26 protein-coding genes (2 of these 26 cut by a window edge) are annotated in these 57,671 nt (G+C 70.3%); 9 read left to right on the plus strand and 17 right to left on the minus strand.

Features of this window, described 5'->3' with window-relative positions; translation table 11 throughout:
* Nucleotides 1-465: the 3' end of an alpha-N-acetylglucosaminidase TIM-barrel domain-containing protein gene (locus NDW01_RS34950; RefSeq protein WP_252828642.1), read on the plus strand. The gene continues 3,024 nt to the left of window position 1, outside the view; the window shows 465 of its 3,489 coding nt (coding positions 3,025-3,489); its start codon lies beyond the left edge, outside the window; the stop codon is at nucleotides 463-465.
* A gap of 56 nt (nucleotides 466-521) precedes the next feature.
* Here the strand turns inward: NDW01_RS34950 and NDW01_RS34955 are convergent, their stop codons facing one another.
* The 8 genes from NDW01_RS34955 to NDW01_RS44075 form a co-directional block, all read right to left on the minus strand.
* Nucleotides 522-1,964 (minus strand): ATP-binding protein, encoded by a 1,443-nt coding sequence (locus NDW01_RS34955; RefSeq protein ID WP_252828643.1) that lies wholly within the window; start codon nucleotides 1,962-1,964, stop codon nucleotides 522-524.
* The gene (locus tag NDW01_RS34960; protein WP_252828644.1) at nucleotides 1,961-2,638 is read right to left on the minus strand and encodes a response regulator transcription factor; all 678 of its coding nucleotides are present in this window, start codon (nucleotides 2,636-2,638) and stop codon (nucleotides 1,961-1,963) included. Before NDW01_RS34960 ends, NDW01_RS34955 begins: the two co-directional genes overlap by 4 nt.
* Nucleotides 2,639-2,641: 3 nt before the next feature.
* Nucleotides 2,642-2,812, minus strand: coding sequence for a hypothetical protein (locus tag NDW01_RS34965; RefSeq protein ID WP_252828645.1), 171 nt, complete (start codon nucleotides 2,810-2,812; stop codon nucleotides 2,642-2,644).
* A 316-nt stretch (nucleotides 2,813-3,128) separates the two neighbouring features.
* Entirely contained in the window at nucleotides 3,129-3,935 is an 807-nt protein-coding gene (locus NDW01_RS34970) for a COG4705 family protein (protein ID WP_252828646.1), read from the minus strand.
* Between the two features lie 203 nt (nucleotides 3,936-4,138).
* Nucleotides 4,139-4,750 carry a hypothetical protein gene (locus NDW01_RS34975; RefSeq protein ID WP_252828647.1) on the minus strand — a complete coding sequence of 204 codons (612 nt, stop codon included), beginning with the start codon at nucleotides 4,748-4,750 and terminating at the stop codon, nucleotides 4,139-4,141.
* Between the two features lie 20 nt (nucleotides 4,751-4,770).
* Nucleotides 4,771-5,094: an ATP-binding cassette domain-containing protein gene (locus NDW01_RS34980; RefSeq protein WP_252828648.1), complete on the minus strand. Its 324-nt coding sequence runs from the start codon at nucleotides 5,092-5,094 to the stop codon at nucleotides 4,771-4,773.
* Nucleotides 5,095-5,580: 486 nt separating this feature from the next.
* Complete coding sequence (locus NDW01_RS34985) at nucleotides 5,581-9,027, minus strand: carbohydrate-binding protein (RefSeq protein WP_252828668.1); 3,447 nt, start codon at nucleotides 9,025-9,027, stop codon at nucleotides 5,581-5,583.
* Between the two features lie 143 nt (nucleotides 9,028-9,170).
* Nucleotides 9,171-12,260: an MGH1-like glycoside hydrolase domain-containing protein gene (locus NDW01_RS44075; RefSeq protein WP_252828649.1), complete on the minus strand. Its 3,090-nt coding sequence runs from the start codon at nucleotides 12,258-12,260 to the stop codon at nucleotides 9,171-9,173.
* A gap of 1,154 nt (nucleotides 12,261-13,414) precedes the next feature.
* Here NDW01_RS44075 and NDW01_RS43600 point away from each other — a divergent pair.
* Both NDW01_RS43600 and NDW01_RS35005 read left to right on the plus strand, forming a co-directional pair.
* Nucleotides 13,415-14,014 (plus strand): TetR/AcrR family transcriptional regulator, encoded by a 600-nt coding sequence (locus NDW01_RS43600; RefSeq protein WP_308211847.1) that lies wholly within the window; start codon nucleotides 13,415-13,417, stop codon nucleotides 14,012-14,014.
* Nucleotides 14,015-14,192: 178 nt separating this feature from the next.
* Nucleotides 14,193-15,047 carry an NmrA family NAD(P)-binding protein gene (locus tag NDW01_RS35005; RefSeq protein WP_252828650.1) on the plus strand — a complete coding sequence of 285 codons (855 nt, stop codon included), beginning with the start codon at nucleotides 14,193-14,195 and terminating at the stop codon, nucleotides 15,045-15,047.
* Between the two features lie 130 nt (nucleotides 15,048-15,177).
* Here NDW01_RS35005 and NDW01_RS35010 read toward each other — a convergent pair whose 3' ends face one another.
* Nucleotides 15,178-22,377 carry a hypothetical protein gene (locus NDW01_RS35010; RefSeq protein WP_252828670.1) on the minus strand — a complete coding sequence of 2,400 codons (7,200 nt, stop codon included), beginning with the start codon at nucleotides 22,375-22,377 and terminating at the stop codon, nucleotides 15,178-15,180.
* Nucleotides 22,378-22,855: 478 nt separating this feature from the next.
* On the opposite strand from NDW01_RS35010, the gene NDW01_RS35015 reads away from it, so the two are divergent.
* From NDW01_RS35015 to NDW01_RS35025, 3 genes are all read left to right on the plus strand, one after another.
* The gene (locus NDW01_RS35015; protein ID WP_252828651.1) at nucleotides 22,856-23,425 is read left to right on the plus strand and encodes a TetR/AcrR family transcriptional regulator; all 570 of its coding nucleotides are present in this window, start codon (nucleotides 22,856-22,858) and stop codon (nucleotides 23,423-23,425) included.
* A 399-nt stretch (nucleotides 23,426-23,824) separates the two neighbouring features.
* Nucleotides 23,825-24,736, plus strand: coding sequence for an SDR family oxidoreductase (locus tag NDW01_RS35020; protein ID WP_252828652.1), 912 nt, complete (start codon nucleotides 23,825-23,827; stop codon nucleotides 24,734-24,736).
* 81 nt (nucleotides 24,737-24,817) lie between these two features.
* Nucleotides 24,818-26,587 (plus strand): CocE/NonD family hydrolase, encoded by a 1,770-nt coding sequence (locus NDW01_RS35025; protein WP_252828653.1) that lies wholly within the window; start codon nucleotides 24,818-24,820, stop codon nucleotides 26,585-26,587.
* A gap of 276 nt (nucleotides 26,588-26,863) precedes the next feature.
* On the opposite strand, the gene NDW01_RS35030 is transcribed toward NDW01_RS35025, so the two are convergent.
* The gene (locus NDW01_RS35030; protein ID WP_252828654.1) at nucleotides 26,864-27,445 is read right to left on the minus strand and encodes a TetR/AcrR family transcriptional regulator; all 582 of its coding nucleotides are present in this window, start codon (nucleotides 27,443-27,445) and stop codon (nucleotides 26,864-26,866) included.
* Nucleotides 27,446-27,526: 81 nt separating this feature from the next.
* Between NDW01_RS35030 and NDW01_RS35035 the strand changes: the two genes are divergently transcribed.
* The gene (locus tag NDW01_RS35035) at nucleotides 27,527-28,420 is read left to right on the plus strand and encodes an SDR family oxidoreductase (RefSeq protein ID WP_252828655.1); all 894 of its coding nucleotides are present in this window, start codon (nucleotides 27,527-27,529) and stop codon (nucleotides 28,418-28,420) included.
* A 328-nt stretch (nucleotides 28,421-28,748) separates the two neighbouring features.
* Nucleotides 28,749-29,357, plus strand: a complete 609-nt coding sequence (locus NDW01_RS35040) for an NIPSNAP family protein (RefSeq protein WP_252828656.1) — start codon at nucleotides 28,749-28,751, stop codon at nucleotides 29,355-29,357.
* A gap of 160 nt (nucleotides 29,358-29,517) precedes the next feature.
* Here NDW01_RS35040 and NDW01_RS35045 read toward each other — a convergent pair whose 3' ends face one another.
* Entirely contained in the window at nucleotides 29,518-30,390 is an 873-nt protein-coding gene (locus tag NDW01_RS35045) for an MBL fold metallo-hydrolase (RefSeq protein ID WP_252828657.1), read from the minus strand.
* Nucleotides 30,387-31,136 carry an SDR family NAD(P)-dependent oxidoreductase gene (locus NDW01_RS35050; protein WP_252828658.1) on the minus strand — a complete coding sequence of 250 codons (750 nt, stop codon included), beginning with the start codon at nucleotides 31,134-31,136 and terminating at the stop codon, nucleotides 30,387-30,389. The genes NDW01_RS35045 and NDW01_RS35050 overlap by 4 nt, the downstream gene beginning before the upstream one ends.
* 107 nt (nucleotides 31,137-31,243) lie before the next feature.
* Between NDW01_RS35050 and NDW01_RS35055 the strand changes: the two genes are divergently transcribed.
* Nucleotides 31,244-31,714 carry a MarR family winged helix-turn-helix transcriptional regulator gene (locus NDW01_RS35055; protein ID WP_252828659.1) on the plus strand — a complete coding sequence of 157 codons (471 nt, stop codon included), beginning with the start codon at nucleotides 31,244-31,246 and terminating at the stop codon, nucleotides 31,712-31,714.
* 550 nt (nucleotides 31,715-32,264) lie between these two features.
* Here the strand turns inward: NDW01_RS35055 and NDW01_RS35060 are convergent.
* The 5 genes from NDW01_RS35060 to NDW01_RS35080 form a co-directional block, all read right to left on the minus strand.
* Nucleotides 32,265-32,642 carry a DUF397 domain-containing protein gene (locus NDW01_RS35060; RefSeq protein WP_252828660.1) on the minus strand — a complete coding sequence of 126 codons (378 nt, stop codon included), beginning with the start codon at nucleotides 32,640-32,642 and terminating at the stop codon, nucleotides 32,265-32,267.
* 51 nt (nucleotides 32,643-32,693) lie between these two features.
* Nucleotides 32,694-36,716, minus strand: a complete 4,023-nt coding sequence (gene eccCa / locus NDW01_RS35065) for a type VII secretion protein EccCa (RefSeq protein ID WP_252828661.1) — start codon at nucleotides 36,714-36,716, stop codon at nucleotides 32,694-32,696.
* Nucleotides 36,717-36,855: 139 nt separating this feature from the next.
* Nucleotides 36,856-37,296, minus strand: coding sequence for a YbaB/EbfC family nucleoid-associated protein (locus NDW01_RS35070; protein ID WP_252828662.1), 441 nt, complete (start codon nucleotides 37,294-37,296; stop codon nucleotides 36,856-36,858).
* Between the two features lie 175 nt (nucleotides 37,297-37,471).
* The gene (locus NDW01_RS35075; RefSeq protein ID WP_252828663.1) at nucleotides 37,472-41,611 is read right to left on the minus strand and encodes a hypothetical protein; all 4,140 of its coding nucleotides are present in this window, start codon (nucleotides 41,609-41,611) and stop codon (nucleotides 37,472-37,474) included.
* Between the two features lie 521 nt (nucleotides 41,612-42,132).
* Nucleotides 42,133-57,671 carry the 3' portion of a histidine-type phosphatase gene (locus tag NDW01_RS35080; protein WP_252828664.1) on the minus strand. Its footprint extends 10,261 nt past the window's final position, so 15,539 of the gene's 25,800 nt are visible here — the last part of the coding sequence; its start codon lies off the right edge, out of view; it ends in the stop codon at nucleotides 42,133-42,135.

Raw genomic sequence — 57,671 nt, forward strand, 5'->3', positions numbered from 1 at the left:
GCCGGCGGCATCGCCGACGAGCCCGACACCTCCCGCGACGGGTCCGGCGACGTCCTGCAGAGCCTCCACAAGCCGGTGACGGCACTGTCGTCAGAGTCCGGCCACCCGGCCGAGGCCGCCAACGACGGCAGCCGCGCCAACTCCCCGTACTGGGGCGGGCCGATGACGTACGGCCAGACCTGGTGGCAGGTCGACCTCGGCGCGGTCGATGACGTGTCCCGCGTCAACGTCCGCAACTACGTCGACGGCACCCGTTACTACACCTACCGGCTGGAGGGCAGCGCCGACGGCACCCACTGGTTCACCCTCGGCGGCCGGAACGGGCCCGCCCCCGCCACGGACGCGGGCGACACGATGAACACCGAGGCCAAGGCCCGATACGTCCGGGTGACCGGCCTCGGCAACACCGCCAACGCCACCTTCCACCTCACCGAAGTCAGCGTCTACGGCACCCCGCCGTCCTAACCCGTTTCCAGCGTGGTGTCGCCGTCGGTTCCATTCCAGCCTCTCCGGCAATCGGGTCAGGTACCCTCCGCCTCGTCGGCCCCCACGCTTCGATGGTTCTCCGGCGAACCGTCACTGGCCGGCGACAAAGTGATGACGACGCGGGCGCCGCCGCCCGAGGCGTCGGTGATGACGATGTGACCGTCGTGCGCCGTGGCGATCTCCCTCGCGATCGCCAGGCCCAGGCCGGTGGAGCCGCTCGCGCGCTGGCGGCTGGCGTCCAGGCGCACGAAGCGGTCGAAGACCCGCTCGCGCTCCTCGACCGGGATGCCGGGACCATCATCGTTGATCTCGACCCGGACCGTCTCGGGTGTGGCGGCGGCCGCGATCAGCACTCTGTGCTCGGCGTGGCGGATCGCGTTGTCCAGAACGTTGCGGAACATCCGGGACAGGTGCTCGGGATTGCCGATCGTGACCGCGTCCGGTGCCGCGGTGATCTCGACGTCGATGTGGCCGGCCACGGTCGTGGCACGGATCTCCTCCAGCAGCGCTCCGAGTGCGACGGGCCGCCGCTGCGCCGCCAGCTGCCGGTCGTCGGCCTTGGCCAGCAGCAGCAACTGCTGGACGAGGTCTTCAAGGCGCGCCGACTGGCGCACCGCGCGCTGCGCGATATCCGGCCAGGGCGCTCGGTCGGGGTGCATGATGCCGACCTCGAGAGTGGTGCGGATGGCGGCCAACGGACTGCGCAGCTCATGCGAGGCGTCCGCGACGAACCGGCGCTGCCGGAGCGCGGAGTCCTCGAGCCGGGTCAGCATGTCGTTCATCGTCTGGGCGAGGTTCCCGATCTCGTCACCCGTACCGGGCTCGGGCACCCGTCGGGACAGATCGGCCGCGGTGATCTCGGTGACCGCATGCCGAATCTTCTCCACCGGGCGCAGCGCCCAACCCACGACCAGCCACACCGTGCCCGCGGCCAGGACCAGGATCCCCGGCACGCCGACGAGCAGCAGCCGGGCGAAGGTCTCGTTGACCTGGCCGGACAGGCCAGTCGACGTTACGGTGATGATCGTGACCGGGCTCCCGGCGACGGAGATGCGCAACGCGGTGACCCGCACCTCGGTGGGGATGACACCGTCGGCGGCCTTCTGCCGTACGGGGGCGCTCGCCCCTGCGGGCTGCGCGTAGACGGCGGGCAGGCCCTGCAGGGAGCGGGTGGCGGCGAGTACCCTGCCATCTGCGGCGAGGACCTGCGCCTGGGCATTCGGGTCGAGCGTGGAGGGCGGTAGCGGCCGAGGCCACGGACCATCGCCCTGCACCGACTGCGCGAGCTGCGTCGCGTACGTGCGGAGTTCCCCGTCGACGGTCCTGCGCGCCGACTCTCTTTGCACCAGGTACATGATCACCAGCCCCAGCACCACGGCAGCGGTCAGCGCCAGCCCCGCGACGACGGTGACCCGGGTCCGCAGAGTGCGGGGCCTTGCCCGCCAGAGCCCGCGCGTGGACGTTCCGGTTGCGGTCATGCGACGTTGTCCCGGATCAGGTAGCCCTCGCCGCGGACGGTCACGATCACCGGTTCGCCGGTGGGTGAATCGATCTTGCGGCGCAGCCGGTGGACGTGCACCTCGACTACGGCGGGGCCGCCGTCGTACGCGACGTCCCAGCAGTGGTCGAGCAGCTCGGTCTTGGACACCACACGCCCTTTGTGCCGCATCAGGTGCTCCAGGACGGCGACCTCGCGGCCGGTCAGGTCCAGCGCCACTCCGTCGCGGGTCACCGTACGGCTGGCCGGATCCAGAGTCAGGCCGGCCGCGGTGAGCACCGCCGGCCTGGCACCGAGAGTCCGGCGGGTGAGCGAGCGCAGGTGCGCGAGCAGGACCGGGTAGGAGAAGGGCTTGGCCAGATAGTCATCGGCGCCGCTGTCCAGCCCCTCGGCGTGGTCGAGGTCCTCGTCCATCGCCGTCAGCATCAGGATCGGAGTCCACAGACCCTGCTCGCGGAGTTTGCGGCACACCTGATAGCCGTCGATGCCCGGTAGCATCACGTCGAGGATGATGACGTCGTGCGGGCTCTCCCGCGCCTTCCACAGTCCTTCCTCGCCATTGTCCGCCACGTCCACGACGTAGCCTTCGGCCCGTAGTCCCCAGGTCAGAGCCTCGGCGATGTCCGGCTCGTCCTCTACTACCAGTACCCTCATGACTCATGCGTCCCCGATCGGCAACGGGATGCGTTCCTGCCGGTGTTCCGTTCCAGAGCCGTCTGGCTTCAGACGTGGCAGACATACGGCCCGCTCCGGCATCCACCAGTTCCAGCCGCTGAACAACGGCAGCAGCGCCGAAACCAGCAGCATACGCACCAGCACGGCGTCCACCAGCGCTCCTGTGGCCAGGCCCGCCGCGGTCTCCCGGACGGTGACGTCGTTCGCGGTCGACGGCGACGCGGCCGGTCCACCCGCGAGCCGAGCTCGGACAGGACGGCGGGCAGCAGCGTAAGCGTGACCAGGGTCGCGGTAGAGGGGATGAGGGGTCCAGAGATGCCGTTGCCGTGCACCGGCGAGTTGGGCCCAACGATCAGAGCGAACGTGCCGTCGACGGTCGGGCCGGCGGCCGTGGCCTTGGGCCGCGCGGGTCAGCCCATCGCCGCGCGATCCGCACATTCGGGAGAATCTCATCGACGATCCGGCCCGGTCAGACAAGGAGGTTGGAGTCGGGTTCCGGTGCCTGTCGGTGGCCTCGGGCGGGTGGGGGCTGCTGGATGTCCTTGCGAGTGCGGGCGACGAAGGCGACCAGAACGACCAGGACGGCTGCCGAGATGAAAGTCGTGGCGGCGGAACTGATCCCCTTGAAGTAGTCCGCGAAGGATGCCCCCAGGGGACGGGTGACCACGTAGGCGGACCAGAAGGCGACGATCGGGTTGAGGTGGAAGCGCGATCGGGCCACGGCGGGGATGAGGATGATCCCGGTGAAGATGATGCCGGAGGTCAGGAAACCCCAGTGGAGGGCGCTACCGGTGAGGTCGCCCAAGGCGGTGCCGAAGGCGAACGTGGCGAAGACCGTGGCCCAGTAGTACTTCTCGCGACGCCTGGTGGTGATGCTGTGGATCGAGAGGGTGCCCTCGGTGTGGTGCCACCGCCAGAAGATGAGGGCGAGAACCCCGGCCCACAGCGCAGCGGTTCCTGCGTACGGGATACCTACCAGGACGTGCAACGCGTCGGCTATGCCGGTGCCGAAGATGGCGATGGCCATGGCCAGGAACCAGTAGGCGGCGGCCACGTAGTGGCGGGTGCGGAACTGTAGCCACAGCGCGATGACGAAGAGGAGGACCTCGACGACCGCGCCGACCGCCATGTTGACGCCCTTCAGGAGGAAGTCGGATGTCGCTTCGCCCATGAAAGTCGTCACGATCTTGATCACCCAGAAGAGGGCGATGGCCTCCGGCACTTTGGCCGCACGCGGTTCCCGGACGGATTTGGAGCGACGTGAAAGAGACAGCATGGTGTGATTCCTTGGAGTGAGGACGGCGTCGCTGACACGCGACGCGCGGGTGGTGCGGTGCGTTCTGGACCGCCCATGCGGCACGTACCGGTCAGCCCATGAAGCTCCCGTGAAAGAGATGACGAGAGGCCGGTGTTCCGTGTACGCGGAGAACTTCGCCCCCGGCCCGCAACGTGCCTTCGGTCAGAAGCGGCCGTGGCCGCTCAGAGGTGACCCGAGTAGCGGAGGAGGTATTCTGCGCAGTGCCGGGCCATCAGGGGGGCCAGACCCGCGCCTGTGGCCAGTGCCGCGATCAGAACTCCCCGCCGGGCGCGTGCTCCTGAGACCCTCAGGCCGGTCCGGCGGAAGATGTCCGCCACAGCAAGTCGTACCGCTCGCGAGTAGTGAGGAACGGCGTGCATGCTGACGGCGATCAGCCAGAGGTAGAACGTCGCCTTGTGCGCCAACAGCGCGGCTGACGCCCAAACGCCGGTACCCAGGAAGGCCGTTGACCCACTGGCGAGAAGAACCACCGTCAGGATGGTGAGCAGCGGGCCCAGGATGCGAAAGTACATTCGCGGTGGTCCGGCCCTTCTGACATCACGATCCCCCCGGTAGTAGTGCACGATCCGCCATCCGGTGCTCAGGATTTTCACGCCGACGACGGGCATGAGCACGGTGCCGATGACCACATGCGCGGAGAGCACGCTGGTCACCCCGAGTACGACCGTGACGATCTGGGCTGCGAACAGAGCGAGCAGGCAGACGCCGGTGATCGCCGTCAGCCGGGAGTTGCCGGCCACGCGGGCGTCGGCCGCAGCCTCGCCAGGGAGCATGGTGGTGGGTGCTATCCGTTTCATCGCTCCCCGCTCTCAGGCGTCCCGGCGTCGAGCATCCACAGGTGGGTGTGGGCACTGCGACTGGGATGGATCGCCTTGGCCTCCAGCAGCGCGCCGGCTTCGCGCAGCGGCCGGCGCAGTTGGCCGTGCGGCTTCCCGTTGATCAGAGCGGTGCCGGACGTGGGAGTGCCGAGTCCCATGATCGTGCGCATCGTCGTCGACTTGCCCGACCCGTTCGGTCCGAGGAAGCCGGTGACCTTTCCCGGTTCCACGATGAGACTGAGGCCCCGCACCCCATATCGGCTTCCATGGCGTTCGGTGAACGCTCGAACGTCGATCACGACTGGTCCCTTCCGGATCGTCGCCCGCTGTGGGTCGACCTGGTGCCTCATCTGGCAGGGACCATCGTGGTCGGCGGCTCCTTACAGTTCCCTTTCGCCGCAGGCATGACGACCTCATCGACGCCGTCGACTCGGCGCGGGCGTGCGCCATGGTCGAGGCGGCGATGGGCCGGGGCGGACCTGCTCTGGTGCGTGATGGTCACATCGCGTGGCAGGGGCGGGTGTGCGGACGGGACGCGGTGGCCGCCGACAAGATCGCGACGAACGAGCGAACATCTCCGGGACCGGCGGGGAATCCGCAGGTCATTGGCTAGTCGATGGGGAGGGCGCCTGCTCCGCTTTCCCATGCATCGGCCCGACGCTGTACCGGTCGCCAGCGGGGGGTGCCGCGACATGACCGAGGTGACAACTCGGTGTTCGGATTCCGCGCGGGCGTGGGTGCGGTGCTGCCGGCTCCCGCGGTATTGCCGCGGGAGCCGGCAGACTTCAGTTGATCGTGAGGCTGTCCACGTTGACGCTGCCCGAGTCATTCGGCCCGACGTACAGGGTGACGGGATCGTCGCCGGCCGGCAGATCCACCTGCACGGTCACCGTCCCCCAACTGTCCCAGCTTCCGGTGACCGGCAGCGACACCTGGTGGTTCACGCCGCCCGCCGCGAGACTGATCGTGCGGGTGACGTTCTCCAGCGGGGGCCGCCGGCCGCCCAGCGAGTTGGCATACCGGAGGGTGACGGAGTGGCTGCCGCCGGTCGGCACGTGGACAAGGACGGTGTCGGCGGCCCCGGGGTAGAGCCCGGCGACGAATCCCCGGCCGGTGTAACCGCCGTGGTCGGCGGCGAGTTGGGCGCCGCCGCTCAGGGCGCCGTCTTCGGCCTCCACCGTGCCCAGGCCGACCGGCTTCATCACCGGCAGCAGGGTGGCAGCGGTGCTGGAGTCCCGCGCCGCGACGCCGTCCCAGCTGGTGGTGGCGGTGAGTGCGCCTGCCGTGGCGGCCTGGTCTGCGGGTGGGGTCACCGTCCACTGCACCACGGCCTGGCCTCCCTTCGGGATGGAGACGGCCTTTGGATCGGGCGTGACCTGCCAGCCCGTCGGCACCTGGAGGTGACTCGTCACGTTGCGGGCGTCGCTGCCGCCGTCCGAGGTCAGGGCGAGCCGCACCGCGCTCGCCGTGCCGGGGGCGACGGCCGCGGGGGCGGTGAGCACACCGGTGATGTCTGCGGCCTCGGCGCGGGGCACGTTCAGTGACGCGATCGCCGCCGGGTCTCCGCCGCTGAACGCAAGGCGAAGGCCGGTGGTCTCGGCGGTGTCCCAGTGGATGTTGAGGTCGCCCTGCGGTGGGACTGCGCCCTGGGCGACCTGTCGCCAGCCGCCGGAGCCGTCCTGGATCGCGACGGTGTAGTCGGCCGGGCGAGTGGCGCCCCACCGTACGTGGGCGCGGCTCGTCCGGCTGCGGCCGGCCAGAGCGAGGTCGAAGGTGGAGGTAGTGCCCGTGGCGGTCCAGGTGGTGGTGTCGTTGCCGTCCACGGCTCCGGCGGGGAGCATCGCGGGCTGTGCGGAGTCGGCCGAGGCGGACTGGCAGCGGGCCAGATCATCGGTCGGGTCCTGGTCGGGGCGTGCGGTCTTCAAGGTCAGGGGTCGGCCTCGGGTGAGAGAGTGCTTGCCGTCGGGGGTGCTGATCGACACCTGGGGCCCGGAGTCGAGTGTCACCGTGGTGCGCTGCGCCCCGATCGCGACGGTGAGCGTACTGGCCCGGTACCGGATGCCGTCGAGCGTGATGCCCTTCGCGAGCTGCGGGGGCAGCGTGGGAGCGAGTGCCAGAGCGTCAGGGGCCCACCGCAGACCGCCGAAGCCGTGGAAGAAGATCTGCAGGAAGCCGCCCGCGCCGGTGGCGAAGGTGAAGGCCGGCCCTCCGCCGCCGCCCTGGAGTGGCATCGGTCCCTGAGTCTCTGCGAACTGGTGGTAGGGGCCCTGCAGATAGGGCTGGTAGGCGTCCTGGAAGAGGGTGTAGTCGAGGCAGCCGGGCTGCCGGACCTGGGCGGCGACGATGGATTCGACGGAGTTGGTCATCGCCGGGCCGTTCACATCCGTGACGGGCATGTAGCGGTCGAGGTCGGCGGCGGCCGATGCGGAGTCGGTGACGTAGCCGAGCGGGTAGGTGAGCATCACCGTGTCGGCCTGCTTCGTGGTCTGGTCCGTGTAGCCGTTGTACTCCGGGTGGCTGCCGTCGGGGTCGGTCGGCACGTAGATCCGGTCCGCGGTGTCGGCCCAGGTCTTGCCGGGTGTCGCGCCGACGACCCGCGCGGCCGCGATGGCGTTCTTGAGCGAGACGATCGCGCCCGCGTTCGTGGTGGCGTTGTCGTTGACGTGTTCGTGGTACTCGTCGGGGCCGGTGACGCCGTTGATGTGGTACTTGCCGTCGGCGCCCTTCTCGACGCGGGAGGCCCAGAACTCGGCCACGTCTTTCAAAACCGGGTAGCCGTACTTCTTCAGCCAGGCCTTGTCGCCGGTGGCCTCGTAGTACTGCCACTGCGCGAGCGCGAGGTCGCTCTCCAGATGGTCCTCGAAACCGACGCACATCGGATGGCCGAGGTCGCCGCAGTCGCCGCCCGGGCCGTTGTCCCATGCCCAGATGCCGCCGTCGTAGCCGTTGGCTGCGGCGTTCTTCTCGGCCTGGGCGCGGGTCCGGGAGCGGAACATGACGATGGACTTGGCCAGCTCTGGGTGGAGGGCGAGCAGCGAGGGGAACATCCAGGTGTCGGCGTCCCAGAAGATGTCGCCGTTGTAGTCCTGGCTGGTCAGTCCGGAGGGTGGGATGCTCCACGAGGAGCCGGCGCGGACGCTGGAGTACAGCGTGTAATACGACATGTTGATGTCGGCCTGCAGATCGGTGTCACCGGCCGCCCGGACGTTGGGCTTCCAGAGCTTCGCCCAGGCGGCATCGTGCCGGGCGGTCAGCCGCGCCCAGTCCTGGCCGGCCGCGTCGGCCACCGTGTTCGCCGCGACGGTCGCCGGATCGCCGGAGTCGCCCGAGGTGGCGATACCGACGTACTTCGTGACGGTGTAGGTGTTGCCCGCTTTTACGGGGATGGTCCAGCTCTCGCCGGCGGTCGCGGTGTTGTCGGACGGCTCGGCGGCCTGCCGGGCGGCGACGGGGGTTCCCGGCTCGGCGATCAGACGCTGGGTCTCCACCACGTGGGTGTCGTTACCGGGGGTGCTGAGCTGCACCGTCGCGGTGTCACGGCGGGTGTCGACGGCCCGCGAGAGGGCGTTGATGCCCTGGGCGCTTCCGCCGTCCAGCAACGCGTTGAGTGAGAGGTCCCCGCTCCACTGCGGGGTGACGGTGAGCCGGACCTGCCCCAGGTGCTCCAGGGACCGGTTGGCGAGCACATCCACCCGAACGTCGGTGGCCTTCCCGTTTCCGGGCGTCCAGCGCATCGAGGTGGTGACGGTGGCGTGCGCGAGGTCCAGGTGCTGTTGGTAGCCACTGATCGTGTTCGAGGCGGTGCCGGCGTTCAGGTGCTGGTCGCCCACGCCGAGTTCCATGGTCGTCCAGGTGGGCAGCGAGGCCATGTACTCGACGCCGGGGACGGAGGGCGAGAGACCCTTGTTGTAGAGGCCGGCCACCATCGAGGTCGTCAGGCGCTGCTTGGGCCGCTGGTCCAGCTGGTAGCCGGCGGGCCCAAGGTCGCCCTGGTAGCCCTGGCCGATGGCGGGCAGCCGCTGGGCGAGGTATCCATTGCCGACAAATGGGGTTTTGGTGATGTCCTGAGCGCCGTAGTCGGTGTTGGTCAGTATCCATGGGTCGGAGGCGGCGGAGGCACGGGAGGTGCGAGCCGGCAGCGTGGTCGTGCCGACAGCGGCGGCTATGCCGGACGTACCGGCCACGGCGATCAGCGCGGTGGCGATCGCCGCCGCCCTGCTGGCTCTGTGCATGGTCACAACAGGTTCTCCAGGTGGCGAGGATTAGGGGGATGATCTCCGCGGAGGTCCGCGGGCGCAGGGACCGGGCCGATCGAGCACCGACCGACCCGGCCCTTTCCTTCCTGGTCCGCGCGGAGGCGCGGCCCATGGTGAGGTCAGGTGATCGGGCGGTACTGCTTGGCGACGTCCGCGGCCGTCAGCGCCCTGTTCCAGACCTGGACCTGGTCGACGCTGCCAGGCCAGAAGTCGCTGTTGCGTCCGCCGGAGAAGGCACGGCCGATGGCCAGTGGGCCGTCCCCGGCGTCGCCGGTCGGTTGGCTCCACACGGTCGACTGCGCCACGCCGTCGACGTAGAGCGTGTAAGTGCCTGCGTCCGCGTCGTGCACGCCCACCAACTGGCACCAGCGACCGGTGACCGGCGGCTGGTCGGATAGCGCGCGGCCTTCGCTGGTCGAGAAGGCGAGGCGGTTGTCGGCGGCGGAGTACTGCAGGTAGAAGCCGCTGCTGACGGCGCCGTCCTGGCTGACGGCGGTGGCGAAGGAGCCGGTGCGGTCCAGCCGCACCCACGCGCTGACGGAGAAGTTACCGGTGGTGTCCAGTACCGGCCCGCCGGTCTGTGCGTACTGACCGGAGCCGTCGAGGCGCAGAGCGGTGCCGGAGATGCCGGGCACCCAGGCGGGCGAGCCGATCACGTCGGCATCATGGGAGCCGGTGCTGTCGTGTGCGACACCGCCGGTCCCCTCGTCGAGGCTCCATGTGCCGACGGGGTCCTGCCGGCCGGGCGGGTAGGCGATCCGCAGGTTCTGCAGCCGGTGGGTCGACCGCGACGTGCCGCCCGCCGGGCGGTAGGAGGCGGTCGCGGTGAGGGCGGCGTCGCTGCCCGGTTCGGCGCCGGAGGGGGCGTGCACCAGGTAGGTCCACACGGCCGACCTGCCAGGTCGTATCGCTGCTGAGGGGTGTTCGACCGTGTCGGCGGACCAGCCGCCGGGCAGGCCGAGGCTGACCTGAGGGGCGGTGAGCGGGTGGTGGGTCGTGTTGCGCACGGTGACGCTGATCGGTGTCGCCGGTTTGACGGTGACCAGGCCGCTCGCGTTGGCGGGTCCCACGGTGACGTTCGCGTCCGGACTGGAGGGCGCCCACGCCTCGAACTCGCTCACGCCGACGAAGGCGCCGGACGGGTTGGTGAACAGCAGCCGGACCTTGCTGGTGGTCAGGGCCGGGAAGGTGATGCGGTTCAAGCCGTTGCCCACCGGCCGGGCCGAGTCGCGGCTCTGGTTCGGGACGTCCTGCCAGACAGTGCCGTCCCAGTACTGAAGGCGGTAGTCGGCGGCCGGTTTGACCCCTCCGCCGTCGTCGTAGCCGTACCAGCGGACGTCGCTGACGGATGTGGGAGCGCCGAAGTCGACGCCGTAGTAGTCGCTGCTGTTCGGCGAGGCGTAGTTGGTCCAGCGGGTGTTCTCGGGGACCTCGTCGTACCAGACCTTGCCATCGATCGCGTTCCAGGCGTCGTCGTACCGCCAGGTGTAGGACGCGATGGGCTTGGGGTAGCCGGTGCGCAGTGGGTTGGCGGCGTCATCGACGAGGTCGTTCGGCCGGGCGACGATCGTGCCGCCGATGTGCACGGTGGTGCTGCGCAGTGCCGCGGACTGCTGCACGAGTCGGCCGTCGAGGTAGATCCTCATCCCTGCGCCCTGGTGGTAGTGGCCGCCGTCGCGGTCCCACAGCACGGTGACGTTGTGGCCGTGGTAGGGCACGTTCTCCGCGGCGAAGTGATCCCAGGAGGCGGGCACGAGCGGCTGCACCTTCAGCGTGTCCTCCGGCTGGGGGCGCAGGCCGATGAGTCCGGACAGCACCAGGTCGTCGAAGGCAGAGTGGTTGTAGTCCTCACTGTGGTCGTGACCGTCGTAGATCCACGAGGCGTGGTCGGGGTCGTGCGCCTCGGCCACGTACGGCTTGCCGTCCTTCGTCTGCGTCCTGGCGTACGTGGCCAGCGCCGCCGTGTAGTCGTTCTTGGTGATCGTGGTCTGAGCCGGGTAGTCGTCCAGCAGGTTCGCCAGACCTGTCAGCGTCTGCGCGGTGGCGAAGGGCCAGCTCGGGCCGTCCCAGCGGCAGCAGGAGGCCGCGTCCTTCATGAAGAACGGGCTGCGGCGCTCCGTGGTCGTCGGGCCGTAGGCGCTCGCGAAGCCCTGCGGGTCCAACAGTTGCGACCACGCGCCGCTGTCGCCGGACTGGGCGGCGCCGAACATCCAGGGGATGTAGCCGATCTCCTCCCGCGAGCCGGACAGCTTGTGGTCGGGATTGGCGTCCCGCGCCATGGTGTAGTAGAAGCCGCGGCTCGGATCCCACAGCCACTTCTGCATCGCCGCCTTCAGCTTCGCGGCCCGCGTGGCGTACTCCTGGGCGAGCGCATCGTCCCCGACCAGGCGTGCGACGTGGCTGATCGCCTCGGCGTCGCCGTACTGGTACGAGTTCAGCGTCGGCCGGTAGCCCGCGCCGCCGTGGTACGGGTCACTCGACTCGTACGAAGAGGCGGAGAACTCCATCGCGTCCCACACCGGCACCGACCAGTACAGGCCGAGTTTCGCGTCGAACTGCTCATCCCAGCCCCGGTATTGACGCACCAGCGCCGGCAGCAGGGTGCGCAGCCGGGCGAAGTCCCCGGTCACCTGGGCCTGTTGGTACGCCGCCGTGGCCAGCCACACGCTGTACTCGTGCGCCCAGTCGCCGGTGTCGGCGTTCACGTTGTCGGTGGCCGGCTTGGCGCCCGCGCCGGGACCGGTGAGCCAGAACCGGACGTAGTCGTCGTCGTAACTCTGGTCGCGTACCCAGCGCCCCTCGGTGATCTGGTGGCCGGCCGCCGCGTTGATCGCCTGATACGGAGCCGCGTAGCCGCAGCAGTCCAGGAACTCCGTGGAGATCCAGCCGTCCGCCGGGTCGGTGTAGCGCAGATGTTCCTTCCACACCCGCCACCGGTAGTAATAGACGCTCTGCATAGTGGCGTCCGGCAGGTCCACGAACGGGATGTTCGCCTCGTACCAGCCCGGCTCGCTGAAGCCGGAGAGGTAGGAGGCGTCGTCCAGGAAGTGCGTCCCCGCGCCCACCGACGGATACGCCGCACCGGCCTGTGACGTCCCCGCAACCGGCTGACTGGCCGCACCCGCCAGACCGGTCCCACCGCACAACGCGAGCAGCACGAACGCCATGAGCGCGGCGAGGCGAGCGAGCAGACGACGGTCGACGGCCACGGCAGACCCCGATCCACCTCTGCCCGAAGTCACCTGACGAAGCATCGAACGAGTCCCTTCGTCAGGTCCGCGCCGTGGAGAACCAGCCGGTGCCAGGAGGGCGGCATGGCGAACGTGCGATGGTGCGACATGTGGCGAACGTGCCGCTCCGCTCGAGCCGGTACGGCGTGGGGGGCGGGCAACGCCCGGGTGATGGCGATGGCGGCGGGGCCGCGTGGGCGGGCCGGCCGAGATGATCGCGGCGCGTGCACGAGGGACTCCAATCTGCCCGTCCGGAGGCTCTGACGGGGAGCTCAGCATGACCAAATTAGATCGAAATTGCAATATTTCGATCGAACAAGACCGAACCAGGACCTTTGGGTCAAACATGCTGGACCGCTCCGCGAGTCGATGCGGTCTGGTCGACACCCCCCGAGATCAACGCCATGTACGCCACCGAGTACGCGCGGTTCTTCACGCCGGCGTCTTCGCCGTCGCCTCCGACGGGCTGAAGCCACGGTTCGGTGCCGCCCACGCGCTCACGAACCGGTCCGGGAACCTTGGCCGACGGGTGTGCAGAACCCGACCGTGGCAGTTGTCCTTGCGGGATGGGAGGCGCGAACCGGCCACCAGATCCCCACGTACGGATCCGCCGACCATGAGCCCTCCGCGCCGACGCCCAGGCCGGAGACCGAACTGTCGTACCGCCGGCCGCCGGGAGAGAACGGGGAACCGTCCGGACGCATCCCGATCACGTCAACTCGCGCCCCTTGGCCGACCGTGCCGACCGGCTGCAGCCGGCACCGGTAACTGCAGCCACCGTGCCGGCGACCGCGCCAACACGTTAAGGATTCGGTTCCACCGTGTGCCTCCTGTGCGAGCGCGGGTCCGGCGCCTGTCGGTGGTCACGCCACGGGATCTTCCGTCTCCTTGCTGGTCACCCGGGCGGACCGCGTACACGACGGTTTCTACATTGGCGCCGACGGTCCCACAACGTCCCTGTTCGGGTCTCAACATCGTCACCCGAGTCGAACACCAACGGTCGTTCCGAGAGGCCGGTCGCGAGAAGCCACTGGCCGTCTTGGAGCGGTGAGCGCGGGGTCTGACTGGACGCCCGCCCCTCCCTCTATTATGTTACGCGCCAGTTTCGTTTCGTTAATCGGAGGGGGTGGACGGTGTCGGATGGGCGCAGGCCCGCGCCGGCGCGCGGCAGGCCTCGGGACGCCGCACGTGACGTCGCGATCCTTGAGGCGACGCTGCTGGTGCTGACCGAGGTCGGATACGACCAGCTGACGATCGATGCGGTCGCGGCCCGGGCCGGGGTCGGCAAGCCGACGGTCTACCGGCGCTATCCGGGCAAGCCCGCGCTGGTGGCCGCGGCGGTCGAACACCGCGCTCCGGGAACACCCCCGGCCACCCCGCCGGGCGATCTGCGTGCGGCCCTGCTGGTGACCGTGCAGTGGCTGGCCGACCAGATCGCCGAACAGGAGATCGGGCTGCTCGGCGCCCTGTTCACCGGCATGCGCAGCGACCCCGGCCTCGCCGCGGAGATGCGACGGATCCGTCGCCGGGATGAGGCGGCGATGACCGAGGGGCCGTTCCGCAACGCCCTCGAAAGCGGTGAGCGGTTGGTGCCCGGCGCGGCCGAACTGTTCGCCGAGATCGCCCCGGCCGTCATCGTGCACCGGCTCGTCGTCGCCGGGCAGTCATGCGACCACGCCTTCGTCGATCATCTCGTCGACGACATCCTCCTGCCCCTGCTACGGCGCCGGTGAACGGCGACGCACGCACTGGCGCGGGACGAACACGTCGCCACCGGCTCCGGGAACTGGGAACGCCTCACCCGCCGGAGGCCGACCGGCGAACCACCGGTGGTGCCCGGCGTCCACCACCGACCCGATGCCTGAGCACACGGCCCGGCACGAGACACCCACACAGGAAAGAGACCTGATCATGATCGTCGTTACCGGTGCCACCGGTGCGCTCAACGGGGCCACCGCTGACCATCTCCTCCAGCGGGTTTCCGCCGGCGACCTCGCCGTCGTCACCCGCGACGTGGCCAAAGCCGCACGGTTCGCGGACCTCGGGGTCGAGGTCCGCCAAGGGGACTACGCACGACCGGACACGTTGCCCGACGCCTTCCGCGGGGCCGACAAGCTTCTCCTGGTCTCGTCCAACGACCCGAACGCCGACGCTGTCGGCCTGCACCGCGCGGCGATAGAGGCGGCCGTCGAGGTCGGTGTCGGCCGCATCTTCTACACCAGCCACCAAGGTGCGGCGGCCGACAGCCCCATGGTGACCTCCCGCGGGCACGCCGCCACCGAGCAGATCCTCGCCGAGTCGGGGGTCGCGTGGACGGCGCTGCGCAACGGCTTCTACGCCCACAGCCTGACGTGGCTGGCGGGGCCGTGGCGTGAGACCGGTGTGATCACCGTGCCCGCCGACGGGCCGGTCTCGTGGACCGCACGAGAGGACGCCGCGGAAGCTGCCGCCATCATCCTGACCTCGGATCGTACCTTCGACGGCCCGACGGTCCTGACCGCCGGCGCCGCACCGACGTTCCAGGACATCGCGGCCATCGCCTCGGACCTCAGCGGAAGGAAGATCGACTACGACCTCGTCGCCCCGGAGGAATGGATCGCGGCGCAGGTCCAGCAGGGCAACACCGAGTTCATGGCACGCCTGCTTCTGAGCATGTACCAGGCCGCGGAGAAAGGCTACTTCTCCGCGGTCGACCCCCTGCTCGGCGAACTCCTCGCCCGCGAGCCACGAAGCGCACGGGATGCGCTGGCGCAACCGGCCGCCTGACGAGCGGGACGTACAGGAAGGGACCTGCCATGCGCGTAGTCCGGTACGACCGTTTCGGCGGTATCGAGCAACTGTGGATCGACGAGGTGCCCATCCCCGAGGCTGCACCAGGTCATGCAGTGATGCGGGTTCAGGCGTCGTGCATCAACCCCGGCTCCTTGTCCGCACTACACGGATCGCCGTACGTACCTATCCGCGACCTGGCCGGCACGGTCACAGCCGTCGGGGCGGACGTGCACGACGTCAAGGTCGGTGACGACGTGCTCGGCTGGTCACAAGACTGGTCGGCACACGCGGAGTTCGTCGCCGTGCCCGCAGAACAGCTGGTCGCGAAACCGGCGGTGCTGTCGTGGGACGTCGAGGGCCCCAGGTCGACGACAGCGATCGAGACGCACGCCTCTCCGTCGCTGTAGCTGCTCTCCCACCAGTCGATCTGCTCCGCCGCCGAATCCCAGAGCAGCCAATCGGCGAACTCGGCAGGCAGGCCATGCGGCACGATCTGCGGACCGGGACGGGACTCAGGCGTCATGACCTGTTGCTGTCGCGACGCGCTTCCGGGCGGATGGCCTCCGACGTCGGAGTCGGTATCAGCGGTGGTCGCGTGGAGGCGCTCCGCCGCCCAGACGATCGTCGGGTTCGGGGTCATGGTGCCGGGCAGGTCGGCGGCGCGGGTGCCGCGCAGCCCGGGCGCGATCTGGTGAGTGAGGACCTGTTCCAGGTCCTCGCCGTGGATGACCTGGGGACCGCCGTCGGCGGGGACATGCCGCCAGTGTCCCGGCCGTCCGTTCAGGCTCGCGCGGACGGCTGTGTCCTGGTGGACGTCGTCGGTGGTGAAGAGCAGGTCATGGCCGCTCGTTCGGGCCACTTCGGCCGCGAACGCCCCGTCGACGCCGCCCATGACCAGCACGATGGGACGCTCGCCGAGACCCTCGAGAGAGCCGAGAAGGCCGGCGAATCCCGCCGCGTCGAAATGGTCGGTGACCGTCTCGGTCCGCCGGGTGTCCGGGTCGTAGCGTACGGAGGTCGTCACGACGCTCGCGGACCGCGGGTCATAGGTGCCCGCGACGGGGTACCAGGCGCCGTAGCGGGGCAGGGCGAACGCCGCCCGCAACCGTCGCAGCTCCTGACCGGCCTCCGCGCTGCCCGCCGCCGGAGCGGTGGTGGGCACGTTCGGCAGGTATCGGCCATGCGGGGTGGGGATGCCGGTGGAGCCGTGCAGCATCCGCATGGCCAGCGCCGTCTCGGGATCCAGCAGGACCTCGAGTGAGTCGTCCAGCGTGTACCACAGCCGGGTCTGTCCGGCTCCGTACCGGATGTCGCGCCGTTCGTTGACCGCGTCGATCGTCAGACCGTCCAGCACGCCGACCCGGACCCGCAGGTAGTGCGTCCGTCGGCGGAACGCGACCGGCCGTACGATCCGTTCGCCGGCGGTCCCGCCGTGGTCGTGGCTCTGCCCAAGAGACGCGGACGCCTCGACCGGCACCACCGGGTTCCCCTCTTCGGGGGCGAGTGCCGGGCCGCCGTCGGCCGACAGTCCGAAGGTGCTGCCCGCGGCGTCCAACAGGTCGTTCTCGGCCATGTGCAGCGACTCGGACGTCAACTGGGCGTCGACCCAGCCCAACGGCTGCGGGTCATAGAAACGGACCTGGTTGGACAGCTCGCCTCGTGCGTCGGTGGCCGGGCCGTCCTCGCGTACGAGGGAGGGGAAGACCTGTCCGTCGCCGAGCGACAGGTGGAACCCGGACAGGAACTGGTGACGGCTGAGCAGCGCGGCGTACGCCTCGAACGGGCCGCCGGTGGCGGCCATCAGGGTGACCACCGACGCGGGCGTGGTGACACCGGGCGCGGTGCCGTTGAAGATGGCGATCGAGTGGTCGAACAGGGCGCGCAGGACCAGCGGATCGATCCCGCCCGGCACGACGCCACGCGAAAGGATCAGATCCCGGTCGACGGGGAACAGCGTGTGCCCCGCGTTGGTCAGCACCTCCTCGGGCGTCGCCGCGGAGGCGACCTGGCGTACCCGCTCACCGGCGGGGGCCGGATCCGGCGGCGGACCCGGCAGCATCGCGGCCGGGAACTGGACCCGCTCGACCACGTCGACGTGGTCGGTGACGGCGGCCGGCACGGGCGTGTTCGGATCCAGTACCAGGGCGAACCCGGAGTTCGCCAGACCGAGCGTGAGCACCTGCAGAACCTTGGACGGGTTGTACCCGCGATAGACGGTCGCGCTGATCCGCAGTCCGCCGGTGTAGGCGTGTGTGTCGCCCAGGACGGTCAGCACGTCGCGGGTACGGAAGATCTCACCCCGCGCGCTGGTGGCCTGCTCGTAGAAGTCGCTTTCGGCGACACCTTCGAGATAGCTCCCCTCGGTCGCCCTGGAGACCGACGGGATCCGGGTGGTGCCGGCATTGCCGCCTGCGGTGTGCGCCGACGTCACACCACGCCGGCGGACCCTGCGCTGAGTGTTGAGGCGGTACACGGCGAAGTCCCGGCTACGAGTGTCCTCATATTCGTAGTCCCGCCCGTCCATGGGATCCGCGCGCAACACCAGGGTGACCTGCTCGTTCGCGCCCGGCAGCGATTCGGCCAGATGCAGGACCAGGCCCGGGCCCAGCAGCGTGTCCCGGTGACCGAGCAGCGCGTTGTGCTCCGCGATCGTGTGCAGGCTGGTCGGCAGGCCCGTACGCGCCGCCGCCGGTGTCCCGTTCACGATCGTCCACCGCTGGTGCAGCAGCCGCCGGTCCACGGCGCCGAGCACGCCGCGGATCATGTCGAGCACCGGGTTGAGCCCGTCGGGCGCGTGCTGGAGTCCCGGCCACTCGAGCCGGTCGGAGGCGGAAACGAGCGGGATCATGCCCGGCCGGAGCGTCCGTGGTACGCCGGGCGGGCGTTCGACCGGTGGCTGCGGCGCCGGGCGCAGCACCATGACGCCGCCGACCACCAGGACCTGCACGGTGGCCTGCCGCACCGACCAGGTTCCGGCCGCGTTCGCACTCCAGCTCGTCACCGTGACGTCCCACAGCATCGTGCCGCGATGCGGCCGGTAGTCCCGGTTCTCCTGGGTGATCCAGCGTCCCGACAGCACCTCGTTCGAATCGATGTCGGTCTCGGCGACGTTGCGGAAGGTCCAGCCCCCGAACGGGCCGCCGTCCTCCTTCGCCCCGGCCAGGTCACCGCTGCCGGACACGGCGTGCGAGGTGGACCGCCGGCCGGTGAAGATCACCGCGGGCTCCGAATCCAGGATGTCGGTCTCCCGCATCCGCGTCCCGCCCGCCTGACGGCGGAGGCCGTACGTCCGCCCCTGGAGGGAGATGACCGCGTGCCGGTCACCGACCGTCCCGCCGTGGACGAGGCCGGACGCCTGCACCACGGGTCCGCCCCACATCATCCGGCCGATGAGCTGGTCCTCATTGATCGTCACATCGAGCGTGTCGGCGTAGGTGCGCTCCGCGACACCGGCCGCCTCCAGCAGCTCCGCGGCGACCCTCCACAACTCCGCGACGCCCAGGACCTCCAACGGCTGATCATCGGGCCGCAGCGTCTCAGGAGCCTGGAGTGCCTCGCTCCACCGTTCCGGCGCCGCCGGGCCGGTGACCGGCCGCCGACGGATGACCGCCCGGCCCAGATCGCCCTGCGGCGACCGCGGCATCACGGCGCTGCCCGTCAGCGGGCTGAGACCTTCGGCGACGACATAGCGCATCAGCCCGGGGATCGCGTCGTGACGGTGGATCGTACGTTCGGCGGCCTCCGGCCGGCCGGCGAGCACGCGCCGCGCGGCGCCGAGCGCCGTGGCGGTGAGCGTGCCGCCGGAGGCCGCCTCCGGCTCGAAGCTCAGCTTCACCTCGACGTGGTACTCGGTGCCGAACAGGAACACCCGGACCGGCCCCTCATAGACGAATCCCAGCGACGACCACACACCGGCACGGGCCGTCAAGAGACCGGAGCGGGACCGGCCGTAGGTGTATTGACCCGTGAAATTCGTGCTGCGCAGCGCAACGCGCAGCGGCCCCAGCCGCAGGTGGCCTCCGCCGCGGTAGGTCAGTTGCGCCGCCACCTCCTCACTCGCGCCCAGATCGCTGTACGAGATCGGGTAATGATCGATCCGGCCCCACTCCAGCCGATCGCCGGTCCAGTCCCTCCCCTGCTCGGAACGGACCAGCACGGTCAGCCGCAACCGCCCGCCGTTGGCCTGATACCGGCGGGTGAAGGACATGCGATGGCTGATGAGCCGGCTCGTGTACGGCAACGCCGCCATCACCGAGAACCGCTGGGTCAGCGCCCGCTCCACGCGGTGCCGCTGCCGCGCCGTCAACGGCCGGGCGAGCGTCGCCAGCCGGGCATCACCGAAGGCACCGTCGATCAGGCCCATCGCCGTGGGGATCACGCGTTCGAAGCCGCCGAGCATGTCCAGGACCGACGGGCCGCGGCTGCGGCCCATCAAGATCCCCAGCGGCGGCGTACGGTCGGCCAGAGACCGCCCGTCCGCCGGAACCACCGCCCGGCCCGCGCCGTCGACCGGGTACAGGTCAAGGCCCTCGATCACCCCGGCCAGTTCCCGCTCGAACCGGTCCGCCTCCCGTTCCGGCACCTCCACGTACCCGATCATCGCCAGCCGGACGGGTCCGGCAGCAGCGGACCGCGAGGACCTGACGTCGACGGGGAGGTTCATCTCGAGCCGGTAGACCCGCCGCTGTGAGGGGTAGCCGAGGTACCGCCAGTCCCCCGCTCCCATGGAGGCGGCCAGGCTCCGGTTGACCGAGCCGCCCGGACCCGCCGAGAACGTCGGGCCGATCGTGATCGGCGTGCCCCGTGCGGAGAAGCCCGGAAAGGTCGGGGCGAACTGCACTCCCGAGGAGACGCCGCCGCTCATCCCGCTGGACTCACCCGCCCAGAACAGGTGCCGGGCGTCCTGCTGGACGTATCCGCGGCTGACGTCGACACGCCGCGCCGACGTCAGCCGGCCCCGCAGGCGGAACGCCGCCCAGTCCTCACCGTCCTCGTTCACCCGGAGCTCAGCGGACAGATACCCATGCCCCAGGACATCCTTGCTCACGGCGAAGAGCATCGAGTCGGTGAACAGGTCCCGCACCGCGCTCGTGAAAGTCGCGTCGGCGTCGGGGAACCGACGTGTGATCTCATCGGCGGCCGCGTCCGGTCCACCGACCGGGACCAGTGACTCCACGATGGTGGTGACCCGCCACAGGACGCTGTGGAACCCCCGCGCCATCTCCTCGGACGGTTCCGCCGGCAGCTCCGCCACGATGGACGTGTCCGGCCCCGGGCTCTCCGGCGACTCGTCCTCGGCGAAGGCGAGCAGCACGTCCACCGGCGCCGACACGGTCTGCTGCGCGCCTTGCCCGCCGGTGAACGTGACGGACCAATGGCTGCCGATCTCCGGCTCTTCGTGGTTCGCGGGTACGTCGAAATAGGCGTACCGGTCATGCCAGATCTGCTGAACCGTCGCCGTGACGGCACCCTCGTACGAGCCGAAGCTCCGCGAGCCCCGCCCGGTCAGCGTCGGGAGCAGGCCGAGACCAGACATCCACTTCCAGCCGGTCGCGATGCTGATCAGGCCGTCGTTGCTCGTCTCCGGCGCGATCGCGCGGTTGTCGCTGAAATCGGAGAACGTCGACGGCGTCATGATCTGCGGAAGGTCCAGCGCCTGGGACGGCCTGGCCCCGACCTGGACCGACTGCACCTCCTCCGGCCGCCGGTAAACGGCGCCGTGCGCCCCGGTCAACGGGCCGAGCACCAACCGGACCGTGGCGGGTCCTCGCGAGGTGGGCACGCGCAGCCCCTGCGGCGAGGCGAGCCGTCGTCCGGCCTCGACACCGCCCAACCGCTCGAACTCCGCGATGAGCCCGTCCGTCACCGCCTGCCGCAGAACCTCCGGCACCAGCGCCGCGGCCTGCTCGGCCAGGTCCCGATCGGCCCCCGGCCACGTCTCCCCGACCCTCGCGACGCGGCCCCACTCACCCCAGGGGATCGGCTGGACGGCCCCGCCGTCCTCCAGGTGTTCGTTCCGCGCCGCCTCGAACAGCACGCGACCGGGCAGCCGCCGGACCGGCCGACTCGATGGTCCCGCCTCTTCGACCGCCGGGGGCTCCGGAGGCGGTGCCTCCAGCGAGTCGAGCTCGGCACGGATCTCCAGCAGTTCGTTGACGGCGGCGGCGCCGGCACGCTCGACCACGGCGAACCGGTCCCGGAGCGCCGCCAGTTCCTCAGGCCGGCCGTACGCCGCCTCGGCCGGCGTGTTCAGCCGCGCACCGACAGCATCGTCCAGGGACGCGACCGCCGCGGCATGGATCTCGGTGACGCGTGCTCGGAGGGCGGACAGCGCCGCCCGCGCGGCCTCGACCCGATCGAGCTGGTTCGGCCGCCACGAAGCCGTCACCAGCCCGGTCAAGGCGCCGAACCGCCGCTCCACCTCGGCGCGGCGCCCATCGGCGTCCGGCCCCAGGACGGCGAGCGCGGGCCCCAGCTCCGCCACCGCCGGCATCGCCTGATGCAGAACCACCGCCGCGTCATCCCTCAGCGCCTCGGCCGCCGCACGCCACGCATGCCGCAACGCCTCCACCGTGACCGGACCCGCGCCGGCCACACCGGGCACGAGATCAGCCAGCGCGACCGCGTCCTCCGCCGTCAATTCGGCTCCGGACTCGATGCCGCCGAACGACTGCACGACCGCGAGCAGGTCATCGAGCCTGACCTCGTTCCCCGGAGCCCGACCGCGACGAGAGAGGATGTTGGCCGTCGCGTCCGCGCGTACGGCATCGGCCAGCCTGCGGACCGTCGTGAGCTGTTCGAGGGTGAAGTCCGTGCCGTGCACGTCTCGCGCGAGCCGCGCCACGGACAGCAGCTTCGGCAGGTCACCCCCCTTCACGACCGCCGACCACGCGTCGGAGAGCAGAGTCTGACCCCAGTCCAGGTTGACCAGCCTGGCGAAGGCCGACCAGTTCACTCCCTGGGCCCGGCCGCCCGCAGAGGCACTGGGCGGCGCCAGCACGGTCAGCCGCTCCAGCGCCTCCGCGTGAGACCTGGTGAAGCGGTAGGTCGCAGGGAGCCCGAACTCTCGTCGCGCCCGCGCGTACGCACGGCTGACCGACGCACGTTCGCTGATCGCCTCCGGCGCCACGACCGGTGCGTCCCGCCACGGCACGGCTTCACGTACGGGCGCCGCAGCTCGGTCCTCACTCCGCGTGCCCTCCCCTGCGGACCTCGTGGTGAACGGCTCAAAGCGACCGGAGGGTACGAGCCGGCCGATGGGCGAGCTCTCGCGCATGCCGGTGCCCGGTTTCAGCATCCACAGGGTCCGGTCCTCATCGATCACCGCAGCGCCGACCTCCACGCACGCCGCGGGACCCGTCGCGCTCCGGCCGGCTCTCCGCCACATGGCTACCCCGGCTGTCCGCACCTGATCAAACCTACGGTGCCGTATCCGGCCCGTCCGCGGGCTGTGGACGTTCGGCAGGCAGCACACCTCATGACATGAGAGCCTAGACCACCTTTCCTACCGCTTTGATAGATTAGGTGCCGGACGAGAGTTTCGCAGAGTCGGCCGGCGTGCGCGCCACAGGCCGCCACCGACCCGTGAGCTCACGGGCCCGCTGCGATGATCACCTTCGGTGACACTGGATGTCATGCCCTGCGGTGCGACCTATTCAGGCGTTCGATCCTGCCGTTTCGGGCATCCTCGAAGGCGCCATACGCATTGCAGCCGTTGCTACAATGATGACATCTGGTGTCGTGGCGTGGAGAGGCGTGCGGTCGGGCGGCCGCCACACTGAGCGGAGTGAAGGATCGGCCAGGTGGGACGATGGAAGCCGGACACCAGCGGCCGCTTGGAGCGGGCGGCCTTCGAGTTGTATCTCGAAAATGGCTTCGCCCAGACCACCGTTCAGGAAATCACTGAACGCGCGAGTGTGACCACACGCACCTTCTTCCGCCACTTCGCCGACAAGCGCGACGTGCTGTTCGTGGGCCACGATGAGCTCAGGGAGCGGGTGGCGAAGACCATCGCCGCGGCGCCGCCCGCATGGTCCGCCACAAAGGCGGCCGCCTCGGGTCTCAACATCGCGGCCGCGGCCCTGCAGATCTCGCGGGACGAGGCGCAAGACCGCCGAAGCCTGATAACCGCCACCCCGGAGCTGCGGGAACGCGAGCTGATCATGTTCGCGGCAGTCGCCGGCACCATCTCCGAAGCGCTGATCGCACGCGGTGTCGAGGATCGCGCGGCACGCGTAGTCGCCGAAGCGATGGTCGCGGCCTTCCGAGTCGCGTTCGAGTACTGGGGTGAACACCCGGAGCGGGAACTGCCCCAACTGGTCGACGAAGCCCTCGATTCGCTCAAGGAAGCCTTCGCGCCCTTCGGCAACTGAGAGGTCACTGGGCCTTCCGCCCGGCGTTCCTTCACCGTGCCGCCCCATCCCCGCCCGTCAACGGATTTGCGCGGGATGCAGCCGTCTCCGCATGACGACCCCAGGATTCACGACATTTGATGTCGTCGCCTAGGCCGGTCAACCCCAGCGCCGACCAGATGGAGCCCGCGCATCACCACGCCGCACATGACCCATGGCCGAGCCGTTTCGCGCTTTCACCTGCAACAACTTTGCGAATCCGTCCATGTGAGCCATCATCGCGACTCGCGGAACCACTCCCCGGCCTCGCGACATCCAGTGTCATCAGTGCTAGGGTGATGACATTGGCTGTCATCAGGAGTCGTTGGCGGCCGCCTCCGGCAGCTCGAGCCGATCGACTCCCTTTCCTGAAGGCTTCTCATGCGTGTTCTCGTTACCGGGCCGTCCGGACACCTCGGATCCGCCCTACTGCCCGAGCTCCTCACCGCGGGCCACGAGGTCGTCGGCCTCGCCCGCTCCGATGCGTCGGCCGAAGCCGTCACCCGGCTCGGAGCCGAGGTCGTGCGCGGCGACCTTGACGACCTCGGCGGCCTGCGGAAGGCCGCCGCGACCGCCGACGCGGTGGCGCACCTCGCGTTCAAGCCTCTGGCCGGCGGTGATTTCGCCGGAGCGATCGCTTCCGACCTGGCGGCGGTCACCGCCATCGGCGAGGCGCTCGCCGGCTCCGGCAAACCGTTCGTCGGCACCACGGCCACCATGATGTGCGCACTCGCCGGCGTCAGCGGGCGTCCGGCGACCGAGGAGGACGCCTTCCCCGGCGGCCCGCGGATCGACGCGGAGAACGCGGTGATCGCGCTCGCCGATCACAACGTGCGCTCCGCGATCGTGCGCCTGGCGCCGCTGGTGCACAGCACACTCGACCGCACCGGCTTCACCCGGGCCCTGATCGGCATCGCGCGCGCCAAGGGCCTGTCCGCGTACATCGGTGACGGCTCGAATCGCTGGCCCGCGGTGCACACGCGCGACGCCGCCCGCCTTTACCGGCTCGCCCTGGAGAAGGCCCCGGCCGGCTCGCGGCTGCACGCGGCCGGAGACGACGGCATCGCTTTCCGCGACATCGCCGAAGCCATCGGCCGGCACCTGAACGTGCCGGTGCAGCCCATCTCCGCCGAGGATGCGCCCGCTCACTTCACCTACCTCGCGCCCTACGTGGGCGTCGACAACCCCGTGTCGACCGCCATCACCCGACGGTCACTCGGCTGGGAGCCGGCCCACCCCAGCTGGATCGAGGACCTCGACCAGGGCCACTACTTCGCCCCGCAGACCGCCTGACCGGCCACTCCGCGCTGCCCGGCGCCACGCCGACGCGAGGCGCCGACAACGTTCGACGAACAACAGAAAGGATGTGCCCTGATGGGCGAGAGCAGGACTGCGGACGGTGCGTTCCGCGTCGACGTGGACGGGGCAATAACCGTCGAATGGGACGTGCCGATCGAGGTGAGCGACGGGCTGCAGCTGCGCGCCGACGTCTTCCGCCCCACCCGGCCCGGCACCTACCCGGTGATCCTCAGCATGGGCCCGTACGGCAAAGGCCTGCCGTTCCAGCGGGCGTACGCGCAGGCATGGGAGCTGATGGTCACCAAGTATCCGGAGGTCGCCGAGGGATCGAGCTGCAAGTACGCGAACTTCGAAACCGTCGACCCGGAGAGGTGGGTTCCTGACGGCTACGTCTGCGTCCGCATCGACACACGGGGCTCGGGACGCTCACCCGGCTACCTCGAATTCTTCTCCGAGCGCGAGATCCGGGACCTGTACGAGTGCATCGAGTGGGCCGCGGCCCAGCCATGGAGCACCGGCGAAGTCGGCATGAACGGCATCTCCTACCTGGCCATCAACCAGTGGTACGTGGCCGCGCTCCGCCCGCCGCACCTCAAGGCCATCTGCGTGTGGGAAGCACTGGCGGACAGATACCGCGACGCCACCTATCACGGCGGGATCTGGACCGACTTCACGGACATCTTCTTCGGGGCGGTCACCGCCTCCACCCAGTACGGGCTCGGCGAGAAGGGCGGCCGGAACCCGATCACCGGGCAACTGATCTGCGGCGACGAGGACCTGACCGATGAGGAGCGGGCCGAGCGGCGCGCCGACTACGCCGGAATCGCCAAGCAGCACCCGTTCTTCGACGAGTTCCACCGCACCCGGAACCCGGACTGGTCGCGCATCGAGGTGCCGGTGTTCTCCGCCGGCAACTGGGGCGGCCAGGGCCTGCACCTGCGCGGGAACACAGTCGGCTTCGAGCAGGTCGCCTCAAGCGAAAAGTGGCTTGAGATGCACGACGACACCCACTGGTGTCACTTCTACACCAACTACGGCCTGGAGTTGCAGAAGCGGTTCTTCGGCCACTTCCTCAAAGGTGAGGACACCGGCTGGGACAAGCAACCGCGCGTACAGCTCAGGACCCGTCACGCCGAGGGCCGCCGCATCGTCATGCGCACCGCCGGCGACTGGCCGCTGCCCGAGACGCAGTGGACGCGGCTCCATCTCGACGCGGCCGACGGCTCGCTGAAGCCGATCGGGGTCACCACCGAAGCGTCCGCGAGCTACGACGGCATGCAAGGCCGGCTCAGCTTCGGTTACACCACCCCGCGAGCGATCGAGCTCGCCGGTCCGGTCGCCGCCAGACTCCACGTCGAGAGCTCCACGAGCGACGCCGACCTGTTCCTCGTCGTGCGCGCGTTCGAGCCCGGCGGGACCGAGATCGTGTTCCAGGGCGCCATCGATCCGAACACCCCGATCGCCCAGGGCTGGCTGCGCGTATCGCAACGGGCTCTGGACCCCGAGTTGTCGCGGCCGTTCCTGCCCGTCCACACGCATGAGCGCGCCCAGCCGATGACGCCCGGCACGGTGTACGAGGTCGATGTGGAGATCCTCCCGACGAGTCTGGCGCTCCCGGCCGGCTATACCTTGCAACTGGACGTCCAAGGACATGACTACGTCTTTCCGCCGGCGATGGACACCGCGGGCAGCGACGTGAGCATGGGGTCCGCGCTCACCGGATGTGGGCCGTTCACCCACAAGGACGCAGCCTTCCGGCCCGCGGAGACCTACGGGGGCACCGTCACCATCCACACGGGAGGGCGGTACGACTCCCACCTCCTCCTGCCGGTGATGCCCGACTGACAGATCATGGCGGTGCGGTCGCGCCGATCGGGGGACGGACAGCTCCGGACCGAAGGGAAGCGGCCCGACCGGCAGCAGCCCGCACACGGCGGTGCCCACCACTGCGGAGTCCACCGGCAGACGTCCCTGCTCGGACCGGTACACGTCCTCAAAGTGCAGGATCAGCGCGAAGTCGGCCAGCAACAGGGCGCACCGATACGGAAGAGCGCGCCGCCCTGCCCCGCCCCCGGCCAGATCGCGGCCGGGGGCGGGACGTGAGAATCACGGCGCAGGCCGTCAGCCGGACGGACCCCGCCGGTGAGCGAGGATCGACGCGAGTTCGCTGAGGCCGTCGCGGAACAGCGTCGGCAGGTCCTGGTGCTCGGGGTCGCCGATCCAGCGGTCGAACGCTATACGGAACACGGCCATCGCGGTGTCCGCGGCCAGCCTCGCGGTCGGCTCCGGCGTGCCGCGCTCGCGCAGGGCCTCGGCCATCCCGGTGGCGAGTTCGGCGTGTTTGCTCAGGTCCCGCTCGCGCAGCTCGACGTTGGCCTCGATGAGCCCGTGCCGGATGAGAGCGGCGCCCGGATGTTGCTGGATGATCGCGCAGCGCTGTTCGAGGGCCGCGGCGGCGGCGTCGATGGGTGCGGTGCCCTCCGGTGCGTCGGCGATGGCGGCGACGGCTTCCCGCTGCGCCGTTTCCAGGGCGTGGAAGAACACTTCGCGTTTGTCGGGGAACAGCCGGAAGAACGATCGCTCGTGCATGCCGGCGCGGGCCGCGATCTGGGCCCCGGTGGTCTGGTCGAAGCCCTGGGTGGTGAACAGCTCGATCGCGGCCTTGGCCAGCCGGCCGCGCGGATTCGGCTCCCATCGCCCCATGATCACAATTCTAGCTGATAGCAGTGACTGCTATCACGACTGCTACGCTGACAGCAGTCACTGCTATCACGGAGGTTCGACATGAAGGTGTTCGTCACCGGGGCCAGCGGCGGGATCGGCTCCCTGCTCGTCCCCGAGCTGATCGCCGCCGGTCACCAGGTGCTGGGCCTGGCCCGTTCCGACGCCTCAGCACAGACCGTGACCGCCGCGGGTGCCGACGTGCTCCGCGGCGATCTCACCGACCCGGGAACCCTGCGCACCGGAGCCGCCGAGGCCGACGCGGTCATCCACGTCGCCTTCAACCACTCCCCCGACCTTTGGCGGTCGGTCGCCGACGAGGCCCAGGCCGTCGAGACGTTCGGCGCCGCCCTGGAGGGGACCGGCAAGGCGCTGCTCATCGCCTCCGGCACCCCGATCGTGCCCGGCCGCCTCGCGACCGAAGACGATTCACCGTTCACCGGCGACCCCATGGCCGATACGCCCCTGGGCAAGCGCGGGCACACCGCCCAGTACGCCCTCGGCCTGGCCGACAAGGGGGTCCGGTCGGTGGTCGTGCGTCTGCCCCGGTCGGTCCACTCGAAGGGCCACCGGTACGGACTCGCCTCAGGGCTCATCGCGGCCGCCCGCCGCACGGGCGTCTCCGGTTACGTGGGCGACGGCAGCCAGCGCTGGCCCGCCGTGCACCACCTCGACGCGGTCCGGCTGTTCAGACTGGCCCTGGAACAGGCCGAGCCGGGCACGGTGGTGCACGCGGTCGCCGATGAGGGCGATCCCCTGCGCACCCTCGCCGAGGTCATCGGCCGCCAACTCGGCCTGCCCGCGGAGTCCGTGCCGGCCGAGCACTTCGGCCCCGTCGGTGCCGTCTACGCCCTCGACCAGCCGGCCTCCAGCGAGCTGACCCGGAAGAGATTCGGCTGGCAGCCCACCCACCCCAGCCTGCTCGACGACCTGATGGCCGGGAACTACCCAGAGTGAGACAGTGAGGTGGTGGCGAGCCGGCGCCGAGCGACTACCGACTGGGCGCGGCCTGGACACGACCTCGTCGGGCGGGACATCGGCCGGAACGCGGTGCAGCGACTGGTGAAGCTCGGCGGCCCGGCGGCGAGCGGCCGTACATGGGGATCGGCGCCGGGGCCGCCGAGCTTCACCAGCCTGCCGACGCCCGACATCGTCCTCGGCGAATCCGGGCTCGCCGAAGGTAAGCGGATCCGCCCTCGCATCGCCGCTACACGGCAGCGCGGCCCGGCCTGCACGGCTTGGTGGCGTGCTCAAGACCAATCACTCAACCAGATGAGGAGTCCCTATGCTTTACGAGTTGGCCACACTTTCCGTGCACCTGTGGTCGATTCCTAAATTGCTGCCCACCCTCGATCGATACACCGTTGCCGCGCCGGGGAGGCTGCTCGGTTGCTGGGAGACAGAGATCGGGGAAATCCTCACCCGCCTTCTCGTGCTCCGTGGTTTCGCCGACGCCGAGGAGCTCTCCGCCGAACGCGAGCGGCTGTTGCTAACCGATGATCCGTTCGACATCGGCGAGCACCTGGTCGGCATGCGGCTGGAAACGTACCGGATGTTCGACTTCGTTCCCGACGTGGAGCCAGGCGAGTACGGCAGTGTGTACGAGTTCCGCACCTACGAGCTCAAGATCGGCGGACTGGCGCCGACCATGGCCGGGTGGAAGGCCGCCGTGCCCGCCCGCACCGCCATGTACCCGCTAACTGCCGCCATGTACGGACTCGACGGCGTACCGCGAATCACCCACATCTGGCCGTTTCCGGATTTCAACGCCCGTATCGCCATCCGCAAGGAGTCCTACGACACCGGCATCTGGCCGCCGCGCAACGGCCCGGAGAACATCGCACACGCCACCTCGACCATCGCCATCCCGACGCCCATCTCTCCGCTGCGCTGATCCGAAGAACTGATTCGCCGTTGATTAGACACTCCCGAAAGTGCGACAGAGCCGTTGACCGTACAGACTCGGGCCGGGGGCCGGGGTTCGGCGTCACCCGGCCGTTCGGGCGGACCATGGCCGGGTCGAGCGTCCGGGCCGACGCATGCCCGACGTCAGGTCAGCGGTCGGCGTAGAGCGCCTGGGCGCTGCCCCACAGGCTGCTGGCGTTGATGTGCCCGGGATGGCGATCGAGCATGGCGTTGAAGAAGCCTTCCGGGGTCGGGTGCCGTGGCAGGAGCTCGTCGACGTCATCGAGGTAGCGACGGGTCTCGGCGATGATTCGGGCGGCGTCGTCGTCGCGTTCTTTGATCTTGTGGCCTGCCACGATCTGGCGGGGTGTGAGGGCTTCGACGACGCTGATGGCTTGTCGCCAGGCGTCGCGACCGCCGTTGCCCGAGTCGACGAGGAACTGGTGTACGCCGTTGTAGAGAACGTCCCCGGCGACGACCACATGGAGGTCGGGTATGTGCACGACGCCGGTGTCGTCGGTGTCGGAGTGACCGACGTCGACGAGGACCAGCTCGTGGTTCTCCAAGTCGACCCGGTTGCCGTCAGGCGGGACGGCGGTGACAGGCGAGGCGGGGATCTGGCCGGGAAGGATCTTGTCCCAGAAGTTCTTCCGCGTGGTCAGGACGCGGTGCATCTGCTCGATGGTCGCGGCCAGAGCGGTCACCTGAGCCCCGGGAAACCGGCCGGCCAGCATGTCCGCGGTGAACCAGTGGTCACCGTGGGCGTGGGTCGCCAGGATGTGGGTCAGCCGTTTGCCGCCGGTCTGGATCCGGTCGCCGATTGCCTCCGCCTGCGCGGCTGTCAGTGGCGGGTCAATGAGGACGGCGTCGCGTTCTCCGTAGACCAGAGTGGTCGAGATGGGCGCCCATGTACGGCCTTCACCGTTCGGCAGCCGGTCGGGCAGGGCCAACGGGATCGACTCGGAGACGAAGACCTCGTATCCCAGAACGCCGCCGGCGGTCAGGTCGTCCGTCATGCTCATCGCCGCGCCCCGAACAGTGCCAGAGCCTCGTCGGCCTGGGGACGGGTCAGCATGCGGACCGCCTGCCCGGGGACTTGCGTCGCGACGGAGGCGGCGACGGCGACGGCACCGACCTGGGCGGCGCTCACCCATTCCGGGTCACTGTCGCCATCGGTGAAACGGGTCGTGACCGGTCCGAGCTGGAACGCGAAGACCCGCTTGTCCCCATCGAGTTCGGCTGCAAGGACCTGCTGCATCATCAACAGGGCGGCCTGCTCCATGCTGACCAGCCCGCTGCCGGGAATGGGAGTGAACGCGGACGCGCCCACGACGAGCACATAGGCCCCGTCACCCTTCATCCGGGGCAGGGCGGCGCGCAGCACGGCCATGTGCGCGGTGGCCAGCCTGGTGAACGCGCCCAGCCAGTCGCTCTCCTCGATCTCCCACAGCCGCTTTCCGGCCCACCAGCCGCCGATGGGGGCCACGACGTCATCGACGCCGCCCAGCCGATCCTCCATCGTCGCTGCCAACTCCTCGGCACCCGCGAACGTGGTGTAGTCGTGCACCACGAGATGCAGGTGGTCCGTCGCCGCATCGCCGAGCACGGCCCGGAACTCATCCGCCCGCTCCTGGCTGCGGGTGGGGACCACGACATCCGCGCCGGCCGCGAGGTAGGCGCGCACCGCGCCCTCCCCCACCCCGCCGGTACCGCCGGGAACCAGGACGCGCCGCCCGGACAGGTCGGTTGTGAGAGTACCGCTGGACATGAAGATCCACTCCTCATATTGGGAAACCCAACGTTGTATTGGTCAACGTTGATACTCCCAACATAGCATAGATTGTTGAGCTGCCCAACGGTTAGAATCAGAGTGCGATGGAACCCGAACCGACGTACAGCGACGACGGAATGCAGCCTCCCGCCCGCCTGCGCGCCCTGACGAGCTGGCAGGCGAGCAAGGTCTCGCTCCTGGGCACGCGTATGACCGCACAGCACATGCCGCTCACCGCCCGGGCCGACTTCGCCGTCCTGGCCGCACTGGAGGAGTACGGAGAACTCAGCCAGGCAGACCTCGGCCGACGCCTCGGCCTCGACCGCAACGAGATCAGCGGCATCGTCACGCGCCTCCACCGGGACCACCACCTCGACCGCCACGTCGACCCCGACAACCGACGCCGCAACGTCGTCACGCTCACCGCCTCAGGCAAGCGGTACCTCGAGGAGATCCAGCACCACACCGACACTGTCCAGAACGAACTGCTCGTCGGCCTGACCGCAGCCGAGCGCCGCCAGCTGAACGCACTGCTCACCAAACTGCTCAGCAGCCACAAAACGCAGTCGGCTTAAGCGCCGCAACAGGCGGTGCGGAGGAGCGCTCTCCGCGCAGTACGTGCCGCCATTCCCGGATCGGGCTCGTTGCCCGGCTGCACGCCGGTGGGCCATAGACAGCCCGACCTCGCCGTAAGTGCTTTATCACGGACGCTCTTCCAAGAACCCTCAGAACGCGTCGGTGTCCTCAGCGTCTTGATCCCAGATGCATCCGCCCTCGGGCCCCTGATGACCGGCATGCCCACTGATCATCGGCCGGCCGGGCCCCGGCACGGCCGCCGGCTCGAGGACCGCCGGCCCACCGGGCATCCCCGGCCCGCGGCGAGGCCCAGTCCCCGGCGTGACCATCCCCTCCGGCCACCTCACTGCCAACCAGCCTGCACACAGGCCACCACCGACTCGCCGCGCCGTGCCCAGGCCCGCTGTACCGCGACGTGCGCCACCCCAGCCGCCCCGTCTTCACCGGCCCGCCGTCTGCGATCGACATGACTTCTCAGACCTTCCCCAGCCACCCGGCGGCATTCACGTCACGCACCACCCCTCCTCCAGGCCGGCGAACCGCCGTTTCTCAGCGGAAACGCTCGTCCAGCATCTCGTACATGTCCTGAGGGAGTTCGCATTCGCCGGCCTTGATGCGGTCCAACAGTTCGCTCCATGCCTTCACGGACACGAACAGCTTCGGACCGTCGGGATCCTTACTGTCGCGGATCGCAACGACGAGTTCACCCTCTTGCGGGCTCACCGGCACGGCGGTCATATCGTCGAACTCGCCGTCTTTGACGCCGAGGACGAAGGCCTGCCACTCATCCGGCGTGTAGTACAGCGAGGTCCCCTCAGAGGTGACCGAATCTCGCAATACGACCATACGCGCAGCGACCTTGTGCTTAACCGGCACATCCTCGCCGTCAACGAAGAACAGTCCCAGAGTTCCGGATACCTCGTCCATGATCTCCCCTCTCACGTCCTTGCTGTGATGCATCTATACGAGGGCGCAACGTCACTGTTCCAGGGCCAGCTGGACCAGCATCTTCGGGGCCGAGCGGCGTACCAGGACACCGCGGCCCGGCGGGAGCGGCCGGGCCCGCTGGTCACCGACGACGGGGCCCTCGGAGGGGTCGCCGGAGAGCACCAGACCGTCGGTACCGAGTTCGCTCAGCCGGCTCAGTATCGGCTCCGACATCTGGCGACGCGTCAACCCGGCGACCCGGCGGGCCGCCACCACGTGGAAGCCGACCTCCCGGGCCTGCGGCAGGAAGTCGACCAGAGGCGTCAGGGGCGACTGCCGGCCGGAGGACACCAGGTCGAAGTCGTCCACCACCAGGAACAGTTCGGGACCCTCCCACCAGCTGCGATCGCGCAGCTGCTCGACCGTCACGTCGGCCGGGGGCAGCCGCTCGGTGAGCTTGTCGGCGAGGGCCTGGGCGACCGCCGCCGCCGCGTTGGCGTCGCCGGCGTAGGCACCGAGGTAGCCCGGAGGGACCAGGCCGAGCAGGCCACGCCGGAAGTCGAAGATGACGAACCGCACTTCGTACGCCGTGTAGCGGGCCATCATCCCCCAGAGCCAGGTGCGCAGGAACTCCGTCTTGCCCGAGCCGGAGTCCCCGAACACCAGGAAGTGCGGGTCGGTGTCGGAGAGGTTCAGGTAGACCGGCCGCAGATCGTGCTCGGCGATGCCCACCGGGACACCGGGCGTCTCGTCCTCAACGGGGATCTCCATCTCGTCGACGGTCAGCCGTTCGGGCAGCATCCGGATCGCCGGCGCGGCCGCCCCCTCCCACCCATCGGCGATTTTGGTGAGCGCATCGGCCTGGGCCTCGGCGAGTTCGCCCACCGTGCCGCGGCCGTCCAGCCGGGGCAGCGCCACCTGGAACTGGGTGCCCGGCGGGGCGAGGCCGCGGCCGGGCGGCACGCTGCCGAACGCCCGGGCCACCCGGCGGTTGACCTCGGACTCCGACGGGTCATTCAGCCGGAGCTCCAGGCGTCCGCTGATGCTGTCGCGCAGCGCGGTGCGGACGTCGCCCCAGCGGTTGGCGGTGAGGACCAGGTGGACACCGACACCGAGACCGCGGCCCGCGATGTCGTACACGGCCTCGTCGATTCCCTCCATCTCACCACGGGCGGCACCCCAGTTGTCGATCAGCAGGAACACGTCGGCGGTCCGCATCCGCTGCGGCAGCCCGCCGGCCGCGCGGCGCCGCCGGAACTCGGTCGCCGAGTCGATGCCCATTCCGCGGAACTGGAGTTCGCGTTCGCCGATCAGCTGGCGGACCTCGGCGAGAACCCGCCGCGCCTGCGCCAGGTCGTGCCGGCCGGCGACCCCGCTCACGTGCGGGGAGCGTTCGAACGGCAGGAGCGAGCCGCCGCCGAAGTCGAGGCAGACGAACTGCGCCTCGTCCGGGGTGTGGGTGAGCATCGCCGACAGCATCAGCGTGCGCAGCAAGGTGCTCTTCCCGGACTGCGGGGCGCCGATGACCATGAGGTGGCCGGCCTGCACGAAGTCGGGCACCAGCGCCTGCTGCAGCTGCTGGAGCGGGATGTCGAGGACGCCGACGGGGAACTGCAGCTGGCCGCGGGACGGCCACCACTCGGCCGTCAGGCCGCGTTCAGGACGGACCGCGACCGGGCCGATCAGGTCGTCCAGCGGGAGCCCGGGGGGCAGCGGCGGCAGCCACACCTGGTGGGCGGACTGCCCGACGGTGGCCAGGCGCTCCACGATGACCTGCATCTCGGTCGGCCCGGTGATCAGCGGGCGGGGCCGTTCCTGCTCCTGACGGTCGTGCGGCTCGGCGTCCGGGTCGGGCGGCACCCGCAGGCCGAATGGCGCCGGTCGGACGAGCGACGGCCCGGCCGGCACGTGGTCCCGGGCGGACTGGTGCGGTCCGGAGACGTGGGCGACCCGGAACCGTTCGTACACCGCGTCGGTGACCTTGAGGTAGGCCGATCCGGGGATGGGCGGCAACTGGTAGGCGTCCGGGGTGCCGATGACGACGCGGGACTCCGCGGCGGAGAAGGTGCGCAGGCAGATGCGGTAGGACAGGTTCGCGTCCAGGCCGCGCAGCTTGCCCTCCTCCAGGCGCTGGGTGGCCAGCAGCAGGTGCATGCCCAGGGAACGGCCCACGCGGCCGATCTGGACGAACAGCTCGATGAACTCGGGCCGGCTGGAGAGCAGTTCACCGAACTCGTCGACGATGATCAGCAGGTAGGGCAGGGGTGGCAGGGGGCTGCCGTCCGGTGCGGTCTGCCCGGCCGCGCGGCGCAACTGGTACTCGCGGACGTTGTCGATGTTGCCGGCGTCGCGCAGGATCCGCTGACGCCGCTGCTGCTCGCCCACCAGCGCGTCGCGTACCCGGTCCACCAGGGCCAGGTCGTCGATGAGGTTGGTGATCATGCCGGCCACGTGCGGCAGCTCGGTCAGGCCGGCGAAGGTGGCGCCGCCCTTGAAGTCGACCAGCACGAAGCTGAGCAGTTCCGGGGAGTGGGTGGTGGCCAGCCCGGTGACCAGGGTGCGCAGCAGCTCGCTCTTGCCGGAGCCGGTGGCGCCGACGACCAGGCCGTGCGGCCCCATGCCGCCCTGCGCGGACTCCTTGAGGTCCAGCAGCAGCGCCTGCCCGTCGGCGGTGAAGCCGAGGGGCATGCGCAGCACGGCTTCGTCCTCCACTCCGACCCAGAGCCGCTGCGGGTCGAAGGTCTCCACGTCGGCGATGCCGAGCATGCGCGGCAGCGACATCACTTGGGAGAGGATCTCCTCCTCGCCCTCCGTGGACAGCCGTAGCGGCGCCAGCTCCCGGGCGATGGACTCGCACAGGACCGGCTCCGGCCACTCGGCGAGCACGTTGGTGGGCTGCTGGGGAGGCGGAGCGCCCCGGTCGGTCGGCCGGACGTCCAGGGTGAGCGCGCCGGCGCGGTCGACGCGCACTCGTACGTCGGCGCGGGTCGGCTCGTCGTTCTCTCGCTCCACCACGCACAGCACGGCGATGGCACTGTGCGGACCAGCTGCCTGGAGGAGTTCCGCGGCCACCGGGGAGCGGGCCCAGGCGGCCCTGGGGTCGTAGCCGTCGAGGACCACCACGAGCCGGCGCCGACCGTCCGGCGCGTCCCGGCCGACCAGGCCGCGGTGGGGCGACGGCTGCTCCGCGACCCGGTCCAGGACCGCTTGCAGGTGGTCGGCGACGTCGTCGAAGTCCTCGGCGACCAGCGGGACGACGCCGGCGTTCCCGGTGGCGTCCGGTTCGTGGGTGTGCGGCAGCCACTTGGCCCACTCCCAATCGCCGTTTCCGGCGACGATGACCACGCCCACGTCGTCGGGGGCGTGCAGCACCCCGATCTGGCAGACCACGGCGCGGGCGACGCCGCGGGCCACCTCCAGGGGGCCCAGCACACTGACCACACCACCGCGGGACAGGTCGACCACCGCGGGCTGGCTGCCGACGGTGGACGCGGAGGCGATCAGCCGGTCGGCCGCCTCCTTGGCCCGGGAGTCGTACTCCACCGTGGGGTCGTTGCGGGCGGACAGGCGGATCGGAGTGGACAGCGGGGCCGTGCCGACGCCGACGCACACCCGCAGGAAGTCGGCGTCGGTGATCCGGCGCTCCCAGACCCGGCGGCGCCGGGCGGCGATCGCCCACAGCCGGTACGGCGACGGGTACGTCCACGCGGCGACCACCCGCTGGGCCTCGGCGACCTCCTGGGCGGTCTTTCGGACCTCTACCAGGTGGGCGAGGTAGCGGTCACGGGCCCGCAGTTTGTCCTTGCGCGCGCTCCCGCGCATCTGCAGGCGGATGCCCACGGTGGTGCCGATGGAGAGCACCACGAAGCAGATGCCCATCAGGATGAGTACCTTGCGGCCGCCGGACATCAGATAGGCGGCCATGCTGATGCTCGACAGCAGCGGCATCAGCATGACCAGCCAGTTGGTGGAATCCCGTCCGACGGGCTGCGGCGGCGCGGCGAGCACCACCGGTTCCGTCGGGAGCTGCGGCGGCAGGACCCGGGCAGGTCGGTGGAAGATGATCCGGGACATCAACGCTCTTCGTCAGTGACGGTGGCATGAGGGAAGCGGGGATGACCCGCATCCCGGCTCTCCCACCGTAGGAGTTCGCCGTCGGCGACGGGTAGCCCCCGTTCCCGCACCCGGGGACGCCCCCCATCGGGGACGCCGATCAGCGTGTGTCGTTCAGTCCGGGGAGGCGGGGAAGACGGGAGGGCGGGCTGCCGGGGCGCCGGTTCGGGACCTTCGGCACCACGTTCCCGCTGTACCGGGTCGGCATCTGCTGCAGTTGGTCGATGATGTCGGTGAGGTTGCCGGTCACCTCGTTCATCCGCTCGGCGCGCTGGGCGGACAGCGCCTCGGCGGCGTCGTTCACGGCTTCCATCACCAGAGCGGACAGCCTCTCCCGGTCGTCGGGGTCGATCACCGAGCGGTCGATGTCCAGCCCGACCAGCCTGCCCTGGCCGGAGACGGTGGCCCGGACCAGGCCGTCACCGCCGTAGCCGGTGGCCTCCATCGACTGCATCGCGGCCTGGACGTCGGCCACGTCGTAATTCATCTGCTCGGCGCGGCGGGCCAGCGCCTCGAAGTGGTTCTGGGGGCTCTCTGGCATGGGGATCGGTCTCCTTCGGTGGCCGGGCCGGCCGGACGGCCGGCGGTGGATCGTTCGGCGAGCACGATGACGCCGAAGCGGGCGGGCGAGCGCACGTATTCCTCGCCGGTGCGGGGGCGACCCGTAGGCGGATGGCCGGTCGGGTCGCCCTTCCACACGAGATGTCCGGGGTGCTCTATGCCGCGCCGGGGATGGTGGCGAGCGGCCGGTCGAGGGTGATGACGGTGACCGAGACGCACGCGGGCACGAGTTCCCTCTCTCCGTCTTCGTTGGTGATCCAGACCTTCGCGCACACGCTGGCCTGGCGCCAGTAATCGTCGGCTCGCTCGACTCCCTCCTCCAGGACCGTGAAGTCAGCGGGGTCCCAGTCCTGCGGGGCGGGCGGCTGTTCGATCAGGTCGGACAGTGGCGGTAGGCCGGGCAGTTCCGTGATGGCGGGTTTCGCGGGGGAGGTCAGGACGGCCCAGCTGGTGGATCCAGTGCCGTCCGCGGTGGCGGCGATGGTGATCGGCTCGCCGGTTCCATGTGTCGTGATACCTCCCCCGGGCTCGAGGATGCGTACTTGGTAGCCGGTGTACGGGGAGATCAGGTGCGGGGTGTATCGATCGGCGCCGGGGGTCGTCGCGGGGTCGGCGGTGAGGGCGTCGACGACGTCCTCGATGCCCGGGTCCGTCTTGTCGCTTGCCTCCCTGATCCCTTCCCAGGCGGCCTCGTCCAGCAGGTCGGGACGTTCACGGACCGCTTTGGCCAGGAATTCGCGCAGGCTGGTGTCGGTGGTGATGGGGGTGTTGCGGTCGGCCAGCAGTCTGCCTTGGGTCGCGCCACGTACGGCGCGGAGGAAGTCGCCGGTGGCGGGTCCGATGCCCAGGCCGTTTTCGCGGATGCTCTTCAGCTGAGCGCCGGTCAAAGCAGCGGGCGCACCCGCCGGTTCCGGCTCGGTGGGCCAGATCTGGATGTCTGGCTCGATGGCGGCGACCGGGTGGGGGCGCGCCCCACTCGTTTCGGCTGTTTCGGGGACGGCTGTCACCCAGCCCGCCGAGGCGGCCGAACTCGGGTCGGTACGGGCCAGCACCACCCGTGGCGCCTGCGAGTCGCCGTAGGCGCGCACCCGCCCGTCGGCACCCACGACCAGCAGGTTCCTCCCTGTCAGGTCGGCGAGGACAGCTGGGGCCAGAACGTCGACGATCGGTTCCCAATGACCCGGCTGGTCGAACGCATGCCGGATGTACCGGTCGGCCGAGCCATCGGCCAGATGGGTACTGATCTGCCCGAACACCGCCTCCTGGCGGAAAACGGACAGGTCGTTGCCCAAGAATTCGGCCAGGATACGTTCTTCGAACTCCGCGACGACCATCGCGCCCATCGGGCCCACATAGGTCGAGGGCAGACGTCCCGCCTCGGTTCGGGGCAGATGTCCGGTCGCCAGCGCACGGAGTGCGGGCGCGTCGCCGACCTGCTCGCCGTCGACGGTGAGCGCGCCGCCGACCGCATCGATCAGCGCTTCGAACACCGCGTTCGGACCCGTCCGCGATGCGCCGAACCGTACCTGGTGCTCACGCGCCCACGCGTCCTGGGCGGCGCTGATGCCCGGCGGCGTGAGGTCACCGGCCGGTTCGGCGTTCAGGTCACCGTCCCAGCCGGTGCCCGACATGAACGGCCCGCCCAGCCGATCGGCCGCGAGCGTGAGCCCGTTGATATCGACGACCAGCCCCAGCCCCGCTCTGTCCAGCGACGCCTTGACCTCGTCGTTCCAGGCGACCGGCCGACCGGCCGGGCCGGCGGAGCCGAACTCCACCAGCCGCATTTCATCCGTGGTGTCGATCGCCACCCAGGACCGCGTCCCGTCGAAGAACAATGCCGCGCCACCGAACGGGATCGCCTCGACCAGCTCTCGCAGCGACGACGACGCCACCCACTGATCGGCCGCGATCCCCGACGGAGGCCCGCCCTGGGTGATCTGCCCAGTGGCGGCGGGCACACCCACGCCGCCGCGCTCGTCGAACAGCGCCTGGAACAGCTCGACCGCCGCGCCCAGACTCAGCCCGGAAGTGATCACACCGGCAGCGGTCCGTTCTCCCGCGCTCAGGGAAGCCGGATCGCCGAGCCCGGGGATCCTGCCGAGACTATCGACCGTTTCGGCCAGATCGTCCGGAGTCAGCGACAACACCGCACCTTGGGCCGCATCACCGGGTGCGCGGCTGGGGGCGGACCGCGGTATCGACGCGTTCGCCTGCCAGAGTTCGGCCACCCCGCGCAGCCAGGACGCCACGGCCTCATTCCCACCGGCGGCCTTGGTCGCGTCGAGGGCCCGGCCCAATCTGACCAGCGCCGGATCGGACAGATTCGGGCTGCCCAACGGGGACCCGCCCGCGAACCGTCCCGCCGCCGGCGGCAGTGCCGCCCACCGCCGCCGCCCGGTGTTCTCGTCCGTGATCGGCGCGATGTAGACCGGCCGGCCCTTCCCGTACCGATCGACCGTGCCGTCCGCCTTGACCACCCGCACGGCCAGGCCAAGCCGGTTCACGAAGAACGGCACCACCTGCTCGGCAAGCTGTGGCCAGTACCCCGGATCAGCGGCCGACGCCGCCTTGATCGAGGCCTTGATGTCATCCAGCGCCTGACCACCGTGGATCCGCGCACCGATCTGTTCCCTCAGCGCCCGGGCGGCCTCGTCGTCGGCCGGATTCTCACGCTGGTAATAAAGACCCTCGTAGATCGAGTACACCACCTGCCAGAAACCCGGATGGGCGTTGGTGAACTGAGGGATCTTGTCGACCAACTCCTGGCGCAGAGCTCTCGCATTCGCGATGGGCACCCCCTGGGCGGTGGTGAAACCGCCGTCGGTGGCCTGCACCAGCGCCTCCAGCAAGCCGTCCGGACCGACCGGGACCTCGACGAAGCGGCGGTGATGACCCAGCGCCCATTTCTGCTGCGCCGTACTCACCCCCGCCGGCGCCCGGCCCACCGGCCCAACCGGCATGACCGGTTCGGTCGCGTCGACGATGGGGCTGATCGGGGCGGGCGTACGCCGCCCGCCGGCCACATCGGCCGGCCGGGTGTTCGCGCCCAGCGCCAGCGGCGGACCGACCGGCGCCATCCCGATCCACAGATTCCCGGAGCCGGCCGTGCTCCCTACCAGCTGTGCGACGGTGACCGGCTGTCCTCCGTCGCGGAAGGGCACCTGCCGCCCGTCGGCATGCAGGATGGTGACGTTCACCCCCAGGTAATGGTGCACCAACACCTGCAGCAGCGGACCGGTCAAGACCCCCCCGCGGCGATCCCAGACACCAGCGATGATCTCTTGCCAGGCCCGGCCATCCGCCACGCGTTGGTAGGCGTCCATCTCCCCCTCAGGACCGGCGGTTTCTACGTACTGGGCCGTGATGTCCGCCCAATCCGTCGTGTTCGCCCAACGCGGCAAACCGGTCTGGTCGTCGGTGTCAGCCTCCATCGCCCGCGCCAGCTGCATCCGCGACCCGAGCGGACCACCCAGCAGCGCCTCTACCCCAACGGCGCGGCCGGCAGCCGTCAGCGCCTCGAAGGGATCGCTACTTCCGCGCGGCCCGACGAAGACCATCCCGGTCTCGGCGGCCCATTCCACCTGCTGCGGCGACAACCCCTCCAGCACCGGACCGTCCACCGCCGCCGGTGCTCCCGTCCACCGCGGCTTCCCGTCGGGGCCGGAACTGTGGGCAAGCACCAACGTCGGGCCCGACCCGTGAGCGCTCATCCGCCCGTCAGGGTGCAGCACCAGCAGGCTCTTCCCGAGGTACTCGCTGATCAATGACGGGGCGACGCTGTTCTCCAGTTCCGACCATTCGCCCGATCCAGTGAAAGCGGGGAGGATGTACTTCCACGCGTCGCCGCTGCGGACCGAGTTTTCGATATACCTATCGAGCTCGTCCGACGGAAGATTGCGTCCGCTATTCTGGACTCTGGCCTTGACCGCCGACGCATACCCCTCTTTCACCCCCGGCAGATCCAGGACCTCTTCTGCAGAAGAGTTCTGCATCCACTGGCCCAGGGAATAGCGTAGCCACACCGGATCCTTGACTGGCTGTTCCTGACCCTCGACGGTGACCGAACCACCGGGGGACGCCGCGAGTATCGCCGCGTACAGCGATCCGGCGCCGGCGCCCAGCGCCGCAGCATCCCGTTCGCCGCGGGCCGACTCTTGCCCTTCGACGAACCGGAAGCCCCAGGACTGCGCCCAACGCGCCGGCTCCCACCTGATCCCCGCGGGCAGCCCGAAATTCGACCGGACACTTCCGCGGTCCGAGCCGCCGTCATCGGCAGCGAACGTCTCCTCCCGCACCGGGGGTGTGTTCGGCGTTTCTGGGGTTTTGGGTATCTCTGGGGTTTCGGGTATCTCTGGGGTTCTGGGTATTGAAACTCTTCCAACGAATCGGCTGTACGCTCCGTCCCCGCCCCGGACCTGACCACCGCCGATGGTGGACGGGCCGCCGGCTTCCCCGGCCTCCACGACGGTTGACGCGATGCGGGAGTCGGACGTGTCGGTGCCAGACGCCGCCGACAGCGGGATCGTGTCGAAATTCAGGGCTGGAAGCCCCCCAGTCCGCGCCGCCACAGGCTGCTGGACTGTGGCGACCTCTGTGGCGACCTCTGTGGCCGCGCCGGTAACGTCGGCCATGGGGTCGCTGACGCCCGGAAGGTCGGTTGATGGCGACACGAACCGCCTCCGCCCATCAGGGAGCGTCTGCTTTACCACTGCAGCGGCCTGCAGGCATGCGCTGATGCTTTGGCTCGACTTACGCCACACGTATCGCTCCATTTTGCTGTTCATTTTTCGGAAATCGTTACGCCACGCGGGAGTGCTCACTCGACGACCGCCACCTCGACGCAGTGCTCGCTGCGACTTATGCTGCTCTTGCGCCAATCGATAGTGCCCACTACCTCGTCCCCGTGATCTCCCTGTTCAGATCTCGAGAGGTCCTCGGTGGTCTGAGGGCCGACCGACGGACCTGCGGCGGACGGCGTCGCGGGCGCCGTCAGTCGTTCCCCGGCGGCCCGTACGGCCTGCTCCGTCCACCGCGCCTGACCGGCGGAAGTGGTGTCGTGCCGGATGGCGCGCAGGTCGTCGAGCAACTGCTCGGCTTCGGCGGCCCATCCGCGCGCGTCTTCGAGACGCCCGGTGAGCAGCGCGATCGCCGCGTCGTGGTCGTCGAGCACTCCCTGGAGCCGGTCGCGTTCGGCCTCCAGAGGCGACATCAGGTCCCGTATCCGGGCCGGCGCGGTCGGGTCCGGATCGCCGTCCAGGACGAGGCGGACCCGCTCCGTCTCCAGGTCGCCGAGCCGGTCGGTGACGCGGGTGAGTTCGGCTCGTGCGCGGGCACGATCCCGTTCCACGGTGGCGTGCTCGGGTTCGAGCCGGGCGACCGCCTCCTGCCATCCGGCGACGGCCTCCAGTGCCCGGTCGAACAGGCCGGGCAACGACGGACGCACCGCGGCCAGGTGTGCGCGGCGTTCGGCGATCGCCGCCGTGACCGCCTGCGCGAAAGTCTGCCCGCGTTGCCAGGAGGTGCGGTAGAAGCCTGCCAGGTCGACCGGGTCGAAGCCGTGGGCCACCGCGAGACGCCGGAGGTCGTCGGTCCAGAGTCCGGCTCGCGTCGCCTGGTCGGCGGTCAGGACGGCGTCATCGAAGGTCGCAGGGTCGAAGGCGTAGACGCGCCCGGCCGGGTCCGCCCAGTGGCTGCGTACGGCGCCGTCGGGCTGATGAACGTCCAGCCGGAGGTGCGCGCCGAGTTCGTGTGCGACGTCCCGGGCGACGAACACCGGGTCCAGGGCGAACATCGCGGCTTCGGGCGGCAGCGCGGCCGGGGCGCCGGCCTTGTTGTCCCGGCGCAGCGCGTGGACCCGGTGGACCTCCGCGATGACGTCGGTGATCTCCTCCTCGACGGAGTGGAGCAGGCCGTCGGTCAGCCGGTCATCGGTCCTGGTGAGCCGTTCCTCGTACTGGCCGAGCATCACGAGAGCGCCGGGGTCGAGTTCGTAAGCCGAGCGCAGATCGGCCGTCATGGTCCGCACCGCCCACTCGAGCATCGCACGGTACTGCCGGGTCTGCGCCTCCGGACCGACGGTGAGCACGAGCGGGCGGTCGCCGCCGGCCTGTTCGCGGATCTGGGTGATCACGCTGTGGTGGGCGCGCGAGGCAGTGTAATCCTGGTACGCCGCGTCGGCCAGCAGCGCGGGCAGGTCGAAGCGGGGCGCGGTGTCCAGCCCCTGCCACGCCTGTGGGTCCACCCGCCTCCGCAGCACCTCTTCGGCCTGCTTCCGGTTCTCGGCCAGGTCGGCGAGCAGTTGCCGGTACTGGGCCTCGAAGATCTCCACGTACACGTCGCCGGTGACCGGGTCGCTGCGGAGCGGGCCGCCCGTGTTGTGGGCCTTGCGGAACAGGTGGTGCCGGGTCTTCTGCGCCTCCAGCCAGAACTGTCCGCGCATACGGACCAGCAGCGTCGAGCCGAGTTCCTTGGCGTGCTGCTCGCGGCGGTAGTTCACCGTGCCGGCGCTGTTCTGGTTCACCGACGTCACCCGGCTGCCCGCGTCGGTGGGTCCCCAGCTGCGGTCCGGATGCTGATGGTCGAGGGCACCGCTGCCGCCGACGGCGTAGTCAGCGGTGACCCGGGCCTGGTCGGAGCTGTTGTTCGCGGTGGTGCCGCTCTGGTGCTTGATGTACCGGCCGGTGCCGGTACCGCCGTCGGCCATCGGCCCGATGACCTGCGCGTCGAACAGATCACCCTGCAGCCACATCGTGGCGCGTTCGCTGGAGTGACCGGGGATGAACAGGTTGTCGGCCAGCTTGTACTTCTCGCCGCCGATCGCGTTCCGCAGATGGTTGGTCAGGTGCGACCGCGACAGCAGGGTCGGCAGCGACAGGCTGGACCGTGTTCCCGGGTCGTTAGCCTTGGCGCCGAGGGCCTTCTCGTACCAGTGCGGACCGAACATCGCGCCCAGCATCTTGCGTGCGGCCGGGAGCAGGTCGTCCAGCACGACGCCGGTGACGTAGGCGTTGCCGGGCAGCCTGCCCAGCGGGATGAGGTCACGGACGTTCTGCGGGCCGCGGAGCGTGCCCGCCTCCGCCAGCGCGTGCGGCACTTGGAGGTCCAGCGTGCCGGCCACCGTGGTCTGGGCCACCGCGCCGTGGCGGGTCCACGTGTCCAGCCCGGACAGCAGCAGGTTGTTCAGCGGCCGACCGGACATCTTCAGCCGCCGGACCGTGACCGTCAGCTCGTGGTCGAACCGCACCGCGTAGTGGTTCGCCCAGTCGTAGACGGTCTGCTCCGACACCGCGTTCTCCGCGCGGGTCGTGCCGCGGTGGTGCCCCACGGAGGTTCTCAGGTCGGCCGGGCCGCTGGCGTGCGCACCGCCGGAGGACAATTTTGCGAACATCCACGACTGCGAGCCGTCCCGGGACGTGGACGTGGACGTGGGAACGTAACCGTGGGAGTAGACCTCGATGCCGGTGTTCCACCGGTAGTCGTACACGTCCGGCCGGGAGGTCAGCACGTCGGTCAGGTTGACCTCGATCACGTCGGTCAGGAACCAGCCGACAGGGTTGACCAGGTAGAGGGAGTAGCCGTCCTTGGCCAGGAACTCCTCCCACATCGCCTGGTCGCGGCCCTCGGCCAGGATCGCCTGCAACGCGTCGACGGCGCCCTGCATCCGGCCGACGCGGCGGCCCTTGCCGTTCCAGATCTCCGCGCCGGCGGCCAGCAGGCCGGGGGCGACCCGCTCGATCTCATCCCGGACGATGTCGTAGGTGGTCCGCCCATCGGGATACTTCAGCTCGTAGATGCCCGAGTGGCCCAGGAACCGGCCGCCCGGATCGTCGCGGGTCAGGTACTCCGGCAGCTCCATCAAGTGGTACGGCCGCCGCGGGTTCCCCAGCTTCTGCCCGAACCTGTCGTTGAACCGGTCCCGGATCTCCAGCGAGGCGATCGGGGTCCCGCCGAGTGTGTGCAGCTCGGCGATGGCGCCGACCAGCGACGGGCGGTCGATCCTCACCCCGGCCGGCAGGTCCGGGACCTCCTCGTGCCAGCGCATCAGGGTCCGGGCCGCCACGTCGCCACTGAGCCGCAGCCTGCCGTTCCGCCAGTCGTTCAGCACCTCCGCGAGCCGCTGGTCGGTGAGCGGCGCGCGGCCCGCAGCGTACGCGACGACGTCCTCGGGCATCCGCGGGTGCAGGTACGGATCGTACGGATCGCGCAGGCTGTGCCCGAACGCCGCGTTGAACTGCTCCCTGACCTGCGCGTCCAGCACCGGAGCGGCACCCGTCGTGTGCATCCGCACCAGCGAGCGCCCCAATTTCCCCCGCGAGACCCGTACGTCCTTCGGCAGGCCGGGCGCCTCGCTCTTCCAGCGCATGAGGATCTTCGCCGCCAGGTCACCGCTCAGCTTGAGCTTGCCGGTGTGCCAGCGGAGCATCGCGTCCTTGAGCTGACCATTCGAAATCGGCAGGCGGCCCTGGGCGTACTGGGTCAGCGCCTCCGGCTCGGGCAGCAGGAACACCATGGTCCGGGGATCCATGTGCTCGGTGTGGTGCGCCGAACTGCCGGGAAGCAGCTTGGCGTGCTTTTCCCGGCGGCTGGAGACCGCGAAGTCCACCGTGGTCTCGAAGGAGTACACGCGGTTGAAGTTGAGCTGCAGGAGCTCCTTGCCGCCGGTGCGCCCGGAGGTCTGCGACCGATTGTGCTGCCAGTGCCGGTTCAGGTCGGTCTCACCGGTGAGGTTCGCGAGCCCGGCCGTGTCGCCGGCGGCGACGTCCAGCTGGTCCCAGCTCCAGCCGACCGAGCCGGAGTCGGTGAGGCTGCTCTGGCCCAGGAACAGCTTGATCAGGCCCAGCACGAACTTGTCACCGGTCGCGCCGGTGAACCTCGTCGGGCCCAGGTCGCCCCGGATGTCCATCGCACCGAACGTGTCGCGGAAGATGCCCGGCTCGAACGGACGGTCGGTGGTGTACTCGCGGTTCAGAATCTCCTTCAGATGCGCCCGCATCTCGATCGTGCTCGTGAAGGTGTCCCGCGCCGCAGACGCCGTACCGGCCGGATCGGTCATCCGCCCCAGCGCCGAGACCGCGTCCCGGACACCGGTGGTGTCCACGAAGTAGACGACACCCTGTTCCAGGACCCCGGCCGGCGTCGGCCCGTCCGTTACCGGGCCTTCCTCGGTGCCGAGCGGCAGCAGATACGCCAGAGCGGTCTGGTTCTCGACCTTGATCGGCTCCGGGTCGCGGACGCCCTTGCGAATCCTGCCCTGCACACCGGAGTGTTGGTACTCGACGGTGATCTCATAGTCGCTGGTCAGCGCGAACTCGTCGACCTTGCCGGGGTACTCCAGCAGCTCGGGACGGTTGTTGAGGAAGCCCACCGCGTCGGAGGCGCCGACGGTCCGCTGGAGCTCGACGCCCATCATCGCCGTCTTGAGCGCCTGGAAGAGCCCCTTGAGCTTGAGACCCCACGCGACCTGCCGCGAGTGGCTGACGGACGTACCCGCGCTGTCCATGCCCATCGCCAGGTTGACCGTATGGAACTCGTCCGTACTGCGCTTGAACTCCGGCGGGTGCTCGGGGTTCTTCCGCGCCTTGATGGTGACCTTCGCCGAATCGACGTCCCAGTCCACGCCCATGCCACCGCGGCGCTTGCGGAGCGTGAAGGTCATGCCGTCCTGGTGGATCTGGTCATAGTGGGAGTCCAGGCCACGGCTGGAGACCATCTTGTCGAACAGCTCTTCGTTGTCGACCAGGCTGTCGAGCTTGTTGCCGTGCCCGTACCACGTGTACCCCGCGAACGGGTCGGCCCCGTCCGCGGGCAGGAACCCGGTCCCGGACAACTCGGCCGTGAGCACGTTCCGGACCCGCTCGACGGTCTCCTCGGCCACCATGACCAGACCCATCCCGACGCCCTTGCCCTCGGCCACGTAGTGCGGCACGGGTTTGGTGTCCGGGTCCTTCGGGCCCCGGCCGGTGCCCCGGATCGCGTCCGGCTCGTACGGCACGGTGCCGCCCTGGGCCGGCGGGTTCTTCAGCGCCTTCCGGTCGACCGACAGACCGTGCTCGTACGCGGCCGCCTCCGGCACCCGGACCAGTGCCCTGCCGGGGACCGGGCCGGTCGTCCTCGGCGCCCGCTCGCCCTCGTCACCGCGGACGCTGACCGTCGCCCGATGCGTGAACGACATGGCGTACGCGTTGGTGTGCGAGGTGTCGCGCGGCACCAGCACGTGCAGACCGGTCCGCCCCGCCGAGATCCCGTCGGCGTTCGACGAGCCGTAGCGCAGGTAGGTGGCGATGCCCAGGCCGGCCCTTTTCAGCCTCCGGAGCGGTGCCCCCAGGTCGACCTCGACGTTCGGGAACGTCAGACCGCTGCTGTTGCCGATGTTGTGGCCGCCGCTCCAGCCGTCGATGGCGGTCCGCACGTTCTCGATGTGTGACTTGTCGCTGCTCGCACCGACCCGCGGGGCATCGGCCAGCCGCTCGGACTTCACCGCCACCGCCGCCACCGGCCGCCCGTACCTGTTGTGCAGCCAGAACCGGTACCCGCGAGCGGTGTTGACCGCCGCGTCCAGGTGCATGTCCAGGTTCCACAGCTCCTGCAGCAACTCCTGACGGATCGAGCTGCCCATCGGCAGCTTCAACCCGCTCTCCCGCAAGATCGCCGCGATCTCATCGAACAGCCGCGGGAGGTTCGTCAGGCCGGAGGCCGAGAAGTACGACGGCAGCTTCTTGACCTTGACCGCCTCACCGGTCGCGATCACCTGGTCCGACGGGGCCTTCTCCAGATAGTGATCCGGAATCCAGAGGAACAGGCGCTCGTCGGTCGGGTCGTCCAGCCGCTGGACGGGCGTCTGCGCCCAGGTCTTCTCCGGGTCCGTACGCACCTTGAACGACCACTTCGCCGTGTAGGCGATCAGCTTGTGAGCGGTGCGGTTGTCCTCGACGTGACCGCCCTCGGCATCGGCGATGTGCGTGTCGGACCGGTTCGACTGGTTGGCCGTACCGGAAAGCGAACCGCCGAACCGCAGGGTCACACCCGGCGCCAAGGGGACACCGAAGTTCAACGAGAGCGCGCCACGGGTCGCACCCAGCTGCCCGCTCTGCGACTGGGCGTGCGCGCCGGTCGCGAACACCGAGTTGATGGTGCCGACCGCCTGGTGCTCCCCCTCCACCGGAGGCAGGGTGGACGGCGTGAGCGTGGCCCCGGCCGGGTTCTGTTCCTCGTGCGGATCGGTGGCATCGAGGGTGAACAGCACCTCGGCATTCCCGATCGGCACCTGCAGACCGCTGTCGCCGGTCTCTCCGGCCGCGTCGTGCATGCCGAGGTACCGGTAATTCGACAGCAACCGGTGCGTCAGCAGGGCCAGCTCGTTCTCGGTGAACTTCACCCCCGCGTCGTCCAGCGCCTCCCGGACCCGCCGCAGCAGCGCCGGCATCTGCGGCAGGCCCACACGCGGCACGCCGATCGAACGGATCATCGGATCCGCGTCGATCAGCGTCGCCCCCTCCTCCGGCGGAGCGGATGCCTCCGGCGGAACAGACGGCTCCGGCAGCCCGGGCAGTTCCAGCGGCTGCTCCCCGCCTTCCGGCGTCGCGGAGGTGAACGAGGCCGGCTCAGGGCTCGGCTCCGCGTCCGAGACGAGGCCGTCGCGGCGCCCCCGGCCGAACAGCGCCGGGACGATCGGCTCGCCCTCCACCGGGCCCAGGGGGGAGAACACACGGAACCACTCGTCCCCGGGACTCGATCCCGACGCGGTGTCACCTGAGCGACGCGAGGTCACGTCACCGGTGACGGGATCGAACTCCACCCGATGCGGAGTGGCCACGACCGGTCGGTCCAACACGCGCGACAACGGCTGGGCCACACCCGCGCCACCGTTCATCAGCAGGTACGGGCTCAGGCCCGGCGCCAGCTGGGTGATCACCGCCGCCGTCGCCTCCACCGTGACCTCGTGCTCGCCGGCCATCACCCGGCCGTCCCGCACGGTCCCGAAGACCGACACGCTCCCCTCGGGCAGCGCGCCGGCCAGACCCCTCATCCTGGCGATGAGCGGCTCCGGCCCGGCCTCCTCCGGTGCTCCGGGCAGCAGGACCGCCACCGGACGGCCGTCGACATCGACCACGCGCGTCTGCTCGAGCACGTCCTCGATCGGCATGCGCCGCGACGCCGTCGCCGCCGGAGCCGTCGTCGTCACACCATCGTCGCGCCGGCTTTGCAGACCCTGCGTGGGCGACTGCCCGACCTCGGGCCGGGGGGCGAGCTCGAGCTCGGAGTCGAGTTCGGTTTCGGTCAGTTCGTCGGCGAAGCGGACCTTTTTGGGAACTCGCGTCTGCGTCCCGGCCGGGTCGGCGGGCCGCGACGGGTTGTCCGCGACCAGACTCCGCGCGAGGTCCTCCCCGGCCTGTTCTCCGGAACGGGCGATCTCGGCGGCGACCAGGAGCCGCCACTCGCGCGGTGCCCGGGCCCGGGGCTGCCCGGTCCGCGGCCGGGTGATCGCCTCACGGATGATGCCGTCCGTCTGGCCCAGCAGTCCTTCCAGCCGAGTAGGGGACAGCAGACCCAGCGTCGTACGGGCCCGCGCCGGATCGTGCCGGGCGGCGTTCGCGAGGCCGGTCACGACACCGGCCTCGGCCCCGGATTCCGGCAGGCGCGGCAGGCCGATCAGGTCGGCCGCCAGATCCTGGGCGGCACGGTGACCGGCCCACGGTATCTCCGCCGCCGTCAGCAACCAGACCATCTTCAGCCTGCGGGCCCGCCCCCGCGCGCCGGCAGGTGACGGAGCGACGCCGGTCAGCTGCCGGACGATCAGCCGAGCCTCGTCGAGGATCTGCGCGTAATGCTCCTCGGAGTCGTTCCGCAGGTGCTCCAGCGTGGTCCGGGCGACATCCACTCGTGCGCGGTCGATGGGAACGCGCGGCACCAGCGGTTCTTCCAGCTCGTGCATCAGCCGCCGCGCCAGGCCCTCGCCGGCCGCCCGGCCCGCACGGGCCAGCTCGGCCGCCACCAGCAGACCCGCCCGATCCACCCGCGACACCGGACCACCCGAATCGACGACCGCCGGCACCTGACCGCTCAGATCACCGAAAAGCACACTCGCCTCGGCCATCACCTGAGCCCGGCGTTCCTCCGGCAACCTGTCCAGCCGCGCACGAGCACGCCCGAGATCCATCCGGGACGCTGCCAGGACCTCAGGCGGCACGGGGATGGTGTCCGGATACTCCGTCGCACGCACCTGGGCGGCCAGACCACGCGCCAGACGCCGCGCCAGGCCCTCGCCGGCCGCCCGGCCCGCACGGGCCAGCTCGGCCGCCACCAGCAGACCCGCCCGATCCACCCGCGACACCGGACCACCCGAATCGACGACCGCCGGCACTCGACCGCTCAGATCACCGAAAAGCACACTCGCCTCGGCCATCACCTCAGCGCGGCGTTCGTCCGACAGCGCGTCCAACGTCGCACGGGCACGGTCGACGGCGGTCCAGGCCCCCAGCCGGCGCGTACGCGGCGCCGGGACGGCGTTCGCGGTGTTCGACGGGCGTGCGGCGCCCCGGCTCACCTCGACGGCGGGCCCGGAAGCGGCCTGTGCCTCCGCGGACGCCGACCCCTCTGACGTCTCGGATTCGTCCGCGGTCTCCGCGTCCGTGGACGTGACCGTTGCCGGCTCGCGCCTGGCCCGCTCCTCTGCGGCCTGCGCACGGATCTCCTTGCTCGAGCCCGCGATATCCGCACGCCCGCCCAGCCGCCGTCCCGGACCGGCGAACGGATCCGTCACGGGCTGTGCCTCGGCCTCGGCCTCTGCCTGAGAGCCGGCGATCTCGCTGAGCGTGACGATGCGCCCGGATTCCGCGCCGATGAGCCGTCCGTGCCGCCACGGTGTCGGGGCGACCTCGACGGCCTCGCGCGGGAAGCCTTCGCTGGTGGGCAGGAACCGCAGGCTGCGGAAGCTCCCCGGCAGGTACGCCTCCCCGCCCCTCTGCCCGTCCAGGAAGACGACGCCGTTCTCGTCGTGGACGACATTGAAGACGTGGTCGACGTCGGTGCCGTGCACGCCGACCAGGACCATGCCGCGCGCGCCCCGCCCGGCCGCGTGCATCGCGTCGTGGATCGCCTGGTAGCCGAGCACGTCGAGCGGGTCGCCCTTGCCGTAGTTGGCGAGGTGTTCGTACGGCGAAGCGGCGTCCGGCGGCACCTGGTAGTACGGAAGGGCTTCGGGGTCCTCGCCCGGCTGCAGCAGTGCCTCTTCCAGGGTGAGATCCACGCCGATCCCCGCCAGCAGGCAGTTCGTCAGGAAGTCGCCGCCCTTGGCGTAGAAGGGGTTGATCTTCGACAGCCACGGATACGCCCGCCTGGTCGCCTCCTCCCCGAGCCTGGGCGGTGACCACCGCGAGACGGTCGTCCCCTCCCCCGCCCTCAGGTGAGGCGGCGCCAGGGCGCCGAGCAGTTGCGGATCGTCGGTCAGGTCGCGCGGCCGGAAGGTCACGTCGGCCCATTCGAGCAGGTCGGCCACCTCGGTCTGCAGCACCGCCTCCGGCACCGCGTGCGCGGGGTCGTCACCGAGCCCGGCCATGCGCCACGCCACGAGCGTCTCGTACAGGTCCCGTGGCCGCCGGGCGATCACCGCGCGGAGGAACAGCGCGCGGTCCTCGGGCCCGAAGCCGAGATTCCGGTAGGACCGGAACACCCACTCCAAACGGTCGTTCGGTCTGCGGCCCACCTCGTAGCCGCGCGCGATCTTCTCGTCCAGCCAATCGTCGGAACGGAGACGAGAACGGAGCGGTCGCTCACCCCAGAGCGAGCCGAGTCCCTTCTCCTGCGCCTGCACCGCCCGGAAGAACGCGGTGAAGTGCTCCTCCGGCGACCACGGCGAGTCCTCGCCGAGGATGCGCTCCAGCGTGACCGCCGGCTCCTTCTCCCACCCGCTCAGGAAGCTTCGCGCGGCCTCGTCGGCGGGCACGTGCTGGGCGATGGTCGTGTACAGGCGGTGGTTGGCCCGGCGGACGACGTCGGCCAGGCGCGGGTCGAGACCGAGCGCGCGAGAGAAGGCGTCCTCGTAGGTTCGGCGTCTGGTGATCCAGCGCCGCTCTTCGTAGACGTCGCCGTAGCGGACGGGTGCGTCGGCAGGGCGGACGCCGACCGCGTGCGGAGGTTCGGCCGCCGGTCGCGTCTCGGCGGCCGGCGTGACGCGAGGCGCCACCGTCCACGACGGCCACTCCGGCGGCGGAGCGGGCCGTGATCCACCGGCCGTACCCGAGGTTGTCTGCGCGGAGGCGGTCGCCGGTGTCTGTTCCGCCGCGGCACCGGCCGGGCCGGGGAAGAGACGTGAGACGAGCTCCGGCCGGGAGTCGCCGAGCACCTCGCGCACCAGCCGGCCGAGCTCGGGGTAACGGCTCAGGGACCCGGACTCGGGGCTGGGGCCGGTCAGCTCGGTCTCCAGGCGCCGCGCCGCGGTCCGGGCCGGGTTCTCGTCCGCGCGCGACTGCTCCAGGATCCGTGCGGCGCGGCGGGCGTAGGTGAGCTCGTCCATCGCACGGGCGTGCTCGACCAGGTCGTCGATCTGGTCCTGGACCCTCGCGTCGAGGCTCCGCAGGGACTCGACGCGATCCAGCAACCCCGCGTGTTCGGCTCCCGTGATGGCCGCCACGGTGCGGCCGATCGGGTGCTGGGTTCCGTTGTCGAAGTACCACGTCGACGGCGCCTTGCCGAACTCGTCCAGCGCCGCCGCGTGCACCTGCTCGACCGTGCCGGCCAGGAAGAGGTTCCGGGCGTCGGCCGGATCGACTCCGATGGCCGTGAGCCACTCGCCCGGCGTCAGCGGCCCACGCCCCAGCGCGGTGTCGACGACAAGCCAGCCCGGCCGCCCGTCGGCGTCACGGGCCCACACCACCGGAGCGGTGTGATGGAGCCACTCGACCAGCGTGGGTTCGAGCGAGCCCGGCATGTTGCCCGAAAGCAGGCCCAGCTCCGGCTGCGCCCGCTCGGCGACGATCTTGCCCACGGGTGCGCCCCACTGCAGGAGCCGCAACACCATCAGGTGGGCCCGCAGGTCACCGCCGTTGTAGTGGTACTCGATGGGCAGGCGGAGGGCACCGTGCTCGGGGTGGTGGAAGCGCAGCTCGGTCAGCAGGTCGTACCAGCGGCTCGCTTCCGCGTACGAGACCGGTTCCGGGCGGACCTCACCGAAGAGGCCGTCGGCGGAGGTCGGCAGCACCTCGCTCCAGCGGTGCGACGGGTCGGTGCCGTACTGGCGCTCCCAGAGCGCGTTCAGGTGATCGACGAGCGACCCGCCGTACTGCTCCTCGTACGCGTCCTCGACAGCCCACATGCGGCGTGGGTCCCCGTCGAGGAGGCGCAACCGCGCGAAGACCTCCTCCGCGTCGGCCTCTCCCGCGATCGCATCGCGCAGCCCGTGGGTGAAGGCGAGGACCTCCGCCAGGGCCGACGCCTCTCGCGCGTAGACCGCGATCGGGCCGGGCGGCGGCGGGCCGGTGGTCGCCTCCCGCGATCCGCCGAGGTACCGGCGGACGTCCGCGGCGAGGGCCGGGGTGGCCCGCCCGCCGGCGACCGCGCCGTTCACCGCCTCCTCCAGCGACGTCCCGGTCCTCGCCTGGAACGCGATCTGGAACGTCTCCGCCGTACGCCCGTCGGCGAGCGACGCGCGGAACCGGAGTTGCCGGAGCACCTCGGCGTGGTTCACCGGGGCCTCGGCCAGCAGCGCGGCGATCCGGCCCGCGTACTCTGCCTCCTCCGGTCCGGCGAGGAGACCGGGCTCGGCCGTCGCGCCGGGTCCCGTGCCGTCCAGGCCCCAACTCGCTCCGGTGAGGTGGATCTGCGCGATCACCTCACCCGCGGCGCGCATCCCGTTCACCCGCTGCCACGGGGCCAGCGCCGCGTACCGCTCGGGCAGTCGCGCCCGCAGCGTCGCGGCCCGATTCCCATCGGTCGGCACACCGGCGCCCCGCAGCACCCCGCGCACGCCACTCCACAGGTCGTCCAGCTCGCTCCGGTTCAACGCCGCCGCCGGCGTCTCCACGCCGACCGTGTCGTCGTCCATCCCGGTCCGCTGCGCCTCATCGGACGGCGCGGGCAGGATCCGCAGATCATCCTCCGGCCGACCGGTGACGGTGCCGCGTACCGCCTCGGTCGCCGAGCGCTCGTCCAGGTGCGTGCCGGCCCCGGCGTCCCGCGCGCGGACCGTCGTACGTCCGTAGCTGCGCAACAACTCGTCCAGGTCGTAGAACATGCTGTTCTCCGACACCGGCCTGGCGCCCTGCCCGAAGGGGGTCTCCTTCTCGTTGTGGAGCATTCGCACGAGGTACGTGCTGCCGTTCTGGAACACGTCCCACTGGATGTTCGCTGCCATCGGGGACACGGATTCGCCCCGCCAGGGGTTGTCGGCGGAGGTGTCCGGCGACGCGAGGGTCGCCGACTTCTCACTGCCCGGCAGGCCCAGGAGAACGGCGAACGGAATGATCGCCTCCGCGTGGGCGAAGCGCAGTGCGGCACCTAGGTCGCTGGTCCCCGCCCGCTTGGCCTCGATGTTCGCGAAGAAGTCGTCGAGCAGGACATTCGCCATCTTGTACGTGATGTCGCTGTCCCCGAAGCCCGGTCCCTTCCGGTAGAAGGTCTTCGCGTCGCTCAGGTAGGCGAACCAGGACGCGTCATCCGCAGTGACGTAACGCTCCAGGCCCCAGGCCCCCTCATGGCTCATCAACGGCGCGAAGCTGCGGAGCCGGTACACGGCATGGGCCGCCTCGACGCCGGTGCCGATACGGGCACCGATCGAAGCGAAATCTCCGGCGAAGATCCGATCCACGAAGGCCGGGGTGAAGATCTTCAGCAGTACGCTGCGGGCCGCGTCCTGGATGGCCGGCTGCTGCTCGATCTCCTGAAGCTTGGCCGCGAGGCGCTCGTCGCCCGCGAGGTAGCTCCGGTACTCGGCACCGCCCGCGGCCATGTGGAAGTGGAGCAGGTCGGGGTCGGGCCTGGCCGGGCCGATGAGGGGCTGCAGAGCCGGATCGTGGGCGGCGAGAGCGGCGGTGAAGGCGTTGCCGCTCTCGACCGCCCGGCCCTTGCCCGAGTTGACGACGTCGATCCGCTCGGAATTCTCGGCGATCTTCGTGAACAGCCCGGGAAGGCGCTCGCGCATCCGCGCCGCGGCGTCCCGCAATTCCTGCCTGCCCCGGCCGCTGAGGTTGCCATATCCGACCTGCGTGAACGCGTCGCGCAGCGACCGTACCTGCGGGCCGAACGCCGCGCCGTCCCGGGTAAGGGCGCCTTCGCCGGCGGCCACCTCCCACAGCCCCAGGATCTGGTCCCCGTAGTCGCCTCTGGTCTCGGCGCGCGAGCCATGGCGAAAGACGCTCTGGGTGAACACCGGCGTGAAACCCGGTGGCGGCTGCTCATACGTCCGAAGATCCTGCTGTGGCACGTACGGGGTCTTCGTGGCATAGCCGCCGGGCGACTCGGCGGTGCTCGTGACCGGGTATCGGCTGATCGAGCCGTCGTCCTTGGGGATAAGCAGCTCGACCGGGACGCCGGTCTGGGTGGTCAGCCGCCGCGCCGCCGTGGTGGCCGACGTCAGGTGCTCGGTCTTGGTCCAGAACCGCAGTGTCCGGTCGCGCAGCGCGCTCGCCCCGCCGGCCTGCTGGAGGATGTGTGCGGTGTCCTCGGGCGGGAGGGTGCCGTTCTGGGCCCACTCGGCGGGAAGCCGGTCGTCGTCCAGCGGAGGCGGCTCGACGTCCAGGGCCCGGTCGTCGATCAGACGCCGTACCACGGGGGCCGGGAGCATGCCGAAGAAGCCGTCCGGGACGGTGACGACGACGTGGTGACGGTGCGGGCCCGTGATGTGGTACTCGGCGTCGAAGACGTAGTAGTCGAAGTCGCCGTCGCGCTGCCGGTTGGACTCGGTGTAGTCGCCGGTGGAGTTCTTCTGGACACGAACGTTCTCGCGGCCCCGGTCGCGCGACGCCCCGGGGTCGATCAAGGACTGTTCCGCGCCCTCCTGCACCGGCTTGCCGAACCTGTGGCCGAGGTCGAACTCCAGACCGCGGGTCAAGCCGCCGCTCACCTCGGTCTCGCACTCCGGCTCCTCGGCCTCCTCGGGGAAGTTGAGCGCGGTGTACCCGCCGCGGTGCACCCAGCGTCCCCGGGTGGGCACCAGTTGAACGGTCAGGTCCTCGCCGTTCAGCAGTGGCGGGCGGAACGCGGCGCGCAGGAGTGGATCGATGTTGGCCTTGAGGTTCTCCTCGGAGAGGGCGAGGTCCGCGGTGAGACCGTCCTGCCGGGTCGGCTCGAAGTCATCGACGATCGGCGGGATACCGCCTGCCACCGCGTCCTGGTCGATCCGGCGCCCGGGGATCGCGGCGGCCGGAGCCCACAGCGGCAGCTGGTCGGCGCCGGGCATCGACAGCGCCTGTACGTGCTCGGCGAGCGCTTCGGCGAGCGGAGAGACGGGCGGAGCCGGCGCGCGCGTGATGGCCGCCCGCACCGGCCCGGCCGGAACGGCCGCAGCCGGAACGGCCGCAGCCGGAACGGCCGATGGGGCGGTGGTGGTCAGATGGGTGGGCACGAGGACCGTCGCCCGGCCGGGGACCTCGGTCGTCGCGGCCGATGGGCGGGTCGGCGGGAACACGCGCTGCCACAGGCGCCGGCTTTCCCCGTGAGTGAGGACCTCCACGAGGCTCGGTGCGAGCCCGATGAGCCGCCCGGCACGGCGGAAGAGCTCGTTCGAGGAGTAGCGGTGGAAGACCTCCACGCGGAAGGTGCCGGTGTGGGTGAACTCCTGGGAGGTGTCCTTGGCGGTGGCGCGGCGGATGTCGCGTGCGACCCTGGTCGCCCCGACCGTTGCCTTGCGGCTGCGTGCGTACTCGATGGTGCCGCCACCGGCCGGTCGGAAGCCCTTCGGCGCGGTGGCCCACCGCCCATGGAAGAAAGCACCTCCCTGGTAGGCGCGGCCGCGGCTGCGGCCCTTGCCGCTCTGCACGAAGCCCTGCCCGCCCGTGGTCACCCTGACGTCGGGCCGGGGCCGCTCATAGGTGAGTGACTCCTCCTCGAACGTCACCCGGATGCCGGTGTGCAGCGTGCCTTCCATCTGCGCGGGGATCTTCAGGTACTCCCAGAGGCTGCGCTCACGCCACAACGTCGCGGGGCTCTTGAAGATCTGGTGGATCGCGGCCCTGCGCGCGGTCGGGAACTGGGCGCGGACGGCGTCCTCGGAGAAGACCGTCTCCACCGCGCGCAGCATCTCCGGTTCGAGGTCGCCACCGAGGAGGTTCGCGATGACGTCGACGAGGTCTTCGGCGGTGACCTTCTCGACATACGCGGCCGCCATGGCGAGGTCCGGATGGACATGGCGGCGTTCGTCCTGCT

It is taken from the genome of Actinoallomurus soli (assembly GCF_024055715.1).
GTDB lineage: Bacteria > Actinomycetota > Actinomycetes > Streptosporangiales > Streptosporangiaceae > Actinoallomurus > Actinoallomurus soli.

Bases quoted from the DNA above. Each gene is read 5' to 3' on its own strand.
- NDW01_RS34955 (WP_252828643.1), bottom strand. From the start codon at position 1,964: ATGACCGCAACCGGAACGTCCACGCGCGGGCTCTGGCGGGCAAGGCCC.
- NDW01_RS34960 (WP_252828644.1), bottom strand. From the start codon at position 2,638: ATGAGGGTACTGGTAGTAGAGGACGAGCCGGACATCGCCGAGGCTCTG.
- NDW01_RS34970 (WP_252828646.1), bottom strand. From the start codon at position 3,935: ATGCTGTCTCTTTCACGTCGCTCCAAATCCGTCCGGGAACCGCGTGCG.
- NDW01_RS34975 (WP_252828647.1), bottom strand. From the start codon at position 4,750: ATGCTCCCTGGCGAGGCTGCGGCCGACGCCCGCGTGGCCGGCAACTCC.
- NDW01_RS34985 (WP_252828668.1), bottom strand. From the start codon at position 9,027: ATGCACAGAGCCAGCAGGGCGGCGGCGATCGCCACCGCGCTGATCGCC.
- NDW01_RS35005 (WP_252828650.1), top strand. From the start codon at position 14,193: ATGATCGTCGTTACCGGTGCCACCGGTGCGCTCAACGGGGCCACCGCT.
- NDW01_RS35020 (WP_252828652.1), top strand. From the start codon at position 23,825: ATGCGTGTTCTCGTTACCGGGCCGTCCGGACACCTCGGATCCGCCCTA.
- NDW01_RS35025 (WP_252828653.1), top strand. From the start codon at position 24,818: ATGGGCGAGAGCAGGACTGCGGACGGTGCGTTCCGCGTCGACGTGGAC.
- NDW01_RS35030 (WP_252828654.1), bottom strand. From the start codon at position 27,445: ATGGGGCGATGGGAGCCGAATCCGCGCGGCCGGCTGGCCAAGGCCGCG.
- NDW01_RS35035 (WP_252828655.1), top strand. From the start codon at position 27,527: ATGAAGGTGTTCGTCACCGGGGCCAGCGGCGGGATCGGCTCCCTGCTC.
- NDW01_RS35040 (WP_252828656.1), top strand. From the start codon at position 28,749: ATGCTTTACGAGTTGGCCACACTTTCCGTGCACCTGTGGTCGATTCCT.
- NDW01_RS35045 (WP_252828657.1), bottom strand. From the start codon at position 30,390: ATGAGCATGACGGACGACCTGACCGCCGGCGGCGTTCTGGGATACGAG.
- NDW01_RS35050 (WP_252828658.1), bottom strand. From the start codon at position 31,136: ATGTCCAGCGGTACTCTCACAACCGACCTGTCCGGGCGGCGCGTCCTG.
- NDW01_RS35055 (WP_252828659.1), top strand. From the start codon at position 31,244: ATGGAACCCGAACCGACGTACAGCGACGACGGAATGCAGCCTCCCGCC.
- NDW01_RS35060 (WP_252828660.1), bottom strand. From the start codon at position 32,642: ATGGACGAGGTATCCGGAACTCTGGGACTGTTCTTCGTTGACGGCGAG.
- eccCa (WP_252828661.1), bottom strand. From the start codon at position 36,716: ATGTCCCGGATCATCTTCCACCGACCTGCCCGGGTCCTGCCGCCGCAG.
- NDW01_RS35070 (WP_252828662.1), bottom strand. From the start codon at position 37,296: ATGCCAGAGAGCCCCCAGAACCACTTCGAGGCGCTGGCCCGCCGCGCC.